At 65.6% G+C, this 55611-nt stretch carries 57 protein-coding genes; 22 read left to right on the forward strand and 35 right to left on the reverse strand.

All coding sequences use genetic code 11. The annotated features are described in order from the left end of the window. Nucleotides 1–105: 105 nt before the first annotated feature. Nucleotides 106–1326 (reverse strand): glycosyltransferase, encoded by a 1221-nt coding sequence (locus tag HMI58_RS05245; protein ID WP_171618387.1) that lies wholly within the window; start codon nucleotides 1324–1326, stop codon nucleotides 106–108. A 104-nt stretch (nucleotides 1327–1430) separates the two neighbouring features. Between HMI58_RS05245 and HMI58_RS05250 the strand changes: the two genes are divergently transcribed. Further along, nucleotides 1431–2141, forward strand: a complete 711-nt coding sequence (locus HMI58_RS05250) for a TetR/AcrR family transcriptional regulator C-terminal domain-containing protein (RefSeq protein WP_171618388.1) — start codon at nucleotides 1431–1433, stop codon at nucleotides 2139–2141. Nucleotides 2142–2606: 465 nt separating this feature from the next. After that, nucleotides 2607–3278, forward strand: coding sequence for a nuclease-related domain-containing protein (locus HMI58_RS05255; protein ID WP_225667923.1), 672 nt, complete (start codon nucleotides 2607–2609; stop codon nucleotides 3276–3278). 49 nt (nucleotides 3279–3327) lie between these two features. On the opposite strand, the gene HMI58_RS05260 is transcribed toward HMI58_RS05255, so the two are convergent. The 18 genes from HMI58_RS05260 to HMI58_RS05345 form a co-directional block, all read right to left on the reverse strand. Then, nucleotides 3328–4092 (reverse strand): YfcE family phosphodiesterase, encoded by a 765-nt coding sequence (locus HMI58_RS05260; protein WP_171618389.1) that lies wholly within the window; start codon nucleotides 4090–4092, stop codon nucleotides 3328–3330. Nucleotides 4093–4223: 131 nt separating this feature from the next. Further along, nucleotides 4224–5957, reverse strand: a complete 1734-nt coding sequence (locus HMI58_RS05265) for an IlvD/Edd family dehydratase (RefSeq protein WP_171618390.1) — start codon at nucleotides 5955–5957, stop codon at nucleotides 4224–4226. Further along, nucleotides 5954–7114 carry an acyl-CoA dehydrogenase family protein gene (locus tag HMI58_RS05270; RefSeq protein WP_171618391.1) on the reverse strand — a complete coding sequence of 387 codons (1161 nt, stop codon included), beginning with the start codon at nucleotides 7112–7114 and terminating at the stop codon, nucleotides 5954–5956. The genes HMI58_RS05265 and HMI58_RS05270 overlap by 4 nt, the downstream gene beginning before the upstream one ends. A gap of 45 nt (nucleotides 7115–7159) precedes the next feature. Next, nucleotides 7160–8353, reverse strand: a complete 1194-nt coding sequence (locus HMI58_RS05275; protein ID WP_318779145.1) for a CoA transferase — start codon at nucleotides 8351–8353, stop codon at nucleotides 7160–7162. Beyond that, nucleotides 8346–9248 carry a fumarylacetoacetate hydrolase family protein gene (locus tag HMI58_RS05280; RefSeq protein ID WP_171618392.1) on the reverse strand — a complete coding sequence of 301 codons (903 nt, stop codon included), beginning with the start codon at nucleotides 9246–9248 and terminating at the stop codon, nucleotides 8346–8348. The genes HMI58_RS05275 and HMI58_RS05280 overlap by 8 nt, the downstream gene beginning before the upstream one ends. Before the next feature lie 68 nt (nucleotides 9249–9316). Further along, entirely contained in the window at nucleotides 9317–10090 is a 774-nt protein-coding gene (locus HMI58_RS05285; RefSeq protein ID WP_171618393.1) for an SDR family oxidoreductase, read from the reverse strand. Next, nucleotides 10090–10998: a dihydrodipicolinate synthase family protein gene (locus HMI58_RS05290; protein ID WP_171618394.1), complete on the reverse strand. Its 909-nt coding sequence runs from the start codon at nucleotides 10996–10998 to the stop codon at nucleotides 10090–10092. The genes HMI58_RS05285 and HMI58_RS05290 overlap by 1 nt, the downstream gene beginning before the upstream one ends. After that, nucleotides 10995–12233 (reverse strand): L-2-hydroxyglutarate oxidase, encoded by a 1239-nt coding sequence (lhgO, locus tag HMI58_RS05295; RefSeq protein ID WP_171618395.1) that lies wholly within the window; start codon nucleotides 12231–12233, stop codon nucleotides 10995–10997. Before lhgO ends, HMI58_RS05290 begins: the two co-directional genes overlap by 4 nt. Continuing rightward, nucleotides 12230–13462: an MFS transporter gene (locus HMI58_RS05300; protein ID WP_171618396.1), complete on the reverse strand. Its 1233-nt coding sequence runs from the start codon at nucleotides 13460–13462 to the stop codon at nucleotides 12230–12232. The genes lhgO and HMI58_RS05300 overlap by 4 nt, the downstream gene beginning before the upstream one ends. After that, complete coding sequence (locus HMI58_RS05305; RefSeq protein ID WP_225667922.1) at nucleotides 13459–15612, reverse strand: TRAP transporter fused permease subunit; 2154 nt, start codon at nucleotides 15610–15612, stop codon at nucleotides 13459–13461. The genes HMI58_RS05300 and HMI58_RS05305 overlap by 4 nt, the downstream gene beginning before the upstream one ends. Continuing rightward, nucleotides 15609–16130 carry a hypothetical protein gene (locus HMI58_RS05310; RefSeq protein ID WP_171618397.1) on the reverse strand — a complete coding sequence of 174 codons (522 nt, stop codon included), beginning with the start codon at nucleotides 16128–16130 and terminating at the stop codon, nucleotides 15609–15611. The genes HMI58_RS05305 and HMI58_RS05310 overlap by 4 nt, the downstream gene beginning before the upstream one ends. Nucleotides 16131–16136: 6 nt before the next feature. Then, nucleotides 16137–17156, reverse strand: coding sequence for a TAXI family TRAP transporter solute-binding subunit (locus HMI58_RS05315; protein WP_171584552.1), 1020 nt, complete (start codon nucleotides 17154–17156; stop codon nucleotides 16137–16139). Beyond that, nucleotides 17153–17851, reverse strand: coding sequence for a carboxymuconolactone decarboxylase family protein (locus HMI58_RS05320; protein WP_225667921.1), 699 nt, complete (start codon nucleotides 17849–17851; stop codon nucleotides 17153–17155). Before HMI58_RS05320 ends, HMI58_RS05315 begins: the two co-directional genes overlap by 4 nt. Further along, entirely contained in the window at nucleotides 17844–18581 is a 738-nt protein-coding gene (locus tag HMI58_RS05325; RefSeq protein WP_171618399.1) for an SDR family NAD(P)-dependent oxidoreductase, read from the reverse strand. Before HMI58_RS05325 ends, HMI58_RS05320 begins: the two co-directional genes overlap by 8 nt. A 173-nt stretch (nucleotides 18582–18754) precedes the next feature. Further along, nucleotides 18755–19426 (reverse strand): GntR family transcriptional regulator, encoded by a 672-nt coding sequence (locus tag HMI58_RS05330; protein WP_171618400.1) that lies wholly within the window; start codon nucleotides 19424–19426, stop codon nucleotides 18755–18757. A gap of 155 nt (nucleotides 19427–19581) precedes the next feature. Beyond that, nucleotides 19582–20133, reverse strand: a complete 552-nt coding sequence (locus HMI58_RS05335; protein WP_171618401.1) for an NAD(P)H-dependent oxidoreductase — start codon at nucleotides 20131–20133, stop codon at nucleotides 19582–19584. Continuing rightward, nucleotides 20130–21188, reverse strand: coding sequence for an LLM class flavin-dependent oxidoreductase (locus HMI58_RS05340; protein WP_171618402.1), 1059 nt, complete (start codon nucleotides 21186–21188; stop codon nucleotides 20130–20132). Before HMI58_RS05340 ends, HMI58_RS05335 begins: the two co-directional genes overlap by 4 nt. 6 nt (nucleotides 21189–21194) lie before the next feature. Then, a complete protein-coding gene (locus HMI58_RS05345; protein ID WP_171584558.1) occupies nucleotides 21195–21596 on the reverse strand; it encodes a helix-turn-helix domain-containing protein in 402 nt (133 codons plus the stop codon). Nucleotides 21597–21734: 138 nt separating this feature from the next. Here HMI58_RS05345 and HMI58_RS05350 point away from each other — a divergent pair, with 138 nt between their 5' ends. Further along, nucleotides 21735–22094, forward strand: a complete 360-nt coding sequence (locus HMI58_RS05350) for a DoxX family protein (protein ID WP_171618403.1) — start codon at nucleotides 21735–21737, stop codon at nucleotides 22092–22094. A 48-nt stretch (nucleotides 22095–22142) separates the two neighbouring features. Here the strand turns inward: HMI58_RS05350 and ybaK are convergent, their stop codons facing one another. Continuing rightward, nucleotides 22143–22628, reverse strand: coding sequence for a Cys-tRNA(Pro) deacylase (gene ybaK / locus HMI58_RS05355; protein ID WP_171618404.1), 486 nt, complete (start codon nucleotides 22626–22628; stop codon nucleotides 22143–22145). Nucleotides 22629–22774: 146 nt separating this feature from the next. On the opposite strand from ybaK, the gene HMI58_RS05360 reads away from it, so the two are divergent. Beyond that, nucleotides 22775–23317: a hypothetical protein gene (locus HMI58_RS05360; protein ID WP_171584561.1), complete on the forward strand. Its 543-nt coding sequence runs from the start codon at nucleotides 22775–22777 to the stop codon at nucleotides 23315–23317. A 195-nt stretch (nucleotides 23318–23512) separates the two neighbouring features. Here the strand turns inward: HMI58_RS05360 and HMI58_RS05365 are convergent, their stop codons facing one another. Beyond that, the gene (locus tag HMI58_RS05365; protein WP_345890614.1) at nucleotides 23513–25627 is read right to left on the reverse strand and encodes an acyltransferase family protein; all 2115 of its coding nucleotides are present in this window, start codon (nucleotides 25625–25627) and stop codon (nucleotides 23513–23515) included. 112 nt (nucleotides 25628–25739) lie between these two features. On the opposite strand from HMI58_RS05365, the gene HMI58_RS05370 reads away from it, so the two are divergent. Together HMI58_RS05370 and HMI58_RS05375 are read left to right on the forward strand one after the other, a co-directional pair. Further along, nucleotides 25740–25949, forward strand: coding sequence for a DUF2945 domain-containing protein (locus HMI58_RS05370; RefSeq protein WP_171584562.1), 210 nt, complete (start codon nucleotides 25740–25742; stop codon nucleotides 25947–25949). A gap of 1 nt (nucleotide 25950) precedes the next feature. Next, entirely contained in the window at nucleotides 25951–27171 is a 1221-nt protein-coding gene (locus HMI58_RS05375; RefSeq protein WP_171618405.1) for an FAD/NAD(P)-binding oxidoreductase, read from the forward strand. Nucleotides 27172–27201: 30 nt separating this feature from the next. On the opposite strand, the gene HMI58_RS05380 is transcribed toward HMI58_RS05375, so the two are convergent. Beyond that, entirely contained in the window at nucleotides 27202–27486 is a 285-nt protein-coding gene (locus HMI58_RS05380) for a MerR family transcriptional regulator (protein WP_171584564.1), read from the reverse strand. A gap of 157 nt (nucleotides 27487–27643) precedes the next feature. Between HMI58_RS05380 and HMI58_RS05385 the strand changes: the two genes are divergently transcribed. Continuing rightward, nucleotides 27644–28069 (forward strand): Hsp20/alpha crystallin family protein, encoded by a 426-nt coding sequence (locus HMI58_RS05385; RefSeq protein ID WP_171584565.1) that lies wholly within the window; start codon nucleotides 27644–27646, stop codon nucleotides 28067–28069. A 147-nt stretch (nucleotides 28070–28216) separates the two neighbouring features. After that, nucleotides 28217–28588 carry a hypothetical protein gene (locus HMI58_RS05390; protein WP_171618406.1) on the forward strand — a complete coding sequence of 124 codons (372 nt, stop codon included), beginning with the start codon at nucleotides 28217–28219 and terminating at the stop codon, nucleotides 28586–28588. Here the strand turns inward: HMI58_RS05390 and HMI58_RS05395 are convergent. Beyond that, entirely contained in the window at nucleotides 28585–29253 is a 669-nt protein-coding gene (locus tag HMI58_RS05395) for a TetR/AcrR family transcriptional regulator C-terminal domain-containing protein (RefSeq protein ID WP_225667920.1), read from the reverse strand. The genes HMI58_RS05390 and HMI58_RS05395 overlap by 4 nt on opposite strands. 183 nt (nucleotides 29254–29436) lie before the next feature. Here HMI58_RS05395 and HMI58_RS05400 point away from each other — a divergent pair, with 183 nt between their 5' ends. Then, a complete protein-coding gene (locus HMI58_RS05400) occupies nucleotides 29437–31113 on the forward strand; it encodes an alpha/beta hydrolase (protein WP_171618408.1) in 1677 nt (558 codons plus the stop codon). A 99-nt stretch (nucleotides 31114–31212) separates the two neighbouring features. After that, nucleotides 31213–31848, forward strand: coding sequence for a uracil-DNA glycosylase (locus tag HMI58_RS05405; protein WP_225667919.1), 636 nt, complete (start codon nucleotides 31213–31215; stop codon nucleotides 31846–31848). A gap of 96 nt (nucleotides 31849–31944) precedes the next feature. Here HMI58_RS05405 and HMI58_RS05410 read toward each other — a convergent pair whose 3' ends face one another. Then, nucleotides 31945–32577 (reverse strand): class I SAM-dependent methyltransferase, encoded by a 633-nt coding sequence (locus tag HMI58_RS05410; RefSeq protein ID WP_318779144.1) that lies wholly within the window; start codon nucleotides 32575–32577, stop codon nucleotides 31945–31947. Nucleotides 32578–32638: 61 nt separating this feature from the next. Between HMI58_RS05410 and HMI58_RS05415 the strand changes: the two genes are divergently transcribed. Further along, nucleotides 32639–33298 carry a Pr6Pr family membrane protein gene (locus tag HMI58_RS05415; protein WP_171618409.1) on the forward strand — a complete coding sequence of 220 codons (660 nt, stop codon included), beginning with the start codon at nucleotides 32639–32641 and terminating at the stop codon, nucleotides 33296–33298. Continuing rightward, on the forward strand, nucleotides 33291–34016 hold the full coding sequence (locus tag HMI58_RS05420; protein ID WP_171618410.1) for a DUF2071 domain-containing protein: 726 nt from the start codon (nucleotides 33291–33293) through the stop codon (nucleotides 34014–34016). Before HMI58_RS05415 ends, HMI58_RS05420 begins: the two co-directional genes overlap by 8 nt. Before the next feature lie 31 nt (nucleotides 34017–34047). On the opposite strand, the gene HMI58_RS05425 is transcribed toward HMI58_RS05420, so the two are convergent. Further along, a complete protein-coding gene (locus HMI58_RS05425) occupies nucleotides 34048–34734 on the reverse strand; it encodes an SDR family oxidoreductase (protein ID WP_171618411.1) in 687 nt (228 codons plus the stop codon). Between the two features lie 197 nt (nucleotides 34735–34931). On the opposite strand from HMI58_RS05425, the gene HMI58_RS05430 reads away from it, so the two are divergent. Continuing rightward, nucleotides 34932–36677: a choice-of-anchor I family protein gene (locus tag HMI58_RS05430; protein ID WP_318779143.1), complete on the forward strand. Its 1746-nt coding sequence runs from the start codon at nucleotides 34932–34934 to the stop codon at nucleotides 36675–36677. 135 nt (nucleotides 36678–36812) lie between these two features. Here HMI58_RS05430 and HMI58_RS05435 read toward each other — a convergent pair whose 3' ends face one another. Then, nucleotides 36813–38045: a saccharopine dehydrogenase C-terminal domain-containing protein gene (locus tag HMI58_RS05435; RefSeq protein WP_171618412.1), complete on the reverse strand. Its 1233-nt coding sequence runs from the start codon at nucleotides 38043–38045 to the stop codon at nucleotides 36813–36815. After that, on the reverse strand, nucleotides 38045–39604 hold the full coding sequence (locus HMI58_RS05440; protein ID WP_171618413.1) for an APC family permease: 1560 nt from the start codon (nucleotides 39602–39604) through the stop codon (nucleotides 38045–38047). Before HMI58_RS05440 ends, HMI58_RS05435 begins: the two co-directional genes overlap by 1 nt. Nucleotides 39605–39711: 107 nt before the next feature. Here HMI58_RS05440 and HMI58_RS05445 point away from each other — a divergent pair, with 107 nt between their 5' ends. Continuing rightward, the gene (locus HMI58_RS05445) at nucleotides 39712–40254 is read left to right on the forward strand and encodes a TetR/AcrR family transcriptional regulator (protein ID WP_171618414.1); all 543 of its coding nucleotides are present in this window, start codon (nucleotides 39712–39714) and stop codon (nucleotides 40252–40254) included. Nucleotides 40255–40287: 33 nt separating this feature from the next. On the opposite strand, the gene HMI58_RS05450 is transcribed toward HMI58_RS05445, so the two are convergent. Then, the gene (locus tag HMI58_RS05450) at nucleotides 40288–41406 is read right to left on the reverse strand and encodes an alcohol dehydrogenase catalytic domain-containing protein (RefSeq protein ID WP_171618498.1); all 1119 of its coding nucleotides are present in this window, start codon (nucleotides 41404–41406) and stop codon (nucleotides 40288–40290) included. Nucleotides 41407–41512: 106 nt separating this feature from the next. On the opposite strand from HMI58_RS05450, the gene HMI58_RS05455 reads away from it, so the two are divergent. After that, a complete protein-coding gene (locus tag HMI58_RS05455) occupies nucleotides 41513–42739 on the forward strand; it encodes a TerC family protein (protein WP_171584573.1) in 1227 nt (408 codons plus the stop codon). 75 nt (nucleotides 42740–42814) lie between these two features. Here HMI58_RS05455 and HMI58_RS05460 read toward each other — a convergent pair whose 3' ends face one another. The 3 genes from HMI58_RS05460 to HMI58_RS05470 form a co-directional block, all read right to left on the reverse strand. Next, nucleotides 42815–44188 carry an MFS transporter gene (locus HMI58_RS05460; RefSeq protein WP_171618415.1) on the reverse strand — a complete coding sequence of 458 codons (1374 nt, stop codon included), beginning with the start codon at nucleotides 44186–44188 and terminating at the stop codon, nucleotides 42815–42817. 176 nt (nucleotides 44189–44364) lie between these two features. Further along, nucleotides 44365–45411: a nitronate monooxygenase gene (locus HMI58_RS05465; protein ID WP_318779142.1), complete on the reverse strand. Its 1047-nt coding sequence runs from the start codon at nucleotides 45409–45411 to the stop codon at nucleotides 44365–44367. A 132-nt stretch (nucleotides 45412–45543) separates the two neighbouring features. Continuing rightward, nucleotides 45544–45768, reverse strand: a complete 225-nt coding sequence (locus HMI58_RS05470) for a hypothetical protein (RefSeq protein ID WP_171584575.1) — start codon at nucleotides 45766–45768, stop codon at nucleotides 45544–45546. Nucleotides 45769–45964: 196 nt separating this feature from the next. Here HMI58_RS05470 and HMI58_RS05475 point away from each other — a divergent pair, with 196 nt between their 5' ends. The 6 genes from HMI58_RS05475 (at nucleotide 45965) to HMI58_RS05500 (ending at nucleotide 52139) form a co-directional block, all read left to right on the forward strand. Next, complete coding sequence (locus tag HMI58_RS05475) at nucleotides 45965–47284, forward strand: M20 family metallopeptidase (RefSeq protein WP_171618416.1); 1320 nt, start codon at nucleotides 45965–45967, stop codon at nucleotides 47282–47284. 73 nt (nucleotides 47285–47357) lie between these two features. Next, nucleotides 47358–48932 (forward strand): AbgT family transporter, encoded by a 1575-nt coding sequence (locus HMI58_RS05480; protein ID WP_171584577.1) that lies wholly within the window; start codon nucleotides 47358–47360, stop codon nucleotides 48930–48932. 90 nt (nucleotides 48933–49022) lie between these two features. Continuing rightward, complete coding sequence (locus tag HMI58_RS05485; protein WP_171584578.1) at nucleotides 49023–49997, forward strand: alpha-L-glutamate ligase; 975 nt, start codon at nucleotides 49023–49025, stop codon at nucleotides 49995–49997. Nucleotides 49998–50081: 84 nt separating this feature from the next. Continuing rightward, nucleotides 50082–50477: a ChaB family protein gene (locus HMI58_RS05490; protein ID WP_171618417.1), complete on the forward strand. Its 396-nt coding sequence runs from the start codon at nucleotides 50082–50084 to the stop codon at nucleotides 50475–50477. Between the two features lie 111 nt (nucleotides 50478–50588). Next, complete coding sequence (locus HMI58_RS05495; protein WP_171618418.1) at nucleotides 50589–51653, forward strand: ABC transporter substrate-binding protein; 1065 nt, start codon at nucleotides 50589–50591, stop codon at nucleotides 51651–51653. A 180-nt stretch (nucleotides 51654–51833) separates the two neighbouring features. Further along, a complete protein-coding gene (locus tag HMI58_RS05500; RefSeq protein ID WP_171584581.1) occupies nucleotides 51834–52139 on the forward strand; it encodes a PRC-barrel domain-containing protein in 306 nt (101 codons plus the stop codon). Between the two features lie 135 nt (nucleotides 52140–52274). Here the strand turns inward: HMI58_RS05500 and HMI58_RS05505 are convergent, their stop codons facing one another. Beyond that, nucleotides 52275–52508 carry a DUF6480 family protein gene (locus HMI58_RS05505; RefSeq protein ID WP_171584582.1) on the reverse strand — a complete coding sequence of 78 codons (234 nt, stop codon included), beginning with the start codon at nucleotides 52506–52508 and terminating at the stop codon, nucleotides 52275–52277. A 10-nt stretch (nucleotides 52509–52518) separates the two neighbouring features. Next, nucleotides 52519–52785: a hypothetical protein gene (locus tag HMI58_RS05510; protein WP_171584583.1), complete on the reverse strand. Its 267-nt coding sequence runs from the start codon at nucleotides 52783–52785 to the stop codon at nucleotides 52519–52521. Between the two features lie 175 nt (nucleotides 52786–52960). Between HMI58_RS05510 and HMI58_RS05515 the strand changes: the two genes are divergently transcribed. Next, complete coding sequence (locus tag HMI58_RS05515; RefSeq protein ID WP_171618419.1) at nucleotides 52961–53971, forward strand: bile acid:sodium symporter family protein; 1011 nt, start codon at nucleotides 52961–52963, stop codon at nucleotides 53969–53971. On the opposite strand, the gene HMI58_RS05520 is transcribed toward HMI58_RS05515, so the two are convergent. Both HMI58_RS05520 and HMI58_RS05525 read right to left on the reverse strand, forming a co-directional pair. After that, on the reverse strand, nucleotides 53968–54159 hold the full coding sequence (locus tag HMI58_RS05520) for a hypothetical protein (RefSeq protein WP_171618420.1): 192 nt from the start codon (nucleotides 54157–54159) through the stop codon (nucleotides 53968–53970). The genes HMI58_RS05515 and HMI58_RS05520 overlap by 4 nt on opposite strands. A gap of 9 nt (nucleotides 54160–54168) precedes the next feature. Continuing rightward, nucleotides 54169–55554, reverse strand: a complete 1386-nt coding sequence (locus tag HMI58_RS05525; protein ID WP_171618421.1) for an NAD(P)/FAD-dependent oxidoreductase — start codon at nucleotides 55552–55554, stop codon at nucleotides 54169–54171. Between the last annotated feature and the right edge of the window lie 57 nt (nucleotides 55555–55611).

The raw sequence follows: 55611 nt of genomic DNA on the forward strand, positions 1-55611 counted from the left end.
CTGCACTACCCCGGAATTCCGCGGGCGCCCGTGCAGACAGCTACTGAAAACGACACTGGCGACAGCAACGGTGCTTGTAGCAAATACGAACGATTTCGGGACGCGCTACATCTGCTTTGTAGCGGTCCGCAGCGCTGTCGCGACGGGCGCGGTTCCGTCTTCTGTTGCGAGCTTTGCCGCCAGCTGGCGTGCTCGTGCGGCGTAGGCCGGCGTCGTTGTGGCCTGCGTGATTGCGTCGGCCAGTCGTTCGGTGTTGAGTTTTTTGTAGGGGACCGGTTGCGGGCCCGCGCCGAGGGACGTGATCCGTGTGGCCCAGAACGGTTGGTCCGTATAGATCGGGACGCTGACGGTCGGCACACCAGCGCGCAGCCCCGCTGCGGCGGTCCCCGCTCCGGCATGGTGGACGACAGCGGCCATCTGGGGAAACAGCCATTCGTGCGGAACAGCGCCGACACTGATGACCTCGGGGCCGGAGACACCTTGTACGCCCTGCAGTACCGCGCGAACCCCGGCACGGCGCGCGGCGTCGAGCATGAATTCTGCGTCCAGGGCCGCACTGCTACCAAAGCCAATGAACACCGGGGGTGGTCCATCCGCGAGGAATTCGACCAGCTCCGCAGGTGGCTGCCAGCCCGGCTCAACTTCCGACCACCAGTAGCCGGTCATGGTGAGCCCGGATCGCCAGTCCGCCGGGCGCGGGAATACGGTGGGGCTGATGCCGTGAAGAACGGGACTGTTGGTTTTCCTTCGGGTACGGTCGGATGCGGACCGGGCCTTTTTGGGTAGGCCGAGCGTCTGGCGGATGCGGGCGCTCGGGGCATCATAGGGTGCTTTCCCAGCGGATATGAGAGACCCGAGAAGCTTGTTTCCGACCGATCCGAGGCTGCGTGCCGATCCCAGGGTCACGGGCGGATAGGCGGTGCTGGGTTCGATCGGCTGCAAGTGGGCACCGATGGCGGGGACACCGAAGGCCTCAGCAACATCGTAGGCATAGGGGGCGACCGCGTTGGCCAGGATCACGTCGGTACCGGCCTCGGCCGCAGCAAGGGTGCCGGTCGCGGCCAGGTCCATGTAGTCACCGAGTTCGCGCATGTACCGGCGCAGATCCCCGCCCGTGGCCTTCTTACCCGGCGCGGCGGGGCTGACCAAGTGGCTCATATCTCCGGGCAGTTCGCGGTACTCACACCCGGCCGCGGTGACCAGCGGGGCGTAGGCGGCATTCGCCGCGATTGCGACGTCAAAGCCCAGGGCTTGAAGTCTGCTGCCAAGCCCGGCCATCGGGGCAACATCCCCTCGGGTCCCTGGCGTAATCATTAGTACCCGCATAACATTCCTCATTCCGCTTGATTGCGATCACCGTTCGCAATCAAGAATATAGTGGAATAGGTACGGAACCTAACCTAGGCGGCTAGACGAAAGGCGGAACAGGTATGCCCTCTCATGACCGCGTTGATATCTGGCTGCGGCCGGAGCGTTCCGGCGTCGGACCGAAACCGGAACACTCACGCGCAGGAATTGCCGCGGCGGCGATCAATATCGCCGACGGGGACGGCCTGACGGCGGTGTCTATTCGACGAGTGGCCGCCGGCATCGGAGCCGGCGGGGCGTCCCTGTACCGGTATCTCAAATCGCACGACGAGCTCATCGAGCTCATCGTTGACGCGGTCAGTAGTGAATACGACCTTGACCCCTCCGATGAACCGCCACCGATGCAGCTGTTGAATCTGGCGCGGCAGGGCCGGGCCATTATGCACAGGCACCCGTGGCTGGCTCCGCTGCTGCTGACCCGGCCCTCAATGGGCCCCAACGCTCTCAAATATCTGGAGCGAGCCTTGTCCGCAATGGAGCCGGTGGACATGCCAGGGCCCGCCAAGCTGCAGACCGTGGCCATGATGACAGCCATCACCTCCGCCTTTGTACAAAATGAGCTGGCATCAGCCGCCAGCTCCGGGACGGGCCTCGACGGGGCGAACGCGCGCCTGCAGTATCTCTCCGATGTAGTCCAGTCCGGGAATTACCCGTTCCTGGCGGGCGCACTCACCGGGCACCACGACCCCGAGAGACCAGAAGAAGTGTTCAACAGCGTCATCACCAATTACCTGGCGGGCGTGGGCCTTCAAATTGCCGTCCGGCCCACCTGAGGGCACCTGAACCGCCAAACCGAGCTGTGGAAACCCGCCATTCTGAATTAACAGTCACAGGGGAGCGGTGGAAAAGTGTCGCGGTGAAGGACCGGTTACGGGCGGTACGACTTCGCTACCGCATAGCTGGCTCGATTTCTGTTGAAATCGGCTCAGGGCTTTGAATGATCACGAGGACAACGGCGCTGCGCGGCATACTCCGAATAGTCCTGACATGGGTGAGGATTGAGCCATGGCAAAGCTTATCCGCGGCCTAACCGCCGAGATCTATAGTCAGGCTTGGTCCGCGCTCAGAATCCATAATGCATTCTCATGAAGCAAATGAGGCTTCGGTATGCCGGATCATGTCGGCTGTGCGGTGCGTCTCTTCCGGGCGGGACGGAAGCGATCTACGAGAGCGAGACGAAGACCGTCCGCTGCTTGGCATGTGCCGCCGCGACTACTGCGGAAACCACGTCCCCCGACTTGCAACCTCCTTGTGGTGAATCGCTAACTGCTGAGTCTGGAGTAGCCGGGGCGTCCGCCCGGCGCGAATATGACCGCCGTAAGGCGAAGGACGAAGAAAAGCTCCGCGAGAAGTGGGGTCGCCTCGGCGGTCTCGCCGTCGCTCTCTCTGACGAGCGGACGCACACCAAGTCCTGGGATCGCGGCGCGATCGGTGAGGAACGCCTTGGCACTCGGCTAAATGCCCTGGCAGCCGATGGCCTAGCTGTCCTGCACGACCGGCGCATCCCCGGTTCGAAGGCCAACATCGACCACATCGCCATCACTCCCGGTGGAATCTGGGTGATTGATGCCAAGCGGTACAAGGGAAGGCCTGAGTTGAAGATCGAGGGTGGCTTCGTCCGCCCACGCGTCGAGAAGCTCCTGGTTGGTCGGCGTGATTGCACCAAGCTGGTCGATGGGATGCTCAAGCAAGTAGACGTTGTGCGGGAGGTCGTCGGCGATGTTCCGGTCACCGGGGCACTGTGCTTTGTCGAAGCAGACTGGCCCCTCATCGGTGGTGCGTTCTCGACTCGTGGCGTTGAGGTGCTTTGGCCGAAACGGTTAGCCGCAGCGCTCATCGAGCGGACGGCTGGCAAGGTTGATGTGGTGAGGACGCGTGAATTGGTAGCCCTACGGTTCAAGTCTGCGTGACGTCCAGCGTCAATGTTCGAAGTTGATCGGAAGCACGCTAATGGACGGTCTACTGGGACGCACGTCCGTCTCTGGGCGCAAAGGCTTTGAGAGCTTCGGAATCCGACGCGGGCTGCCGGATCATCTCGTCGAGCCAACCGGCGACCCCGGGGAACGTCGACCTGTCGGTAACTTCATCGATGAGTTCCTCGACGTCGAACAAGGTCCGGGTAAGCGTCACCGCTCCGTCATGAAGGAGCGCCCAATGTGCACCCGGTCGTCCATATGGAAGGCCGACACTGCCCGGATTGATCACCAACCGGTTACCTGCGAGCCGCATAAACGGCATGTGAGTGTGTCCAAAGACAATAGTTTCAATGTTTACAGGAACGTCCTGAAGCACCTGCTCCCAGCGCTCTAATCGGCTGTCCACAAGGACGACTTCCTCGTCATCGCGTGGTGTCGCATGGCAAAACAGGACTGATCCAAAACCGGCCGCATCGAGGGTCACCCTCTCGGGCATTTCTTCGAGCAGTTGAATGTGCGCAGGCGACAGCTGACGGCTGCCCCAGACTGACAACGTGTCGTCATCGAGACCCACGTCGATGCCGTGAGCCATCTGCATCAGCTCGCGGTCAGCGTTCCCACGAACAAGAATCGCCCGCCCTCCGAGTCCCGTCAGGCGGTCGAGTACTTCCGCCGGCTGCGGTCCCCAAGTGTGATCACCCGTCACCACAATCAGATCGGCTGTCTGCACTGCGGGCTCTGCAAGAACGCGATCAAGCGCGGGAAGCATTCCGTGAATGTCCGAGAGAACCGCGATCGTCGCCACCATCCACTAAGTGTGCATGACACTCAGCCAACGGCCCAGCAAGTCCCAACGGACGCTGTAATGCATCACAGGATCGTGGAGCATCTTCGCCGTCCCGCTCGCTCGAGGGCTAGTCAGATGGTCGGCCCAGATGTCTAGCCCTGAAGGAAGCGGAAGTCACAGCCCTCGTCCGCTTGCGTTACCTCGGTTACGAAGAGCTTCCGGTAGCCACGCTCCGGGACAACTGGCGCTGCCGGACCCATGGCTGATTCCCGCTGGGTAAGCTCCGCATCGGACACCTCTAGCTGGATCAACCGACGGCTCACACTCAACGTGATCGTGTCGCCCGTCCGCACCAGCCGCAACGGACCGCCTACCGCCGACTCGGGAGTCACATGCAACACCACCGCGCCAGCCGCGGTGCCGGACATCCGACCGTCCGAGATGCGCACCATGTCGCGCACCCCCTGAGAGGCAAGCTTCTTCGGGATCGGCAGATACCCTGCCTCGGGCATGCCAGGGGCTCCAACTGGTCCGATGTTTTTCAACACCAGCACCGAATCGGCGGTGACTTCCAGATCTTGATCATCGATCCGCGCCGCGAGGTCCGCCGTGTTCTCGAACACCACAGCGGGTCCGGTGTGTTCCAGCAGCGCAGGGGATACTGCGGCCTGCTTGATGATCGCCCCACCCGGAGCGAGGTTCCCGCGGAGGAACGCAAGGCTCCCCTCCGGGTACACCGGGTTGGACAGTGTGCGGATGATGTCCTGCGGGAAGCCGGGACCGGCGTCGTCCATCTCCTCACCGAGCGTCCGACCCGTCACGGTCGGCACATCCCGGTGAATCAGCGAACCCAGTTCACGCAGCACTGCAGGAACGCCGCCCGCCCGGTGAAAGTCCTCCATGTAGTACTCCCCGGACGGCTTCAGATCCACCAGTACCGGCGTCTCTGTGCTCATCCGGTCCAGCTGCTCCAGCGACAACCGGATCCCCAACCGACCCGCCACAGCGGTCAGGTGGATGATCGCGTTCGTGGAGCCGCCGATGGCCAGCAGCACCCGCAGCCCATTCTCGAACGACTCCTGAGTCAGGATGGTGTCCATCTTCGTACCAGCCGCCGCCAAGGCCACGGCCTGCGTCCCGGTCGCCTCAGCGATCCGCACCCGGTCGGCGGTGACTGCGGGAGCCGACGCCGAACCTGGCATCGCAATCCCCATCGCCTCGGTTAGGCAGGCCATGGTGCTGGCGGTCCCCATCACCGAGCACGTGCCGACGCTGCCGACCAGCCGCGAGTTCACGTCGTCGATCTCTGGTTTGGAAATCTCCCCGCCCCGGAACTTGCCCCAGAATGCGCGACAGTCGGTGCACGCACCCACCCGCTCGTTCCGGTAACCGCCGGTCAGCATCGACCCGGTCACCAGCGAAATCGCCGGCACCCCAGCCGACGCCGCACCCATCAGCTGGGCGGGCACGGTCTTGTCGCAGCCGCCGATCAGCACGACGGCGTCCATCGGCTGGGCGCGGATCATCTCCTCCGTGTCCATCGACATCAGATTCCGCAGGAACATGCTGGTGGGCTGCGAGAAGCTCTCGTGGATGGAGATCGTGGGGAAGTCCACCGGCAACCCACCGGCGAGCATCACCCCACGCTTCACTGCCTCCAGCAGTGCCGGCATGTTGCCGTGGCACGGGTTGAACCCGCTGCCCGTGTTGATGATCCCGATCACCGGCCGGTCCAGGGCATCGTCGGAATACCCGGCACCCTTGATGAACGCCTTCCGCAGGAACAGCGAGAACTCGGCGTCCCCGTAGTTGGTCAGGCCCTTACGGATACCGGTGGCGGGACTACCGCCGGGACCTGAAGAAGCGCGGGCAGCGGCGTCACTCACCGGAACGCGGGAACGCCGGTGATGTGGTTGCCCAGGATCAGGGTGTGCACCTCGTCGGTGCCCTCATAGGTCCTGACACTCTCCAGGTTGTTCGCGTGCCGCAGCGGCGAGTAATCCAGGGTGACACCGTTGCCGCCGAGCATCGCCCGCGCCTCACGGCAGATCGCGATCGCCTCCCGGCAGTTATTCAGCTTGCCCACCGAGATCTGGTACGGCTGCAGGGTCCCCGCATCCTTCAACCGGCCCAACTGCAACGCCAGCAACGTGCCCTTGTTGATCTCCAGCGCCATGTTCACCAGCTTCTCCTGCGTCAGCTGGTAACCGGACAACGGCTTCCCGAACTGCAGACGCTCCTGCGAGTAGGCCAATGCGGTGAGGTAGCTGTCCCGGGCCGCACCCATGGCGCCCCAGATAATGCCGTAGCGCGCCTCATTCAGGCACTCAAACGGGCCGCGCAGCCCCTTGGCGTTCGGAAGCATCGCACTCTCCGGCAACCGGATGTCCGTCAAGGTGATGTCGCACTGGATGGACGCCCGCATGGAAAGCTTCTGCTTGATCGGCGTCGCCACGAACCCCGGGCTGTCGGTCGGCACCACGAAGCCGCGGACGCCGTCGTCGGTCATTGCCCAGATGATGGCCAGCTTCGCCACCGAGGCCAGGCCGATCCAGCGCTTGGCGCCGTTGAGGATCCAGTCGGACCCGTCGCGCTTCGCGAAGGTCTGCATCGCTCCTGGGTCGGAGCCGGCGGTCGGCTCGGTCAGCCCGAACGCACCGATCGCGGTGCCAGCGGCCATCTGCGGCAGCCACTCGGCCTTCTGCTCCTCGGAGCCGTGCTTGTAGATGGCGCTCATCGCCAGCGAGCCCTGCACCGACACGAAGGTGCGTAGACCCGAGTCGCCGGCCTCCAGCTCCATCGCGGCCAGCCCGTACTCCACCGACGACTTCCCGGGGCAGCCGTAGCCCTTGATGTGCATGCCGAGCAGGCCCAGCTCGGCCATCTGCGGGACGATCTCCATGGGGAAGACGGCGTCGTCGTACCACTGGGCGATGTTCGGCTTGATCTCGGTGTCCACGAAGGACCGCACGGTCTCCCGCAGGGCGATCTCCTCCGGGGAGAGGAGGCCTTCAATACCGATCAGGTCTGACATGTCAGTCATGGTTCTGCTTTCAACTGTTGAGGAAGTCACTGGGGGATCCTGCTTTCACTGTAGGTGGTGCAGTGCGGGGACGGCGGGGATGTCGAAGGCGGCGCCGGTGTGCTCGCCGAGGAGGGGCGGCGGGCGCCGGTAGCGGGCGGGAGTCCCGGAGAGGTGGATCGGGTTGGCGACCTGCTGGCTGGTCCGCGACCCCTCGGCATTGGCGATCTCGACGACGGGGGCCAGGCCCAGCGTGTCAGCAAGTTCCAGCGCCTCGACAATCGAGTTCACCTTCCCGGCGGGCACGCCCGCGACGCTGAGCAGCTCCGACCACTCGGCGGCGGACTTCGACCCCAGCTGTTCTTCTAGCAGAGACTTCAGCGCCACTCGGTTGGCCACCCGGTTCGAGTTCCCGGCGAACCGCTGATCGCTGGAGAGCTCGGGCACGCCGAGCACCCGGACCAGCCCGGCGAACTGCTTGTCGGTCCCGACGGCGACGGCCAGCGGACCATCAGCGGTCCGCAGCGTCTCATATGGTGCGATACTCGGGTGCGCGTTGCCCATCCGCTGCGGCGATTCACCGGTGGCCAAAGTGCTCGACGCCTGGTTCACCAGCCCCGACAGCAGCGACGACAACAGGTTCACATCCACCCGCTGGCCCACCCCGGTCTGTTCCAGCGACCGCAGGGCGGCGAGGATCCCGACGACGGCGTTCTGCCCGGTCACCACATCCACCAGGGCCACGCCGACCTTGCTCGGCTCGGAATCCAGCCCGCCAGTGACGCTCATCAGCCCGCCGACGGCCTGCACCAGCAGGTCATAGCCGGGCAGGTGAGCGCCGGCGGTGCTGCCGAACCCGGTAATGGAGCAGTAGATCAGGTCCGGGCGCCGGTCCTTCAGGGAGTCGTAGTCCAGCCCAAACCGCTCCATGATGCCGGGGCGGAAGTTTTCGATCACTACGTCGGCCGTCAACGCGATCTCCAACGCCGCCGCCTTCCCCTCGGGAGTGGTCAGGTCGCACACCACCGAGCGTTTGTTGCGGTTCACGCTGGAGAAATAGGTGCCCACCCCGTACTCGTCCACCGGCGGCGTCCAGCTGCGGGTGTCGTCACCGGAGGGGCTTTCCACCTTGATCACGTCGGCCCCGAAATCGGCCAGCATCATCGAGGCAAACGGCCCCGCGAGCACCCTGGAAAAGTCGGCCACCTTGATGCCGTCCAGGGGTCCCGCCGGCAATCCGTCGTCGGGTGAGTTACTCACTACCGCCACTGCCTTTCTGATGATGGTCCTCCTGGGCAGACGCGGCTTCCTGGTCGACCACCGGGTTGCTGAGCACACCGACGCCGGGGATGCGGCATTCCGCCACGTCGCCCGCCTTGATGTGCACGGCGCCTGGTGTGCCGGTGGAGATGATGTCGCCCGGGTAGAGGGGCATCACCTTGCTGTGGAAGCTGACCAGGTACTCGGGGGAGTACCTCATGTTGCCCACCACGTTGCTGCGGTGCACCTCGCCGTTGATCACTGTGGACACCTCGACGGCGGCCAGCGAGCCGGCGTCGTCGGCCACCTCCGCGAGGGGCACAATCTCCGGACCGAAGGAGAAGAAACCGGGAAAGTTCTTGGACCGGGTGAGGAACCGGGGGTTCTTCTCCAGGATGTCCTCGGCGGTCTGGTCCAGCAGGGTGACGACGCCGGCCACGTAGGACAGCGCGTCCTCCGGCTCCACGTCGCGGCAGTACTTGCCGATGACGAGGCCCAGCTCCGCTTCGGCGGTGGTGCGCACACTCTGCCGCGGGATGGTGATGTTTTCGCCCGGGCCGATGATGGTGTGGTCGCCCTTGATGAACGACGCCGGCTCATCCGGGACACCCTCGGACAGGTCCGAGGCGTGCTCCACATAGTTCAGGCCGATGCCCCACAGCATCCGGGGATGCCGGTAAGGGGCGCCGAAGGTCACCGAATCGCGGTCACGGAACACCGCGGTGTCCGCCGTCTCGGCGAACGACTCCAGCTTCCCGAGCGAATCGGTGGCCAACAGGTCGAGCAGGTCACCGGAGAAGCCGGGGATGAGGTCGCGGACCAGCGCGACGCCGCGCTCGGGGTGGATCACTGCGGCGAGTTCGTCGCCGCCTTCGCGGACTGAGGCCAGGTGCATGGTCAGCGCTTCTTTCTGTTCAGGGTCAAGAGGTCGAGAGATGGAAGGGTTCAGGCGATTCGAGCAAGCTAGTACGCGCGGACCAGTCCGCCGTCGCAGCGGATCTGTTCGCCCGTCACGTAGGCAGCGGGGACGCTGGCGAGGAACGCGACGACGGCGCCGAACTCCTCGGGCGCACCGTACCGGCCGGCGGGGATGGTCTTCTCCGATGCGGCGCGGGCCTCGTCCGGCGTGCTGCCGGTCCGCTTGGCCGCTGCGGCATCAAGGGAGGCCACCCGGTCCGTGTCGATCCGGCCCGGGAGCACCATGTTCACTGTGACGCCGTCGGCCGCCACCTCGGCGGCGAGCGTCTTCAGGTAGCCAGCCAGCCCGGCCCGGCCGATGTTGGAGAGCGCCAGGTTGGGCAGCGGCTGCTGTACGCCGCTGGACCCGACGGCGACGATGCGCCCCCAGCCGCGCTCGCGCATGCCGGGCAGCACCAGGTTGGTCAGCCGCATGTGCTGCAGCAGCAGCTGGTGCACGGCGGCGAGGGCCTGCTCGTCGCTGACGTCGGCGGCGCCGCCGGGAGGTGGGCCACCGCTGTTGAGGATCAGCACATCGATCGGGCCGAAAGCCTTCTCGGCCGCCTCGACCAGCGCGGCGGGGGCGCCGTCGTCGGTCAGGTCTAGCGCGATCCCGACGGCGGAGGGCAGCTTGGCCGCTTCGGCCTGCACCACGTCCTCGCGGCGGGCCGCGAGGACCACGTTGGCGCCCTCGTCGGCCAGCGCCTGGGCGATGGCCAGGCCGATGCCCGAGCTCGCGCCCGGCACCAAAACATTCTTCCCTTTGAGTCCGGTATCCATCAGGCAATCTCCTTCACAGCATCAAGGTGGGCGTCGATCATGTCGGCCAGGGCCGGCGGCAACGTGGGCGAGGGCGGGCGCACCGCGGCGTCGGCGATGATGCCGCGGCGGCGCAAGATCTCCTTGCGGACTGCCAGGCCGATCCCGGGCTGACCCTCGAAGTTGGCCAGCGGCAGCCACGGGGCGAACGCCGCGCGGGCGGCCGGGAAACCGCCCTCGGCGAACGCGGTCAGTGCGGCCTGCAGCCCTTCCGGGTGGGAGAACCCGGTCATGGCCCCGGCAGCACCGGCGGCCAGTTCATCGAGCAGGCCGACGCCGCCCAGTCCGCCGAAGACCGGCACCGCCGTGGCTGCGGTGAGCGCCGCGATGGGCACGGCCGTCGGTGGTGCTTCTGATTTCACGGCACTGATGAACGGGCACAGTTCCAGCACGCTGAGGATCTGTGCGGCGCTGATCTTCACTCCCGAGGCCACCGGGTAGTCCTGGAGCACAATCCCGGCGCCCGTGTCGGCGGGGATGACCTCGTTGATCGCTGTCAGGTGTGCGGCGAGCAGCTCCGGGTTCGCGCTGTTGGCCTGCACCATCAGGGCGCCGAGGTTGCTGCCGGCCGCGGCGACGGCGGTGCGTGCCTGCTCGACGGCGACCGCCGTCGACCGTGCCGACAGGCCGACCACCAGCGGAGTGTCCCCGGCTTCGTCCGCGACGGTCTGCACAATCAGGGTCTGCTCGGCGGTGTCCAGGGTGACGCCCTCGCCGAAGACGCCGAGGACCACCATGCCGGTGGAGTTCAGCCCGGTGTAAAGGCGGACCTCGCTGCGGAGCGACTCGGTGTCGACGGCGAAGTCACTGCCGTGGAAGGGCGTGGCGAGCACGCCCCAGAGGCCTTTGGAAAGAGGTGAAATAGTCACAGGGATGAGGTGTCCTTTCGGTCGGAGTCGTTCTCGAGTGCCAGCGAGACAATGTGCTCCGCGATGGCGAGGGAGGAGGTGGCGGCGGGGGAGGGCGCGTTCCTGACGGACAGCACCGCGCCCTGCCGGGTGATCCGGAAGTCGTCGACCAGGGAGCCGTCGCGGGTCAGCGCCTGGGCGCGGATGCCGCGGGGGCCGGGGATGACGTCGTCGGCGGTGATCTCGGGAACGTACTTGCGGGCTTCGGCGACGAACCGGCGCTTGCTCAGTGACCCGAGCATCTCGGCGGCGCCGGTGCGCCAGTGCTGCTTCGCGAAGGACCTGAAGCCCGAGTACATCACCGCGTCCTTGAGGTCGCGGGGTGAGATGGTGGACCACTTGTAGCCTTCGCGGGCCAGGGCCAGCACCGCGTTGGGGCCCACCATCACCTCGCCGTCAGTGGTGGGGGTGAGGTGTACGCCGAGGAACGGGTACCGGGGGTCGGGCACCGGGTACACCAGGCCGCGGACCAGATGCTTGCGCTCGGGGCGGAGCAGGTAGTACTCGCCGCGGAAGGGCACAATCTTGGGGTCGTCGTCGTCGCCGGCGAGCTTTGCCACCCGGTCCGCCTGCAGCCCGGCGCAGACGATCACCATGTCGTAGGTGTCGGAGGTTTCGGTGCCGCGATGCTTGCCCGTGACCACTGTCTGTCCGGCGCGTTCGGTCAGCGCGGTGACTTCGAAGTTGGTGTGGACGCTGCCACCGGCAGCCTCGACATCCATGGCGAGGGAGCGGGTGATGGCTCCGTAGTCGACGATCGCCGTGTGGGGCGAGTGCAGGCCGGAGGTTCCCTTGACGTGGGGTTCCAGTTCCAGCAGCTCGGCCTGGTTGATGAGGCGCACACCGGGCACTCCGTTGGCGACGGCACGCTCCATGATGTCGCCGAGCCGGCCTTCCTCGACCGGGTTGCGGGCGACGAGCACCTTGCCGCACTCGTCGTAGGGCAGCCCCTTCTCTTCGCAGTACTCCTTGAGCAGGTCCACACCCTGCCGGCAGAGCTTCGCCTTTAACGAACCGGGCGTGTAGTAGAGCCCGGCGTGGACGACGCCTGAGTTCCGGCCGGTCTGGTGACCGGCGAGGATGGGCTCCTTCTCAAGCACGGTCACCTCGGCGTCGGGCTGGACCTGCAGCAACCGGCGGGCGACGGCGGCACCAACGATGCCACCTCCCACCACTGCGAAACGCGTGGGCGTCATTTTTTCTCCTCCATGGGGGTCAGGGTGTGGTCTGGTTCTCCGGCCGCAGTCAGCGCCCGCGACCGGCGGATCATCCGCCGCGCCACCGTGAAGGTCACGGCGGCCAGGGCGGCGACGACGGCGGCCGCCAGCCAGGCGGTGTCATACGAGGTGGCGGCCGTCAGCAAACCGAACAGCAGCGGTCCGGCCGCGGCGCCCAGGGACAGCCCGGTTTGGATGACCCCGGTGGCGGTGGCCGCGTTGGCGCGGTTGTCCCGGACCACTGCGAAGTGCACCAGGCCGGGCCAGGTCCAGCCGGCACCGTAGGCGAGCAGCGCCCCGAGCACGAACAGCAGCGAACTGGTCCCCAGGGCGAGCAGCAGGTAGCCGATCACGCCGAGGGCCAGCAGGTTGGTGATCAAGACCAGTGGGCTGCGCTGCGGATACTTGTCCATACCGAGGCCCAGCAGGATCCGGATGACCAGCCCCAGCAGAGCGGCACCAGCGAACAACAGGCCGGCGGTTCCGGGTGCCATCCCGGATTCCACTGCTGAGTCCACCAGGAACACGCCCAGCGAGGTGGCAGCAGCGGCAGCAAACCCCGCGCCCAGGCTCAGCATTACCAGGCCGCCCCTGGGGGTGCCCCGGTCAGCCTTGGGGGTTTCCCCCGGCTGGGTGGGGCGGGTGCCGGGTGCGCTGAAGAACGCCCAGACTGCGATGGCGATGGCCATCAGTGAGCCGAGCAGGAACGCGTACCGCCAGCCCACCGCGAGGGCAATCACCGGGACGGCGATCCCGGCGATCATCGAGGCCGCCGGAATGGACGACTGCTTGACGCCGAACGCCAGCCCCAGCCGGTTCGGATTGACCGCCCGGGAGATGCCGAGGTTCGCCGACGGCTGGGCCATGGCGTTGGCCAGCCCGCCGACGAACAGGGCGACGATCAGCAGGGCGAACGTCGGCGCCAGACCGGCGCCGGCCAGCGCGACGGCGGCAAGGGTTGCCGAGGCGACCATGCCCTTCGCCGCACCGATCCGCTGCACCAGCCCGCCGAGGGGGCGGGCGAGCACACCGGACACCGTGAACAGGGTGGCTGCTGCCATCCCCATCTCGGCCGGTCCAATGTCGAGATCTCCTCGGATCTGCACCGCCAACGCACCCAGCAGGAAGGCAGGAAGCACCCCTGTGGTGGTGACGGAGACGGCCTGCAGCATGGTGACTGCTGCATGCGTCGACGGTGCTTGGGTCATGGAGCCGTGGGATCCGTTGTCTTCGCTGGGGCAGCGTCAACCTTGGCGGCATCCGCGACGGGTGGGTCGGTGTCCGGATCATACGGGTGCCGCTTCCGACCGATGAGGTGCACCACGACGCCGACGGCGATGATCGCCACACCGATGCCGATGTTCACCGGGTCAAGGGTGAGCAGCGGCAGGGAGCCGATGGCCAGGATGACTCGTTCCGGCCAGCGTGCCGGTCCGAGCAGCCAGCCGCCTGTGGAGACCGCGAGTGCTGCCACGGCGAGGAGCGACACCGAGAAGGCCAGCGCCACGGTGGCGACACCGCCCTGCAGCAACAGTCCGACTCCGTCTCCGGAGAGGACGAAGATGAACGGCACCAGGAAGGCGGACAGGGTGTACCGCCAGGTGAGCCACATGGTCTTGATGGGTTTGCCGCCGGTGATCGCCGATGCTGCGAACGGGGAGAGCGCCGTCGGCGGCGACACCTCGCTGAGCACCGAGTAGTAGAAGATGAACATCGCGGCGGCGAAGCCGGGAACGCCCACGTCCTGCAGGGCGGGTCCGATGATCACCCAGGAAATGATGAAGCTCGCCGTGACCGGGACGGCCAGGCCCAGCAGGATCACAGCGATGGCCGAGAAGATCGCGGTGAGCAGCAGGCTGCCACCAGCGAAATCGACGATGATGCTCGCCAGCTTCAGGCCCAGACCGGTCAGGGTCATGATGCCGACGATCAGGCCGGCCGCAGCCATCACCGGGATGACCGAGAGGGCGCCGGTGGCACCGGTGGCCAGGGCGTCGAAGATCTTCCGGGGAGTCATCCAGGACTCGCGGTCGAAGAAGCTCAGCACGAACGCGAGGATGGTGGCGAACACCACGGCGCGGAAGGGGGTCATGCCGAAGGCCATGAACACCACGATGGCGGCCAGCGAGCTGAAGTGGTAGCCGAACCGCAGCAGCAGCTTGCCGACCGGTTTGACGTCCATGGCGACGGCCTTCGTCTTGAACCGGCGGGCGTCCATTTCGATGGCGAGGATGATGCCGAAGTAGTAGAGCAGGGTGGGGATGGTGGCCCAGATCAGCACCTCAAGGTAGGACACCCCGAGGAGCGCGGCAATGATGAACGCCGCCGCGCCGAGGGTGGGAGGCGACATGATGGCGCCGATACCCGCGGCGGCGAGAATACCGCCACCGTGTTCCTTCGGGTAGCCAGCCTTGCGGAGCAGTGGCCAGGAGATGCCACCGAGGGTCACGGTGGTGGCGACGCCGGAACCGGAGACGGTACCGAGCAGGAAGCCCGCCAGGGTGACGGTGCGGCCGGGGCCGGACTTTGACTGGCCGAACGCCGAGAAGGAGAGGTCGATGAAGAACTTGGTGGCGCCCGAGGCGCCCAGCACCGCACCGTAGACGGTGAACAGGATGATGTACGTCGCGGCGACGTCGGTGGGTACCCCGAAGATGCCCTGGGTGCCCATCACGTTGTGACCCACCAGCCGGATCCAGTCGAAGGAGGACGTGTTGAACGGCGCCGGAATGTACGGACCCCAGTAGGCGTAGGCGAAGAACCCGATCACCACGAGGGGCACCAGGATGCCGACGGTGCGCCGGGCAGCTTCCAAAACCACGAGGATAGCGATGACGCCCATGATCAGGTCAAGGTAGGTGGGGGTGATCGCGCGGCGGAAGAACGGGTCCCAGTCGGAGATGATGTAGGCGAACGGCACAATGGCCACGATCGCGCACACCCAGTCGAGCAGGTGCGGGTTATCGGACTTGCCCGCTTCCTTGGCCTTCGCTGACCTGCCCCATCCCCGGTAGACGAGGAACGTCAGGGACAGGCCGATCATCAGGAACGCGGGGAGGTAGAACTGCGTCGCCATCGGGTTGAACACCCAGTACAGCGCGAACAGGGACAGTCCCGCGCCGCCGATCTTGACCACCATGGCCGGGATCCCGGTCAGCTGCCGGGCGGGTTTCTCCGCCTCGAACTCGGCGATCAGCGCCTCTTCGTCGATCTCTTCGCTGCGCTGGATCGGGTTGATCGGTGCGTCGTCGGGTATTCGCGCTTCGTCGCGCCGTGCCGGATCGATTGCCTCACTGGGGGTGGGGCGGTGCTGCTTGCCGGCCTTGAGGGCGCCGTCGCCGTCAATTCGCTCGGTCATGGGGTCTCCTTGATGTCTAGCAGGATGAAGGGCTGATCGTCGTCGACCAGGGTCCACAGCGAAACGGGCGCTGCTCCGGGCAGGTGGAGGGTGCGTTCACCAAGATCGGTGGCGGCAATGGAAAGTTCGGTGAACACAGCGGGGTGCGCGGGGTCGGGGTCGACCACGTACTTCCGCCGGTCAATGGGTTCCGCGGGGGTGGGGGCCCCGGGGACGCCGTAGTACTCTTCGAGCACCGCGAGCTGGTCGGCAGCAATCTGGTCGAGCCGGAAACTGCCGTCGGGGAGGACCGTGTAGCGTTCCTCGGCAACCGTTTTGTAGATGGAGTTGCGGTAACTGACCGCGAAGGTGTCCCCGGGGAGGGCCACCGAGGCCAGCCCGCCGTCGTCGTTGGTGATCACGATGCTGCGCTCGGAGGCTCCCTGATCGGGGGCGTCCTGGGCAGCAACCGCGAACGCCCCACCACCCAGCGTGCCAAGGCACACCAGGACGGCGACGACGACGGCGGGCTTGCGCATCAGTGCTTAGCCTGCGGCTTCGTCGAAGTACCGCTGGGCGCCGGGGCAGGTTTCGACGTAGGGGATGTCGCCGGCGGTGGCGGCATCCAGTTCGACGGCTGCGGGGTGCACCTGGGTGAGGGCTTCCACGTTGTCGAAGATCGCTGCGGTGATGTTGTACTGCAGCTCCTCATCCATGTCAGGGCTGGCGACGAGGATGTTCGGTGACGCAATGGCTGAGACTGCCTCGGTCTGGCCCTCGTAGGTATCGGCCGGAATGTCTTCCTCGACGTAGTACTCGCCGTATTCGGTGGCGAGCTGTTCGGCGTACTCGCCGATGTTGAGGAGGTTCATGTCGCCGTCGCTGGCCAGGTCGATCAGGGCGCCGGTGGGCAGACCACCGGACCAGAAGCCGGCGTCGATGGTACCGTCGCGCAATGCCGCAACCGTCTCGGCTGCGCCGAGCTGACGGCGCTCGAAGCCTGACTCGGGGTCAATGCCGGCAGCCTCGAGGATGCGCAGTGCTGCAACCTCGGTGGCCGAACCGGGAGCGCCGACCGAGACGACCTTGCCTTCCATGTCAGCGACACCCTCGATGCCGGTGCCGTCAACGGTGACGGCCTGCATGAAGTTGTTGTAGGTGTTGCCGAGCGAGCAGATCTCGATGGGGTTGCCGTCGAAGTCGTTGACGCCCTCGACCGCGTCGGAAACGACGTCGCCGACCGCGAAGGCCAGCTGCGCAGAGCCGTTTTCGATCAGCAGCATATTGTCCACGGAGGCGTTGGTCTCCTGGACGGTGGCGTCGTAGCCCTCGATGTTGTCGCGGATCATGGTGGCGAAGCCGCCGCCGAGGGGGTAGTACACGCCGCCGGTGCCGCCGGTGGCGATGGAGAGCATGCCGCCATCGGCGCCGCCACTGGCGTCACCGCCGCCGCTTCCTCCGCCGCTGGTGTCGGGGCTGCCGCAGGCGGACAGGAATAGTGCGGGGACGGTGAGTGCCGCTGCGGCAAGCCGGACCCTGCGACGGTGCAGTGGTGAGGTTGTCATGAGTGTTCTCCCTTGGTGGTGATGGTGGTGGTGAGTGATTGCGGATGGGTAGTGGGGGTGGAGTCTGGTGTCTCCACGGCTGGTGCCTCCACGGCGCCGGCGGCGAGCAACCCGGACAGTGCCCGGTAGTAGCCCACCAGGACCGACAGTTCGGTGATGCCGGAGTGGCCGTGGTGGGCGAGTGTGGTGGCGTGGTCCTCGGTGGAGACGGTCCGGCCGTTCAGCAGGGCGGCGGTGAAGGTCAGGGCCGAGCGTTCGTCGTCGGGCAGGTCTGCGGGGAGGTGGCCGCCGCGCAGGCTCTCCAGTTCGTCGGCAGAGATGCCGACGGTGAGGGCGACCCGGCTGTGGGCGTACCACTCGTAGGCCGAGGAGCGTTCGGCGGCGACGGCGCAGATCACCAGTTCCCGGGTGCGGTTGGACAATTCCCCGCCGAACCGCAGGGCGGCACCCAGTGCCTGGACGGCGTGGCCGATCTGCGGTGCGTAGAGCAGGGCATTGAACGGGCCAGCCAGATGGCCATCATCGTCGACCACCAGGAACGGTCCGCCCGCGCGGGGCGGGCCGGCGATCGTGTTGTAGAGGGCGAGCTGCTCGTCGGTGAGCGCTTCGGGTGCCAGCAACGGGAAGCGACCGCCGTGCGCCTTCTCGGTCTGGGGCTCAGGCTGCTGCTGACCTGGCAGTGGTTGGTTAGACAAGGGTCCGCCCGCCGTCGACGTAGAGCACATGGCCGGTGACGAACGCGGCCTGGCGGGAGGCGAGGAACAGGGCCGGGCCGGTGAGGTCGCCGGTCGATCCCAGCCTCCCCGCGGGGACCAGCGAGGTGTAGTGCTCGCGGACTCCCGGCTTGTCGAGGTGCCCGCGGGTCAGGTCGGTTTCCACGTAGCCGGGGGCGATGGCGTTGACGGTGACCCCGTCGGCTGCCCACTCGCGGGCCATCACGCGGATCAGCTGGTTGAGGCCGCCCTTGCTGGCGGCGTAGGGGCCGTGGTCCGGGTGGGCGAGGAGGCTCGACACGGAGGAGCAGTACACCTGGCGGCCGTACCCGGCGGCCACCATCAGCTTCCCGGCGGCCCGGCCCAGGCGGAAGGCGCTGGTGAGGTTGACGGTGAGCATGCGGTCCCAGTCGTCATCGGTGGTGTCGAGGATGGGGACCCGGTGGTTGACGCCCACTGCGTGCATCAGTACGTCGAGGCCGCCGAGCTCCAGGGCCGCGCGGGCAATGGCGTCCTCGCAGCCAGCGGTGGTTGACAGGTCGATCTCAAGCGCCTGGACCCGTGGGTCGAGGGCCGCGAGACCAGCTGGATTGACGTCGGCGACCATGACGAGAGCCCCGGCGTCGGCGAAGGCTGCGGCAAGTGCGCTGCCGATCCCGCCAGCACCGGCCACGAGGACCCGCTGGCCGTCCAGGCCGAGCCAGTCACTCATGAAGATCATCCGCGCGAACGTCAGTCCTGGGCTGCGACACGCTCCACTTGGGTACCCGGAGCAACCAGGGTGCGGACAGCAAGGATTTGCTCGGCGGTGACCAGATCATTTGGATACTGTATCCAATTAAGTCGCGGAATGTAACGACGGTCACAAATATTACGTGATGGGGCTCACCTGGCGTCCAGGAAGGCCCTCAGGGCGTCGACCGCGTGGTCGCGGTGTTCGTTAAGGAGGGTAATGACCTGCTCGGCATCGCGCGCGGCGAATGCGTCGATGATACGGCGGTGTTCGTCTTCCACCCGGTGCCGGTTGACCTCGTCACCGTAGTAGACAAACCGGTACGTTTCGGTGGCGTCCCACAGCACCTGGATCAGTTTCTCCAGGCGCGGCATCCGGGCTGCGGTCACCATGAGGAAATGGAACCGGCGGTTGGCCTCGGTCATGACGAGCAGGTCACCGGACGCGCTCGCCGTCTCGACCTCCAGTGCTGCTGCCCGCAGCTTGCCGACCACGCCGTCGTCGGACCTTCTGATTGACACCCTGACGGCCTCCGCCTCCAGGATCTCGCGGATGCGGTACACCTCCAGGAGGTCGGTGAGGGAAAGAGTGGCCACCTTGTAGCCGCGGTGTGGCGTGTACACCACCTGGCCTTCGCCCTCGAGCACTTTGAAAGCTTCGCGGAGGGGGACGCGGCTAACGCCGAAGCGTTCTGCGAGCGCATCCTGTCGGAGTGCCTGGCCGGGAAGAAGTTCACCAGCGATGATGGCCCGGCGCAGTTGTGCGAGCACAAAGGCCGGGGCGGTGATGGGCCGCCCGGAGTCGGTATCGGCGTCGTCGATCACGCTACACCGGGGGTCCGTAGGGCATTCATCACCTGTATAACTCTAGTCGAATACCCGAAAGGCTCTCAGCGGGCCTCTTCCGGTGAGCAACCAGGACACCGGGGGTCACGGTGGACATCCGGGGTGGAGATTTCCCTATCGGATGTCCACCTTCCTCACCGGACCGTGGTGAGGCGCTGCAGGCTGCCCATCACGTCGCCCAGACCCACCTCGATGCGGCTGTACACCTCGGCGTTGAGCACCATGTCGCCGTCGAAGTCGCCGGAGTTCGCGTAGAAACCTACGGGGATGGTGGCCGCCTGGAAGAACCCGAACAGTGGCCGCAGTGCGTGTTCAATCACCAGGGCATGGCGGTCGCTGCCGCCCGTGGCGACCAGGATCACCGGCTTGTTGGTCAGGGTGTACTGGCCCACCAGGTCGAAGAAGTGCTTGAACATCCCGGCGTAGGAACCCCGGTACACGGGGGTGGCCGCGATGAGCAGGTCCGCGGATTCGACGGCCGCGAATTCCTCCTCGACCGATGGGTCCAGCTCATCCCGCGATGTGGCCCCGGTGAAGGAGGGGCCGAGGTGGTAGACGTTGGTCTGGTGGATCTCGATTTCAAGCTTCTGCGCCAGCGAATCGGTAATAAGCCGGACCAGGCCCATGGTCTTGGACCGTTCGGTGGGGCTGCCGTTGACGACGACGACGCGCAGCGGCCTGCTCACGCGTTGACCGATTCGCGCAAGGCGATTTCGGCGCGGATGACCGGTGCCACTTCGGTGCCCAGGCGTTCGATGGCTTCCAGGTGGGTCTGCTGCGGCACGCCGCCGAAGCCCATCTGGAACACGGCACGGGAGACGCCGTAGAGGTCGTGGTAGGTGAGGAGCTTGTCGATGATCTCCTGGGGGCTGCCGACCAGCAGGCCGCCAGCGGGTGAGGCCTGGGCCTCGAAGGCGTTCCGCGGCATGTTGAAGCTGGCACCGCGCTGGTGGTTGTTCTCGCCCAGCCCGCGGGTGAAGTAGGGGTAGAAATCGTCACGGGCGCTCTGGCTGGTCTTGCCGACCATGCCGTGCGCGTTGATGCTGATCCGCTGGGTGGCGGGATCATGCCCAGCGGCGGCGGAGGCCTGGCGGTAGAAGTCCACCGGACGCTCGAACTGGGTGATCGGTCCGAGCAGCAGGGCCAGGGCCAGGGGCAATCCCAGCTGACCGGTGCGGACTGCCGAAGCGGGTGTCCCGCCCACGCCCACCCAGATGGGCAAGTCGCTGACCGGTCGCGGCGCGATGTCGGCGTCGATCAGCGGCGCCCTCAGCGTGCCCTGCCAGGAGACGGGGTTCTGGGCGCGGATGGCGAGGAGCAGGTCCAGCTTTTCCCTGAACAGGTCGGAATAGTCGGCCAGGTCATAGCCGAACAGGGGGAAGGACTCGGTGTAGGAGCCGCGGCCGGCGATGATCTCGGCCCGGCCCCCGGAGAGCAGGTCCAGCGTGGCGAAGTTCTGGAACACCCGGACCGGGTCCTCCGAGCTGAGGACCGTGACACCGCTGGTGAGCTGGATGTTCTTCGTGGCCATGGCGGCGGCTGCCAACACCATGTGTGGCGCTGAAGCGACGAAGTCCGATCGATGGTGCTCGCCCACGCCAAAGACGTCGAGGCCCACCTCGTCGGCCACCCGGGCCTGTTCGATGGTCTGCATCATCCGCTCCTGGGGGGAGGGCATGCGTCCGGTGGTGAGGTCGGTGGTCAGCTCACCGAAGGTGAGGATGCCAAGTTCGAAAGCCATAGTCGTTTATCGTCCCTTGCTGAGGTTGTGGTCTGGAGATGCTGTGCGTGCTGGGGCCTGTTCGGTGACCGAGTAGGCGTGGCCCCATGAGGTGATGTCCCGGAGGATGGGCAGCAGGGCCAGCCCGGCGACGGTGAGGGAGTAGCGCACCCTGATGGGGCGCCCATCGATCACTTCACGCTGGATGAGGCCGTCCGTTTCGAGCTCACGGAGACGCTTGGCGAGCATGGTGTCGCCGATCTGCGGGACGAAGCGGCTGACGTCGGCGAAGCCAGTGTTGCCCTTGCCGATCGCCTCGATGATGATGCCGCTCCAGCGTCTGCCGATGACGTCCATGGCGGCGACGAACGAGGGGCAAGCCCCGCCGTCGGCCTCGGCCTGATGCGCCGGGATGGCTGAGTCACTCATCGTGCGCTCCCTTCGGTGATGTACTCCCATTGCGGTAGTAACTACGTCAACTGTAGTGACTACTGATCTATTCCTGGCTCTCCGCAGGGTGGTACTTTCGCCCGGAAAGGTGATCCCCTCCAGTGATCCGAGGACCTCATGTCCACTCTTCCCGAGCCGGTCTGGCCCGTCATCGCGCTGGCGCTGATCCAGGTCATGGACGGGGTGCTCTGCCTGAAGCCGGTGGGTTTCGTGGCGCGTTGCTTCGAGGATGTGAACTGGCCGCGCCGTTACTGGTGGGTGATGTCGCCGATCAAGTTCGCCGCCGCCACCGGACTGCTCCTCGGTCTCTGGGTCCCGTATCTGGGGGCAATTACCACCGGCGCGCTCGTCCTGTACTTCGTAGGGGCCGTGATCATGCATGTCCGGGCAAGGGACTTCGGCCGGAACCTCTTCGTCAACGCGACGGCGATGCTGGCCATCTGTGTCGGAACCCTGGTGGCCTGCTTCCTCCTCTGAACCGGCGTGCGGTTGAATCGGCGCGCCATTCGCGCCGCGGTGCCTGCGTCAGGGGGCGGCGATGGGAGCCACTGCCGCGCCGGTGGCCCGGACGAGGTCGGCCGGTGCCAGTTCGATCTCCAGGCCGCGCCGCCCGCCGGACACCAGGACGGCGTCGAACTGCATGGCCGACGCGTCAATGACCACCGGGCTCTGCTGTCGCTGTCCCAGTGGTGAGATTCCACCCAGCACGTATCCGGTGCGCCGCTCGGCGACGTCGCTGGCTGCCATCATCGCTTTCTTGCCATTGCGGGCGGCGGCGAGCGCCTTCAGATTCAGCGTGCCGGAGACCGGGACGACGGCGACGGTCAGGATGCCATCCACGTCCACCATCAGCGTTTTGAAAACCCGCTGCGCGTCGACATCCAGGGCCGTTGCGGCCTCGGTGCCGTAGCTCGCGGTCCTCGGATCATGGGCGTAGGTGAGGATGGTGAAGGGAATTCCGGCAGCATCGAGGGCTGCGGTTGCGGGGGTGGCGCGCGGTGTCCGGCTCATGAGGAAAGTCTATTTCGGTGGGACCCGAGCGGCGCCCGGGACGTCATGATGCGTCAGTATGTGCATTGTGGACCAATAGTAAGTATGCTTAGGGAATACTTTCTGCAGTTGTTTCGACGCAGGACCTAGTTGAAGGAGTGATCATTATGGCTGGAAATCTACTGGCACGATCCGTTCACGATTTGAGTGCCGCCGCATGGTTCGGCGGATCACTGATGGGTGCTGTCGGACTGAACGGCGCAGCAGCCGAAGCCAAGGATCCGAAGGAACGGACCCGCCTGGCAACCATTGGGTGGGCCAAGTGGACCCCCGTTCAGGCGGCAGCCTTCGGCGCACACGCCATTGGCGGAGTCGGGCTGATTCTCGGCAACAAGGGCCGGGTCGCCGGTCAGGACGGCGCACTGGCAAACACCGTCGTCAAGTCAGTCGTCACGGTCGCTGGAATGGGCCTGTCGCTGTACGCCGGAATCCTGGGCGCGAAGGTTGGGAAGCTTGCCGATGAGGGAGCAAAGGGCCCAACCGAGCCCGGCGCCTCAAGCTCACCTGAGCTGGCGAGCGCACAGAAGCAGCTCAAGATTGTGCAGTGGGCACTGCCCGTCGTCAGTGGCGCGGTGATTGTCCTCGGTGCGCAGCAGGGCGAACAGCAGCGTCCCACTAACCTGTTGACCGGGCTCACCAAGCGCCGCTAGGCAGGTCTTGGTGGTTCGCTGCCAGCAACGCACGAGCCGGACGGGGTGACCCAACCGGTATAAAGGGACAGGGCCAACGGCTCTGTCCCTTTTCGTGTGCCTGGACCGAAATCCAGTTTTCCCTGGCTGGAGCCCCATGGCCGGGCAGTTGTGCCGCCGTGCCGCCGCCAAGCCTGAGTTCAGAGGCGGTTGAGCTCAGCTCAGAGCCGCGTGGAAGCGTTCCTCGAATTCGGGAAGGGTGGTTCCGGTGTAGGTGATCGTGAGGTGGTTGTCGTCCAGGTAGACGTAGACGTTGCCGACCACCGGGGTGCAGACCCCCTCGGGGCAGATCAGGTCGGTGAGGTCCATCAGCCGGAGCGCTCCGCCCGTCTCCGCCGTCGGCACCGGCGCCGTCGCGGGGAGTTTCTCGTCAACCGGGAAGGTGCACTCGGCGGCATCCTGCCCGTGCTCCTCGACGCAGGAGATCATGTTGACCTCGAACCGGGGGTTATCCCGCATCCCGATCACGGGGATGCCCGCCTCGCCGAGAATCGCACTGGCCTCGCCGATCCCCGCCACAGACCGCTCCCCAGTGGTGTCCTTGGTGGAAATGGTCGCCATGGTGAACACGGCGTCGGGCTCCATCCGCAGCGCGTAGTCAGTGGCCGCGTCGTTGAACGTATTGCAGACCTCGTTGCGGGCGTCGCTCTCGGCGCCGTAGCTGCATCCGCCGAGCAGCAGGGCAGTGACCTGGTAGTTGTTCCGCTGGGCCATCAGCTCGATGGGTTCCAACCACTGTTCGGCATGGGAATCACCGATCACCAGAATCTCTTTCACCGGCTCGCCGTCCGCCGGGGTAAAGGAACAGCCGCGGACAGCACTGTCGTTCCCCACCGGGACGTGCTCGCCCTCGCACTTCTCGCCCAACACGCCCCACTCAGCGTCAAGGCTCCCCAGATCCGGTAGCGGTGGCGAATCTCCCGTGGACCGGTCGACGAAGCCGGGCAGCAGGGAATAGGCGCCCGGGTTCTCGGTTTCGGCCTGGCTCAGGAGGGCCTGGGCCTGGGTCCTCATGACCAGTTGCACGCTCGCCACCGAGACTGAAATCAGCATGATGCAGGCAGCGATCACCGCCAGGCTGCGCACCCGACTCGCCTCGACCTTCGGCATGCTTCGAAGCGGCCGCTCAACGAAACGGGTGGTGAGGTAGGCCAAGGCGAGGGACAGGCCGATGATGGCAAGCCCACCGAGGGGCCCAACGGTGTCACGCCCCTGGTGCACGAGGTAGATGACGAGAATGGGCCAGTGCCAGAGGTAGAGCGCATAGGACAGGTCGCCCATCCTGACCAGCGGCCCCCAGGAGAGGAACCGGTCCGCCCCAAACGGGCTTCCGGTCTGGCCGGCGGCGATGATCAGGGCTGCGGACAGGAGCGGCCAGAGGGCGACAAACCCGGGGAACTCGCCTTCGACGTCGAGCACGTAACCGACGCTGAGCATCCCGGCCAGCCCGATCCAGCCGGCCACGACGGCGGCAGCACGGGGAAGAATGATCAGCGGCAGGACCAGCGCGAGCAGCGTACCCAGCGCGAATTCCCACAGCCGGGCGCGGGTGTCGAAGTAGGCGAAGGACTGGTTGGTATCCGTCTGGTAGATGGAGAAGGCGAGCGACGCGAGGAAGATCGCGCCGAAGATCACCGCCGCGACAGTCTGGAACCGCGCGTTGATCCTCCTCGCGATCAGGCTCGCCGCCAAGAACAGGAGCGGCCACAGCACGAACACCTGTCCCTGGATGGACAGGGACCAGAAGTGCTGGAGGGGGCTGGCCACGCTGGTGTCCGCGTAGTAGTCCACGGATTCAGCGGCCAGCAACCAGTTCTGGAAGTAGAACAGCGAAGCCCACGACTGGTCGAGCACCATGCTCCAGCGGGCCCGCGGCAGCAACAGGAGCGAGGCGGCCAGCGTGCCGATCAGCACGACGGCGACGGCGGGCAGCAGCCTTTTGAACAGGTGCACCCAGTGCCGCAGGAGGGCGAAGGGGGTGCCGCGATCAGACCTCCTGACGAACGTCAGGGTCATCAGGAACGCCGAGATGAGCAGGAAGATGTCGACGCCGCCGGATACCCGGTCAAACCAGATGTGATATGTCACCACCATCAGGACGGCGAGCGCGCGAAGGCCCTGCACCTCCGGGCGGTACCCTTCCCGGAGAGGGGCGGCCGGAGCTTCCCGGCGGTGGCGGCCGCGGACAGCGGTACTTTCGCGGTCGGTCATGAAAGTCCCTTCGCCGTCCTGGAGATTGATGCTTCCTGGGTTCAGGACAGCGTGCTTCACGTGGTCCCCATCTTTTCATAGCCGGATCCGTAGGCTCTTCGGTGCCGGACCGGCGTCGGGGGCTGTAATTGCCCGTAGGCTGGTAAGCACACTGTCAATCTGAGGAGTCACTGTGGCACTGAGCAAAGGCACGTCCGTGGAGTGGAACACTCCGCAGGGCACCACCTACGGGAAAATTGTCGAGAAGAAGACCAGCGACTTCCAGCTGGACGGCAACACGCACCGCGCCAGCGAGGACGAGCCGCAGTACGTCGTCGAGTCCGGTAAAACAGGTGCCCGTGCCGCGCATAAGGCGAGCGCCCTCACCGAGAAGTCGGCCTAGCGTGGCCGCTGCGGACAACGGTTCGGCTGGGACCCACCATCAGATCGTCGTGATCGGCGGGGGTAACGCCGGGATCTCCCTCGCAGCACGGCTGCGCCGGTACGGTGCCAAGGATATTGCGGTGGTCGAGCCCAGCTCCGACCACCTCTACCAGCCGCTGTTTTCCCATATAGCCGGTGGAACCGCCCAGGCTTCGGAGGCCATCAGGCCCCAGCAGTCGGTGATTCCCCGCGGGGTGACCTGGGTGCAGGACGCCGCCGCCGACGTCGACGCCGCCCACAACACCGTCCTCCTGGCCTCCGGTGCCCGGATCGGCTACGACCAGCTGGTAGTGTGCCCCGGCATCCAGAAGGACTGGGATGCGGTGCCCGGTCTGGCCGACGCCATGGCATCGGAATATGGTGCCTCGAACTACGAGATCGAGCTGGCGCCCAAGGCCTGGGACCTGCTGCGCACCCTGCGCCGCGGAACTGTGGTGTTCAACCTGCCACCGGGGCCGCTGACCTGCGGGGGCGCTGCCCAAAAGCCCATGTACCTGGCCTGCGACTACTGGGCTCAGCAGGGAGTCCTGGATGACATCCGGGTGGTCCTGGTGGTTCCCACCCCGACGGTCTTTGCGGAGTCGGTGGCCAACGAGGAGCTCAACCGCAAGATCGCCGAGTACGGTGTCGAGCTGCGCTACAACAGTGAGGTCACCGCGGTCGACGCCGCTGGGAAGACCGTCACCGTCCAGGACAACCTGGCCGGGAAGACGGAAATCCTGGGTTATGACGTGCTGCACGCCGTTCCGCCGCAGTCGGCCCCCGACTGGCTCAAATCGACCGACCTCCCGGCGCCGGGTGACCCCTCGGGGTTTGTTGAGGTGGACCCGGAAACGCTGCGGTCCCTCAGGTACCCGGCCGTCTGGTCCCTCGGCGACGCGGCGGCAACCCTGAACTCGAAATCGGGTGCTGCGCTCCGTCAGCAGACTCAAGTGGTGGCTAAGAACCTGATGGCAGTGCTCAAGGGCAAGAAGGTCAGCGCAAAGTACAACAACTATTCGGCGTGCCCGTTCACTGTGTCCCGGTCCACCGTGGTGTTCTCCGAGTTCGACGACCAGTACCGGGCGATGCCATCCATCCCGTGGAAGGGCATCATGCGGGAACGGCGGGCCACCTTTGTTCTCGAACGCCGGATCCTGCCCCGGGTCTACTGGAAACTGATCCTGAAGGGGCGCGCCTAAAGGGCACTTCGATACCGGACTGGATGCGCTCTAGTCAGCGGCATCCAGTTCGTCGCGCAACTTCCCGTTAGCGGCCTCCAGCACCAGCACCATCCTGATCCCCGCGAGGTTCAGTCCCTCGGCGAGGAGCTGCTCGATGCGCCGCAGCGTCGCCAGATCCAGCTCACTGTACTTCCGCGTCCCGCCGGGGGTCCGGGCGGGATCGAGTAGCCCTTTGCGTTCGTACAGCCGCAGGTTCTGCTGTCCCATTCCCACCAGTTCGGCCGCCACCGAGATGGCGTACACCCCCGTGCTTGGATCTTGTTTCTCCGCCATCTCCAACACCTCCGCTCGTCCTGAGTGATCGTTTCGATCCCGTCAAAAATTGTTGTTGCATCAGTCTCTCACTGGTGATATAAAAAATCTATGTCAGCCACTACAGAATGGTTGACAGGATATTCATCAACTCAAGATGCTGAAGGAGTGCAGAACCATGTTGATGCGTACCGACCCATTCCGGGAGCTGGATCGTCTTGCCCAGCAGGTGCTGGGAACGACCGCACGCCCGGCAGCCATGCCGATGGATGCGTGGCAGGAGGGGGATAGCTTTGTTGTCACCTTCGATCTTCCCGGTGTCGACACGAATTCCATTGACCTCGACGTGGAGCGCAACGTGCTGACCGTCCGCGCTGAGCGGAGCCCATCGGCCCCTGACGGCACCGAGCTGATCGCCGCAGAACGTCCACGCGGGGTCTTCAGCCGACAGCTGATCCTGGGTGACACCCTCGATACCGACAGGGTCAAGGCCAACTACGACGGCGGCGTGCTGACGCTGCGCATCCCGATCGCCGAGAAGGCCAAGCCCCGGAAGATCGAAATCGAAAGCAATGGCCAGGCGCGGCAGGAGATCAACGCCTGACGCACGGGTTCGTCACTCAAGCAGCCCGTCACGAAGCAGGGGTGGTTCCCGGAGGGGGCAACGGGGGCCACCCCACTGACGTATCGGAACTGCAGGCGTCAACCAAGGCAGAGGAATAGGTAAGGCACAGCGGGGAAGGGGTAGGTAATGTCCGGATGGCGGCGGTACGACGCGCAGTTGGTTCCAGCCTTCTACGAGCGCTTCGAGGAACGCTGGGGCAAGGGTGCCGCCCCGTTCCTTGACCCGCCCGTCGGCGGCGAGCCTCTACCGAGGGCGCAGTGGATTAATGTGGACACCGGTGCGGCCGTCGCCGCGGTACCCATCTGGGGAGATGACCAGCGGCAGCGCTCCTTCGGGGTGTTCTATCTGCCACCCGAGGGGGATATCTGGGTGTTGCGGCCGGGACACACGGCCTATCTCGAATCCGAGGATGTGGCAGACGAGATCTCCCTGCGGAACGATGCGTTCAAGAAGGCGGTCGCCTTCGCCAAGGGTTTCATTTACGGCGAGGATGCCTAGCGTGCCGACGGTCCGTTCAGGCTGATCTCAAGCCCCTGAAGCAAGATATCCATTCCCTGGTCCAGCTCGGATTTGCCGTCATAATCGGCGAGCAGGGGAGCGAGAGTGCGCAGATGTGGGAAGTCCTTCTTGCTGAGGCGGTGCAGTCCAAGCCGCAACACTTCCTCGTCTTCGTCGGCGTCCACCACGAATTGTTCGAGCTCGTTGATGATGTGACCGAACAGGAAGCCGTAGTACGCGCGATAGACATGCAGGGCCCCGCGGGAGTCGAAGCCGGCCTTCATCAACAGAGTCAGCAGCTGCTCAATGGGTCGCAAGGCTCCGGGTGGGCGCAGCCCCAGCGGTGTGGAGAGGGGGCGGGTCACGAGAAGTGGCACGATGTTCGGGTGCTGCAGGACCAGATCCCTGAACTCGTGGGCTGTGGCACGAAGCTGATCCTGCCACTCGTCGACGGGCGGGATGGTGAGCTGATCCCAGATAATCTCGGTCAGTCCGTCGAGGAGCGCTTCCCGGTTCTTGGCGTGCCGATACAGAGCCATCGGGTCCTTCCCCAGCTTTTGACCCAGCTTCCGCATCGATAGCGATTCAAGACCGTCGTCGTCGACGAGCTCCAAGGCGGCGGTGAGCATCACCTCCCGGGTCAAGCGACCCTTTTCGGCGGTCATCGCCTCTCCAGGCATCTTGAATCCGCTGGTTCGGATAAGACACTCAGGGGCCTGAAAAACATTGCCACACACCTCTTACTAAGTAGGCTTGCTTCTTTTGATATCTACACCGTAGTATCTACAGCGTAGTGCACGGCGGTGCACCTAATCTCCTTCCAAAACCCCTGACAGGTGTGTCCTCCCATGGCCCGCATCAAAGCCGATACCAGCGGAGCGCCTACCTGCCGCATCCGATCAACCACCATGGCTGGAGCTGTCACGGACACTCCCAACTTCGTCATGGTGCACGGCATCGGCATGTCCCACCGCTACTTCGACAGGCTGCAGGCCGAACTGGGCTCGCACGGCAACACCCATCTGCTCGACCTTCCGGGCTTCGGTGGGATGCCCAAACCGGGGAGGCAGTTGCGGGTCGAAGACTACGCAACGGCGATTGCCGCGGCGCTCGACGCGTCCGGAATCCGCTCCTGTGTCCTAATCGGTCACTCGATGGGCGCCCAGTTCACCACCGAACTTGCGCTACAGCGCCCCGACCTGGTGACTGATCTCGTGGTGATGGGTCCCGTGACGGACTCCACCCGCAGGTCCGCCCTCTGGCACACCGCGGCCCTCGCCCTGAACAGCCTGGGGGAGCGGCCGCTCACGAACGCCATGGTTCGGATGGACTATGCCCGTTGCGGTCTACCCTGGTATTTCACCGAGCTTCCGGTGATGCTTGGCTACTCCATTGACGAGCGCCTGCCGCTCGTCACCCAGCCTGTGCTGGTGGTGCGCGGAAGCATCGACTCCGTGGCACGGAGCCCCTGGTGCCACCGCCTTGCCGACTCCGCCCAGCACGGGCAGCTGGTGGAAATTCCCGGCCAGCCGCACGTGGTGCATCGGGGCGGCGCGGCGGAGGTGGCCCGCGCAATTCTTGCGTTTCTTGCCGCGGACCATCATGCCCCGTCACCCGCTCTCGCCCCTGCCTCGGATATCCAGCGCGGAGCCACCTTCTCCCGGATTCAGACGGTAGGCGGCGGCCCTCACGGCACCGGTGCCCCCACAGCCACGACCGCATTCCACAGCATCAAAGTAGGTGACCGGCTATGTCGGGCATACCCCGTCATCCAGACGGGAGCCAGTGCCGGTGAACCACTCACGGCGGCGTCCCCGACGGACGACGGCACGGCCCGGCGAACCTTCGTCTTCATCCATGGCATCGGCATGTCCCACCGCTACTTCAGACTGCTGAGCGAAGAGCTTGCCAGCTATGGCGATTCCTACCTGATTGACCTGCCCGGATACGGCTGGACCGGCAGGCCAGGGAAGAGAATGACCAATCCGGCGAACGCAGATCTGGTGGCGGCGCTGTTGGATGAGATCGGGGTCAGGGACTGTGTAGTGGTGGGTCATTCAATGGGAGTGCAAACCGCAACGGAACTGGCAATAACCCGACCAGAGCTGGTGAGTAGCCTGGTGCTGATCGGTCCGGCTATCGACGCCCGACAGCGAACGGTCCTTCGGCAGGCCCTGCGCCTCGCGTACAACTCGGCCCTGGAAAAACCCCTGCTCAACAGTTCACAATTCCTGGACGTGCTCAGGTGCGGGCCCCGCTGGTATGTCGCCGAGCTCGCCGTCGCCCTGGCCTACCACCTGGAGACCCGGTTGCCGCTGGTCGAACAAGCGGTGCTGGTGATACGCGGCAGCCGAGATCCTGTTGCCGGTTCCCGGTGGTCGCGGTCACTGGCCGAGTCGGCGCGGAACGGTGCCCTCCTGGAAATCGAAGGAAGCCCGCATGCTGTCCATCACAGCGCACCCAAGGCCGTCGCGACCGGAATCATCGAATTCACGGTCCAGAATGAGCCCCTCGTCAGCGCCTAAACTCCGGCAACAGGTCACCCGGTTCACCTTGGGCGCGTAAGCTGGAAGACTGCGGACAAAATTACTGCCACTTCAGGCATTGTCCGCGAGGAGGCAACATTGGCACGACGCATGGCGGACCCGGCTTACCGAGCACAGCAGTGGGAACGACGTTACGACCCGAATATCGAAGAAATCAACCGGATGTGTGACACTCTGGCCGAGCAGAAGCCGGACCGTTCACTTCCCTATATTGACCCAGCACACGACCTCGACGAGTGTCGCATTGTGAGCCTGTTCTCCAACCCGGGCGCAAGCCTCGCCTCAGGATTTGTGTCCGCGGAGAACGACGATCAGAGTGCCATCCGCACCGCCGAGATCTACGAGAGCGTTGGGCTTCAGCCCAAGTTCGTGATGCCCTGGAACGTTTACCCCTGGTACGTCACAGAGGTGAAGGAAAAGGCGCTCACCCCCGAGCAGATCGACGAGGGCGTCAAGCCGTTGCTGGCTTTCCTGCAGCGCGTCTCGCGTGCCTCAGCCCTGGTGGCTCACGGCACCGACGCCCACAAGGTGGCACGCCGCCTCACGCAACTGGAGAACCGGGCCATTCAGCGCCGCGGCTTCAAGGTGTACAAGGTGAAATCCACCGGAGACCGCGCGTTTGCGGGCTCCCCGGCGAAGCAGGAGGTGTGGCGCCAGGAAATGCAGGCCGCCTACACCGACGCGATGGCTCGGGCTGGCATCAGCCGCGCCTGATCCAGAACTGGGTCCACCGGTGCTGGGTTACTCCTGCGCCGCCTGACGGCACCCGGAGAGCAGCCTTGAGGGCTCTCGCCGGGTGCTGTTTGTCGTTTAAGGGCCGACGTCGGCCCTCGTAGTGGGCGGCGCTGCCTGGCTGGTGCGGGTAAGAATTGCAACCAGGAACGACGACGCCGGCTCCCATGGACGCAGGTCCCAGGTGGAGAACTCGGTACTGCGCTCCAGGCCAGCGGCCGACGCATCAGTGAAGAACCTCTCCGCTGAATACCCACGCTCGCTGCCAAAGCCCACCACCAGCCGGCCGCCCGGAACCAGATGCACCTGCAGCCGGCGCAGTACCTCCGGCGCGGTACCGGGCGCCAGGAACGGCAACACGTTCCCGGTGCACACGATCAGGTCAAACGTCCGCCCCAGCGCCAGCCCGCTCAGGTCCGCCACCTGCCACTCGGAGAGAGGATGGTCCCGCCGCGCGGCACCGATCAGCTCGGCGTCCGCGTCGACCCCGGTGACCAGGTGGCCCCGGCGGGCCAGTTCCCCGCCCACCCGGCCGGTGCCGCAACCGGCGTCGAGGATCCGGCTGCCACGGGCGGCCATCGCGTCGAGAACCCGTGCCTCACCGTGCAGGTCACGGCCCTCCGCGCGCATCGCCTCGAAGCGTTGAATGTAGCGGGTGGAGTGGCCGGGGTGCTCGCGGTTTTCTGCCGCCCAGAGTGTCTCTTCGTTCACTGGGACAGCCTACTGGGCATACGATCAGTGGAGGGTCGTCAGCCGGCGTGGGAGGGTACCGATGGGGTTAGCTGCACGGGGTTGGCACGGCGTCGTCGCATTGATCGGTTTGGTGGGCCTCGGCGCCCAGGTGATCGCCCTGATCAACGGGGAAAACTACTCGGTACTCGGCCCCGTCATGTCGTGGTGGAATTTCTTCAGCTACTTCACCATCCTCAGCAATATTCTGGTGCTGGTGATCAACGCGGATCTGGCCCTGAACCCATCGGGCCGGTCGTCAACGCTGTGGCGGGTGCTGCGGCTGAACGCCGTCGTCAATATCTCGGTCACCGGGCTGATCGCGTTCACGCTGCTGCGACGCCTCCCGGAGATGCAGGCACTGGTGGGCCTGGGCCGGCTCTCCGACACCCTGCTGCACTATGTGGTGCCAATCCTGACGGTACTCGGGTGGCTACTGTTCGGCCCCCGACCCCGCTTCACCATCCAGACGGTCTGGCTCTCGCTGATTTTCCCGGGGGTCTGGCTGGTCTACACGCTCCTGCGCGGGGCGGCGGTCACCTGGTACCCGTACCCCTTCGTCGACCTGAGGATCATCGATCCGCTGGAAGTACTGATCAACTGCGTCTTCATCGGGGCCATGTTTGTTGGGTTCGGCTTCGCCGTGCTGCAGGTCGATAACCGGATGAAACCGCTATTTTCCAAGGAGCACGCTGATGTCTGACTCAATCGCCTGGCCGGCGGCACCGCCCCTGGTCAGCTGGCCAATCATGGATCAGGCGTGGATGGACGCTGTGTTCCTGCACTGGCGGATTCCGGTGGAGATCGCCGCCGGGTTCATGCCGTCCGGGACGGAACCCGACGTGTTCGACGGCGACGCGTGGGTGGGGCTGATCGGGTTCCGGATGGTGGGCGCCGGGATTGGCTCAGGGATGCCCGTTCCCTATTTCGGGTCCTTCAGCGAAATCAACGTCCGGTTGTACTCCCGGGAACCCGATGGGACCCGCGGGGTGGTGTTCCTGACCCTCGATGCGTCCCGGCTGGCAGTGGTCCTGGTGGCCCGGGCGGCGGGGATCCCCTACGTCTGGTCCCGGTGCGCGCCGGTACCCGACCCCGGCCGGGCCGGGTACACGGTGCGACGGTTCCGCGGCGGGGCGTCGTCGTCGTTCGCCGTCAGGCCGAACCGGGCGGTGGTCGCGTCCGATCCGTTGACGATCAACGTGACCGCACGGTTTGGCCTGCACTCGCAGTTGGCAGGGAGGACGCTGTTCATCCCGAACACGCACGCGCCGTGGCCCCTGCACCCGGCGACTATCGACCATCTCGACGACGGGCTGGTTGCCGCCGCCGGGATCACCGTCACCGGGCCACCCGAGTCGGTGCTGTACTCGCCGGGCGTGCAGACGCAGTTCGGCAAGCCCCGGGTGATCCGGCGCGGATAGCCGCGGGTCAGACAGCGGTCCGGACGGTCGGTCAGACCATCCCGGACGGGCGGATGTTCAGCGACTCGATGGTGGAGTCCCGGGAGGCGTCGACCGCCAGCCGGACCGCCTTGGCCACCTGATCGGGCTGGATCCATTCTTCCGGCCGGTAGGGCTTGCCCTCGAACGTATGCAGTTCCTGCTGCATGTCGGTGGCTACCCGGCCCGGGTGGATCGAACTGACCCGCACCCCGTTGCCGCGTTCCTCCTGTCGGAGGGCGTCGGTGAGGGCGCGCAGCGCGAACTTGGTGCCGCTGTACAGGGCGGAGCCGTCGCCCGAGGCGTACCCGGAGCCCGAGTTGATGGCGATGACCTGCCCCTTGGCGGCCCGCAGCGCGGGAAGCAGCAGCCGGGTCAGATTAGCGACGGCGAACACGTTGACCTCGAAACTGTTCCGCCACTGCTCGGGGGTCAGCTCGGCCACCTGGCCCATCTGCAGCACGCCCGCTGAGTGGACGAGCACATCGAGGCTGGTGATGCCCTCGACAGCGTCAGGGGTGAGCGCGGTGAGCTCGGCGGCGAACGGCTCTGCGGAGGGGAACTCCCGGGCCAGGTCCTGCAGGGCGTCGGCGTCGCGGCCGCCGAGGAGCAGATGGTGGGTGGGGGCGAGCTCGCGGGCGATGGCGAGGCCGATGCCCCGCGATGCACCGGTGATCAGGGCTACAGGCAGTTCAGTCATGGTGGACATCCTAGCTTTGGGAGCGCCAAGTGCCGGTGTTGGTGATCAATTTGCCCACCGTTCACCGACAGTTTCCTTACCCGGCGGATACCGGTCAGACGGCGGACCTAGTTTGAGGACTGTTGCGCCCTTGATTGACCTGACCCATCCAGCTATCTCCCCACTGCACCGTCGCACCTACCTGAGGGAAGCCCATCGTGAACAAACTGAGCAAGCGGACATTGATTGCCGCGACAGCCATTGCCTGTACCCTCGGCGTCGCCGCCCCAGCCACCGCCAATGTGGTTGCCGATCCGGTCAGGTATTCAGCGGATCGCGCGGCGCTATCGCTGAACCCGATCGGCACCTATGAGACGGGAATCTTCGACGCCAGCGCGGCCGAAATAGTCACCCACTATCCGGCTGCCCAACGACTGCTCGTCGTCAACGCAGCTGAAGCCCTCGTCGAAGTACTCGATGTGAAGAATCCAGCCCAGCCCACCAAGCTGTTCGATCTGGTCACCGAAGGAGTGAAGTCCGGGGATGGGTCACGGATCCCCGACGGGGCAGTGGTGAACTCGGTGGCGGTGCGCGACGACGGCCTGGGGGTCCTCGCCGTCGAGGCACCCACCAAGACCGATCCAGGTTGGCTGGTGTTCTTTGACGCGAACGGCGACGGCGAAACCCTGGGCGCCGTGCGCGTTGGCGCCCTCCCCGACATGGTGACCATCACCCCAAAGGGGGACAAGGCCGTCGTCGCGAATGAGGGCGAGCCAGCCGAGGACTACTCAGTGGACCCCGAAGGGTCGGTCTCGATCGTGAAACTCAAGCACCACAGGATCGAACTCCCGCGCCAGAAGGATGTCAAAACTGCAGGTTTCCGCGCGTTCGAAAAGAAGCTGCCCGACGGCGTGAGGATCTACGGCGGGCGTGAGGACGCCACCGGGGTGAAACCCAAGTACCCGGTGTCGGAAAACCTTGAACCCGAGTACGTGACGGTAGCCAAGGACGGACGCACGGCGTACGTGTCGCTTCAGGAGGCCAACGCGATTGCCGAAGTGAACCTGAACTCAGCCACCATCACGAGGATCACGCCGCTCGGGACGGTGGACCGTCTGAAGACACCCGCTGATATGTCGGACCGGGATGACGCGATCAACCTTGCCACCTGGCCAGTGAAAGGCTTCCACCAGCCAGATGCGATGTCCTCCTACACGGTGAAGGGCAAGACCTACCTCGTCACAGCCAATGAGGGGGACGCCCGGGCTTGGGAGGGCTACTCGGAAGAAGCTCGGGTCAAGGATCTGGGCGACGGCCTGCCGCCCATTTGCGATGGCTTCGACACCAGGAAACGCAACGCCGACGGCAGCAAAATGACCATCGAGCAGTTGCAGCAGGATCAGAACCTGGGCCGCCTGAACATCACCCTCGCGGACGGTCTTTCTGCTGACGGATCTTGCTACCAGGAGCTGTTCACCTACGGCACCCGATCGATGTCCATCTGGACCGACAAGGGCAAGAAGGTCTTCGACACTGCAACTGATTTCGAACGGATCACCGCCAAGGTGCTGCCTGAATACTTCAACTCGAACCACAGCGAGAGTAATTTCGAGGGACGCAGCGACGACAAGGGCCCCGAGCCTGAGGGCATCACCATCGGAGAGGTGGACGGCAAGACCTACGCCTTCGTTGGTCTTGAACGGGTGGGCGGAATCATGGCGTACGACATCAGTTCCCCCGAACGCTCGAAGTTCGTCACCTACGTCAACAACCGAGACTTCTCGGCCTCCGTCGAGGAGGACCCGGCATCGTTGGGTGCCGCCGGGGACCTGGGTCCCGAGGGGCTGGCGTTCATCAGTGCCAAGGAATCACCGACCGGAAAGCCGCTCCTCGCCGTCGGCAACGAGGTCAGCGGCACCACCACACTGTTCAGCGTGGACCGGGTACTCAAGCACCGGTCGTGACTGCCCTTTGAACCCAAAAACGGCCCTCAGAGCAAGGATCGCCGCTTGCAATCGGCGGGTCTTGCGCTTAGGGCCGTTTCTTCGTGACGGACGGGGCGGACCGGGCGGACGGGGGCGGACCGGGCGGAACGAGGGCTAGCGCTCCTCCATCCCCCACGGCGACCCGTAGCCTACCGGCGTGTCTGCGGCCAGCAGGTCCAGGAACGGCCGGGAATCGAAGGCCTCCGGCCCGAGGACGCCGGCGCCCTGCCAGATCCCATTCGCCAGCAGCTCCAGCGCGATCACCGGGTTCACCGCGGTCTGCCACACCACCGCCTGCGATGCGTACTCGGCCATCGACCACTCGTTGTCCACCACGTGGTACAGGTACACGGCCCGGGGGTTACCATCCTTTCCGGTGCCCGTCGCATACAGCCCGGCGCAGGTTTTGCCCGTCATCCGGTCGCCCAGGGTGGCGGGATCGGGGAGGGCCGCGGCGACCACGTCACGCGGTGCCACCGACACCCCCTTCACCATCAGGGGCTCGGTCGAATCCAGGCCCAGCTTGTGAAGGGTCTTCAGCACGTCGATGAACTCGTCGCCGAGGCCGTACTTGAACGTCACCTTGCGCGCCTTGGTCCAGCGCGGCATCAGGATGACCTCCTCGTGTTCCACGTTCACGCACTCCACCTCGCCGATCCCCTCGGGGAACCGAAACACCTCGGGGTCGCTGAACGGTTCGGTGGTGTACCAGCCTCTCTCGCGCTCAAAGACGACCGGCGGGTTCAGGCACTCCTCGATGGTGGTCCAGATGGAGAACGACGGCGCGAAGGCCGGCTCGCCGTCGGCCCCCGCCACGACGAGGTTGGCGCCGTCGCGCACCCCCAGCTCGTCGATCGAGGTGAACAGCTCATCCTCCGCATACCGCGCGAAAACGTCCGACAGCCCTGGCTCCACACCCATGCCCACCAGGGCCAGCCGTCCGGCATCCTCCCATTCCTGGGCCACCGCGAACTGCTCGTCGCCGAGCATGACCCCGGTTTTGGTGAAGGGCTCCTCCGGGTGCCTGACGGACAGGCTCATCGCCATGTCCAGGTAGGTGGCGCCCGCCGCAAAGCAGCCGTTGAAGATGGGCATCACAAACCGGGGGTCGACGGCGTTCAGCACGTGGGTGATCTGGTGTTCCTTCACGACGGCGGCAACCGCCTCAGCGGAGGATGCATCCACTTGCGTGGCCACCAGCCGGTCGTCGTCGAGCGCATCCACTAGGGCCTGCGGCCGGGCGGGGTCGTAGTCGGCCACCACGAGCAGGTCGAAGAACGAGCGTCGGACGGCGATCCGCACGGCGGCGGATCCAACACCTCCGGCACCAACAATGAGAATGCGCATTAGGCCAAGCCTCCATCAACTGAGCGTCGGTAGGTATCGGGGGAATCGGGGACGAGGACGGGGGTATCGGCGTTCAGGCTCTCCCCCCGGAAGAATGGCAGCGAACCCGAGCGGGTCCGCCAGATGACCATCAGCACCAGGCCCAGGGCGAGGGAGCCGATGCCCACCACAAAGGTGCCGCCGACGCCGAGCAGCACGCTGTACCCGTAGTCGACGTCGGCCATGTCGATGGCGGACTTGATGAATGCGGCGGTGAGCATCAGGGCACCCAGCAGGGGAAGCAGGAACCTGAAGAAGAAGTTGTGCCGCGAGTTGAACAGCTCCCGGCGGAAGTACCAGACGCAGGCGTACCCGGTGATGGCGTAGTAGAAGGCGATGGCCAATCCCAGGGACAGGATGGAATCCGCCAGGATGTTCTCGCTGATCAGGGTCATCACCACGTAGAACCCGATCGCCGCCACCCCCATCACCAGGGTGGAGAAGGAGGGGGTCTTGAAGCGGTGGTGCACGGTGCTGAACCGGTGGGGGAGCGCTTGGTAGACGGCCATGGACAGGGTGCCCCGGGCGGTGGGCAGGATGGTGGTCTGCGTGGAGGAAACCGCCGACACGAGCACGGCCACCACCAGCAACCAGGCGGCGGGGCCCAGCACTGCGTCCTTGAGGGCGAAGAACACGTCTTCGGCGTTGACCTCGTTTCCGAGTCCGGAGCCTTCCTCGTCCACCCCGGCGTACATCATCGCTGCGACGGTGACCCCTACGTAGGTGATGAGCAGCAGGACCGTCGAGATCAGTGCTGCCCGGCCGGGGATCCGGCGGGCGTCGCGGGTTTCCTCGTTCAGGGCCAGGCAGGCGTCCCAGCCCCAGTAGATGAACAGGGCGAGCAACACCGCCTCGGTGAACCCTTCAACGCTTTCGAACGCGAACGGGTTGAACCAGTCCAGCGAGGGAGCAGTAGCGTTCTCCGCCGTGCCGTTGGCGATGCCGATCAGGGCGAACACCACGAACAGCCCCAGCGCCAGGTACTGGATGCCCAGGAGGACGTTCTGCAGTTTCGCGCCGATCTCGACGCCCCGGTAGCTGACGTACGTCATCGAGGCGATGAAGAAGACACCGGTCGCGGTCACGAGGAGGGTGTTGTCGGCGAGTGATCCGTCGCCGATCAGCAGCCACAGGTAGATCCCGGCGATCTGGGCGAGGTTGGCCAGCACGATGATCCCGGCAACTGCCACACCCCAGCCAGCCATCCAGCCCACCCACGGGCCGAACGCCTTGGTGGCCCAGGTGAAGGACGTGCCGCAATCCGGGATTTCCCGGTTGAGCTCCCGGTAGGCGAAGGCGATGAACAGCATGGGAATGAACGCCAGGATGAAAGCGATCGGCGCCTGCGCCCCGACCGCGAGAACCACGAAACCGAGCGAGGCCGCCAGCGAATAGACCGGGGCGGTCGACGCCAGGCCGATCACCACCGAGCCCCAGACGCCGAGCGTGCCGGCGGCGAGCCCCTTGCCCTCGCCCGACGGCGCGCCGGGGGCGTTCTTCCCTACTGTTGCGTGACTCATGGTGCGCCTCCGATGTCCGGCGGGCCGGCGTCGTCGGCCGTTGACCCTGTAACGCAAGTCACTATACCGACTAGTCGGTTTTTTGAGAAGGCCCTAGAATCGTCCCCATGGGTCACGCTCCGAGCACTGTTCACCGGCTGATTGACGCCTACCAGGACATCCTGGTGTCCGACGGCGAACGCAGCGCCACGCTCGACGCCATCGCGCAGCGGGCCGGAGTGTCCAAGGGCGGGCTCACCTACCATTTCAAGTCCAAGGACGAACTGGCGTCCGCGCTGTTCGAACGGCTGCAGGCGCTGGTCGAGGCGGACCTCGAGGTGATGCGGGCCGACCCCGGGCAGGCGGCCACCTACTACGTGAAAAGCTCCCTCGACGTCGCGAGTCCGTTGGAGCGGTGCAACATGGCGGTCACCCGGCTGGCGCAGGGATCCCATCCGGAAGCCAACGAACTGCTCGCCAAGTGCCGGACGCAGTGGTTTGACGTGCTCATGGATGCGGTCGGGCATGAGGACATGGTGCACCTGGTGATGTTGCTCGGGGACGGGATCTACTTCAACGCCTCACTCACGGGCACTGGGGCCATGCCGGAGGAGACCGACCCGGCCACCATCGACCGCATCATCGGCCTGATCGGGACCATCAGGTACTGACCCCTTCTCCCTCACCCGCCGGACGGTGAAGCCCTACCGGAGGGTGAAGATCCGGCGCACCACGCGGCCGTCGGCCAGGGCATCAAGGCTCTCGTTCAGGTCGCCGAGATCCCGGGTATCGGTGTGGAGGAGCTCGACCGGCAGCTTCCCCTCCCGCCAGAGGGCAAGGTAGGCGGGAATGTCCCGGGCAGGGACCGAGTCTCCCATGTAGGAGCCGAGCAGTCGTTTGCCGGCACCGGCGAACTGCAGGGCCTGGGTGGTGATGGTCTGGTCGGGGTGCGGCAAACCGACCGATATGAGGGCGCCCCCGCGGGTCAACAGTGCCAGGCACGCCTCCATCACCCGCCCGCTGCCCACCGCCTCGAGCGCCACATCCACCCCGTCGCTGCCCAGGGCCCGCACCAGCTCTGCTGCCTCGTCGGGGGCGCCCACCGTGGTCGCCCCGCAGCGCAGCGCCAGGTCACGCTTCGCGGGCAGCGGGTCGATAGCGATCACCGAGGTACCGGGCACCTGCGCGGCAGCCATCACGGCCATCAGCCCCACAGCGCCGAGCCCGAACACAATGACCGACTGCCCCTCGGACACCTGGGCCGTGTTCAACACCGCGCCGATGCCGGTGAGCGCCGCGCATCCGAACATCGCCGCCACATCGAAGGGGACGTCGTCGTCAATCACCACCACCGACTCACGTGCCACCACCGCGTACTCCGAGAACGCCGAAACGCCGAGGTGGTGGTTGATCCGGTCACCCTCTGCGGTCCGCAACAGAGCGGGCCCGTGCAGCAGGTCGCCACTGCCGTTGACCTCGGCGGCCCGGTGGCAGAGGGCGGGACGGCCGGCGTCGCACGCGCGACAGGACCCGCAGCTAGGCACGAACACCAGCACCACCCTCTCACCCACTGTGATATCGGCGACATCAGGGCCCACCACGTCGACGACGCCGGTCGCCTCATGTCCCAGCGCCATCGGCAGCGGCCGCACCCGTGAGCCGTCAATCACCGACAGGTCGGAATGGCACAGGCTAGCCCGCTCGATCCTTACGCGTACCTCGCCCGATCGTGGTGACGGGACCTCGAGTTCCTGCAGATGGAGGGGAGTGCTGCCCGCGTAGGGGCGGACAGCGCCGGCTTCGTGGAGGACTGCGCTGCGCATCGTTGAGGAGTTCATGGGTTCAATGTACGGCCTGAGGCTGCCTTGCCGTCCACCCCCTCGCAAACTACCGTGAGTACACGCCATCTGCACGAGGAGAACTGACCGCATGGACGTATCCCCAATTGTTTGGGCTTTAACGATCGCCGGGATTGTGGGGCTGCTGCTCTTCGACTTCTTCTTCCACGTCCGCAAGGCGCACACCCCCACCCTGAAAGAGGCAGCGGTGTGGTCCTCGATCTACGTGGGCATCGCAATCCTCTTCGGTCTCGGCGTCCTGATCTTCGGCGGACCCACCATGGGAACCGAGTACTTCGCCGGCTATGTGACCGAGAAGGCCCTGTCGGTCGACAACCTGTTTGTCTTCCTCATCATCATGGCCAGCTTCAAGGTGCCGCGCGCCGACCAGCAGAAGGTGCTGCTCTTCGGCATTGTGTTCGCCCTGATTGCCCGCACTGGGTTCATCTTCCTGGGAGCTGCGTTGATCAACCAGTTCGCCTGGATCTTCTACCTCTTCGGCCTGGTCCTGCTGATGACCGCCGGCAACCTGCTCAAGCCCACCAACGACGACGACCACGGCGACACCATAGTGGTCCGCCTGGCGAAGCGGTTCCTTCCCGCCACCGATCACTACGACGGCGACAAGCTGTTCACCATCGAGAACGGCAAACGCGTCCTCACCCCGATGCTGCTGGTCATGATCGCCATTGGCGGCACCGACATCCTGTTCGCGCTGGACTCCATCCCCGCCATCTTCGGCCTCACCCAGAACGTGTTCATCGTCTTCACGGCCACCGCGTTCTCCCTGATGGGGCTGCGCCAGCTGTACTTCCTGATCGACGGTCTGCTGGACCGCCTCATCTACCTGTCCTACGGGCTCGCGATCATCCTTGGTTTCATTGGTGTGAAGCTCATCCTCCACGCCCTGCACGAGAACAACCTGCCGTTCATCAACGACGGCGAGCCGGTTCCGGTGGTCGAGATCTCCACCGGGTTGTCGCTCACTGTCATCCTCGGCGTCCTTGCCGTCACGGTCCTCGCGTCGATCTTCAGCCCCAAGGGCAAGGCAAAGACCGCGGTCCGCGGCGCGAAGCGCCACGCCACCGAGTACCTGGACCTCGGTTACGAGACCAACATCGACGAGCGAGAGAAGATCTTCGGCCGCATGGTCGAGGAGGAAAAGATGTTGCGCGACCTTCCAGAGAAGTACAAGAAGCTCATCCGCAACGAGACCGAGTTCATGGATCTCATCAAGAAGGCCCACGAGTCCCACGGTGCGGCGGTCGATCGGGAGCCAACCCGTGAATCCGGCGTCAGCGGCCCGACCAAGATCTGACTAAGGGCAATAACCCTCTGAGGGCGGCCTCGCAGCGATGAGCTGCGGGGCCGCCCTTTCACATGGTGCCGGAGGCTAGCTGCGGGTGGTGGCCAGCTCAGCAGCCGTAGGGTCTCCCGGCGTATCGGTGCCCCTGATGGATTCGCCGGCGGTCTCGCGGACAAACGGCATCGCGATCATGCCGATCAGGCAGGCGGCCATCATGTAGAACGCGGGAACCAGCAGGTTCCCCGTGGATTCGATCAACGCCTCGTTGGCCAGTGGTGCGGTGCCCCCGAACAGCGCGGTCGCGAGGTTGTAGGTCACCGCGAACCCGGCGAACCGCACATGGGCCGGGAACATGGCGGGGAAGGTCGCGGAAATGGTGGCCAACTGCAGCACATAGAGGATGCCCAGCACAGCGAACCCGATCAGCGCCCCGGTGAACCCGGTGCCGATCAGCATGTACATCGGCAGCGCGGCAACGAAGAGGCCAACCAGGGAGACCCACCACAGCGGTTTGCGGCCCACCCGGTCCGAGAGCGCTCCGGCAAACGGGATCAGCAGCATCATGACCACCTGCCCGATCAGGATCAGGGTGAGGGACCCGTCGTCGGACAGGCCGATCTGATTCTGCAGGTAGGTGGGCATGTAGCTGAGGAGGGTGTAGTTGGCGACGTTGAGCGCGATGACCAGCCCCGCCATGGTGAGGACCGGACGCCAGTACTTGCTGGCCAGATGCTTGAGGGTGGTGGGTCCGCTGTCCTCGGTGCCCGACTCGTTCTCAAGTTCACGGAAGACCGGGGTGTCCTCCAGCTTGGACCGCAGGTACCAGCCGATGAGTCCCATCGGTCCGGCGATCAGGAAGGGAATGCGCCAGCCCCAGTCGGTCATCGCTTCAGCGCCGAGGAGGATCTGCAGGAACAGGGTGACGGCAGTGCCGAGGGCGAATCCGAAGATCGTACCGAACTCAAGGAAGCTGCCGAGGAATCCGCGTTTCTTGTCGGGGGAGTACTCGGCCATGAACGTCGCGGCACCGCCGTACTCGCCGCCGGTGGAGAAGCCCTGCAGGATGCGCAGGGCCACCAGCAGGGCCGGAGCCCAATAACCGATTTGGTCAAAGGTGGGCAGCAGTCCGATGGAGAAGGTGGCGCCCGCCATCAGGATGATGGTCAGCGACAGGACGGCCTTGCGTCCCAGCCGGTCTCCCAGCGGGCCCCAGATGAACCCGCCGAAGGGCCGCGCCAGGAACGAAATGGCGAAGGTGGCAAGCGCCCACTCGGCTCCGCCGGGGAAGAAGTTAGCGGTGATGTAGGTGAGGACTACCGCGTACACGCCGTAGTCGTACCACTCGGTGGCGTTGCCTACTGCCGATGCGCCAATGGCCCGTCGGATGGTCTTCTTGCCTTCCGGAGTGTCAGTCTCCGGAGTATCGAACCCGCCTGTGGGTGGTTGGTTTTCGGCAGTCAAATGTGTCTCCGTCCTGAGTGCGTGGGCCCGTTCGACAACCTCAGGAAGGGACAAACAGGGGAAGGTCAGCCATCAACCCTAGCGACGCGGCCGCTCGATGGCTAACGCACACCAGATCCTGCCCGCCGCGGGCATGGGCGGGAGACGTGTTGGGGAAGGGACGGTGCTACTCGCGATCAGGGAATGAGGGCGGCGATGATGTCCGCGACCGGTCCGGTGCGGGCATTCCGGTAGCCAGTTCCTGCCCACAGATGCAGTGCTTGCTGATCGTTGTTGGCTAAAGCGGCCGCGCGTAGCGGCGCGGTGATGTAGTGGATCTGCGGGTAGGCGGGGCAGCGTCTATCGTGTTCGTCCATGAACCGGTTCCTCAAGCCCCGGGCAGGACGCCCGGTGAAGGCCCAGGTAACTTTCGTTTCGGTGAAAGCGGGGTCGCGGAGGGCTGCGCGGTGGGCTGCGTTCGTTCCGGCTTCGTCAGCGAGGAGTAATGCGGTGCCGAGTTGGACGGCAGCCGCCCCAGTGTCGAGGATCTCCTGTACCTCCTGGCGCGTGCTGATCCCTCCTCCTGCGATGATCGGAAGGTTGAGAGTTGCGCTGATTGACCTGATCAGATCCGGGAGCGGTTCGGTGCCAGGGTCTGCGGCCGGATCGAAGGTGGCCCGGTGACCACCGGCGTGAGGTCCCTGCACGATGAGTGTTCGAGCCCCGCGCTCGGCCGCGGTCTGCGCTTCCGCTGAGGAGGTGACGGTAACCGCTGTGTGGATGCCCGATCGGTTGAGGGCAGTGAGCACATCGGCTTCTGGGCAGTTGAAAGTGAAGGACACGACGTCGGGTCTGAGATCGTTAATGACCTTGAGCTTGCCCGTCCACATGTCGTCGTCCCATTTCTGGGCACCGACCTCTACGCCGTATCGGTCAGCGTCGTGCTGCAGTTCCCGACGGTAGGCCTCGAGCTCTTCCTCATCTGCGTCATTTGCTGCTACGACGAAGAGATTCACCCCGATAGGACCGTCGGTCAGCTTTCTCGTCGCGGTGACCTGGTCCGCGAGTTGCTGCGGGGTTTTGTACCCTCCGGCGAGGAATCCCAACCCACCGGCGTTCGTGACGGCAGCGACGAGTTCCGGTGTGGAGGGTCCTCCTGCCATCGGCGCCCCGATGATGGGACGATCAAGGTCCAATGGCTTGGGTAAAGAGGTCGGCCGGTTCACGCGAGACTGCCTTTCCACGGCGGCCTGTTCCTTCTGCCCTGTAGAGGAAAGGACCACCGGTCAGCGTTCAGCTGGTTATCTCCTCCACTGTAGGTACTCGGAGACGGAGAAGATATTGCTGCTCACGCAGACTTGCAAGCCGCTGCGGTGCTACTCGGCGCTGATCTGCCAGATGGCGTACTCGTCGGCGTGCAGGATCGCCCGGCGGCCGTCGGAGAGATCCCGGATCCAGACGATCCCGAGGCCGGGAGCCGTGTCTTCCACATAGCCGCTGTAGTGGACCTCGCGGTTACGGTGGGCCTCAATTTCGTCCCCCCGGTGCAGCATACCGAGGTCATGGATGCGGGTGATGGCGGTGGCGGTAAGCAGGGACATGGTGACTCCTTGGATCTGTGGCCAGGTAGGCGGGTCCGGCCGATGGTTTGATTCAACTCCTACGGTGTTGCGAGGGTGTTTCGGCCCGGTGAATTTGTCGCGACCGGCCCCGCGTGCCCGCGGCGGGACCGGCATTATTACCCAGGATTGCGCTCCACGACTGCCATGCCAGCAAATAGTTGCCTAAGCTACCAGGATGACCGAACCAGCCTTGCCGGACCCGGCATACCTCAACCAGATCGACGCCGACACCCAGCGCCGCCTCCTCACAGCCGTCCCCCCGACCTCAGACTTCGATGGCGCACCCGAGGACCTGCGTGCCGCCGTCGACAGCAATGTCGCAGCGCTGCACGATGACCTCCAGCGGATCGTGCACACCTTGCACGCCCACCCGGAGACCGCGTTTCAGGAGCACGACAGTGCACGCCTGATCGCCGACATCCTCACCGAACACGGGATCGACGCTGATCTTGGCGCCCACGGCGTCGAGACCGCCGTCCGAGCCGAGATCCGCGGGACCGGCGACGGACCCACCATCGCTGTCCTCAGCGAGTACGACGCGCTCCCGGGCATCGGGCACGCCTGCGGCCACAACGTCATCGCGGCGACCGGAGTGGGTGCCTTCCTGGCGCTCGCCGGGGTCCGGGACCGGCTCAACGGCACAGTCGTCTTCCTCGGCACCCCCGCTGAGGAGGGTCACTCCGGCAAGGAACTGCTGGCCCGCAACGGGGCGTTCGACGGCGTCGACGCCGCCATTATGGTCCACCCCTACGGCTACGATTTGGCGGACCAGGTCTGGCTGGGGCGCCGGCTGCTCACCATCACCTTCACCGGTATCGCCGCGCACGCCTCCGCCCAGCCGTTCATGGGGCGCAACGCGCTCGACGCCGCCAGCCTCACCTACCAGGGCATTGGCCTGCTCCGCCAACAGCTGCCACCCTCGGACCGTGTCCACAGCAACATCACCGAGGGCGGGCGCAGCCCCAACATCATCCCGGACACCGCGGTGATGAAGCTGTACGCCCGCTCGAAATACCCGGAGACGCTGAAGGACCTCAGCAAGCGGCTGGAAGACATTGCCCGCGGTGCGGCCCTGATGACCGGCACCACCGTGGAGCTGGACTGGGACCAGCACCCGCCGTCGCTCCCTATCCGCACCAACGATGCGCTCACCGGCCGCTGGGTCGAATCGCAGCAGCGGCGCGGACGAAGTCCGCTTCCCGCCGGAGTGGTCTCGGACACGCTTGCCGCCTCCACCGACTTTGGCAACGTCAGCTACCGCATCCCGGGCATCCACCCGTTGATCAAGATCGCCGACCAGAGCACCGCCCTGCACACCACCGACTTCGCTGCCGCTGCCGCGTCCGACGCGGCGGTGCAGGGAGCGTACGACGGCGCCGCCGGCCTCGCGCTGACAGCCCTGGATTACCTGATGGACCCGGTACTGCAGCAGCAAGTCCGGCAGGAGTTCGAGGAGCAGGGCGGGGCCATCGACGTCCCGTCCTACTTCGACTGACGTCCAGAACCGCCGGCACGACCCGCCCTCCTCAACTGAAACCCGCGTGAAATAAGTCAAGGGAGCACCACCCATGTCCAGTACCGCCAGCGCACCGCGCGGATTCACCGACAAGTTCCTCAACGGGGTGGAACGGGTCGGCAACAAGCTGCCCGACCCGTTCATGCTCTTCCTGATCCTGTTTGGCATCACCGCCGCAGTGTCGACGGCGATGGCGTGGGCGAACGTCACCGTCCAGCTGCCCGGCAGCGATGAGATCACCGAGATCAAGGGTCTCTTCACCGCCGAGGGTCTCACCTGGCTTACCACCAACCTGGGCCCGAACTACCTTGGCTTCCCGCCGCTCGCCACCGTGCTGCCAATCCTCCTGGCGGTGGGTGTGGCTGAGAAGTCAGGCTTGCTGGGAGCCATGATCCGGCGGGCCTTCGGCAGCGCGCCGCGCTGGGCGCTGCCGTACGCCGTCGGCGTTGTCGGGGTGATGGGTTCGATCATGTCGGACGCCGCGTTTGTGGTGATCCCTCCGCTGGCGGCCCTGGTGTTCAAGGCCGCCGGCCGTCACCCGGTAGCGGGTCTGCTGGGCGGTTTCGCCGCTGCTGGCGCTGGCTACTCGACAAACGTGCTGGTGACCAGCCTCGACGCCCTCTTCGCGGGCATCACGACGGCGGTCACCGAGACGCTGCCCAACGCCGGGTCCCCGGTGACCCCCGTGTCGAACTACTTCTTCAATGTGGTGGCCTCGGTGGTGCTGATGCTGATCGCCGGGTTTGTGATCGACAAAATCCTTGAGCCCCGGCTGGAACGTCAGGGCATCCCCCGCGATGAAATCCGCGACGAAGACGCACCCGCTGCGCCCACCAGCGCCGAGCTCAGTGCCGACCTGACGGCCACCGAGTCCAAGGGCCTGCGGTGGGCACTGATCGGCGGGGCGATCCTCGCCGCCGTGCTGGTGGTGGCGTTCACCCTTCCCGCCTCACCGTGGCGGAACGAGGACGGCGGGTTCCTGCCCACCTCCCCGCTGCTGAGCTCCATCGTGTTCGTGGTGTTCAGCATGTTCGTGGTGCCGGGGCTGGTCTACGGCAAGATTGTCGGCACGATCACCACCGGCCGGGACATCCCGCGGGTGATGGGCGAGGCGATCAAGGACATGGCCGGGTTCCTGGTGCTGGCGTTCATCCTGGGGCAGTTCATCGCCCTGTTCAACTGGTCGGGGATCGGGCAGTGGATCGCGGTTGCGGGCGCCGGGGGACTGGAAGCGATCGGGTTGACCGGCTATCCGGCCATCCTGGGTTTCATCCTGCTGGCCTCGCTGCTGAACCTGTTCATCATCTCCGGGTCCGCGATGTGGACGCTGATGGCCGCCGTCTTCGTGCCCCTGTTTGTGCTGCTCGGGTACGAGCCCGCCTTCATCCAGGCCGCGTTCCGGGTGGGCGACTCGGCCACCCAGGTGATCACCCCGCTGAACCCCTACATGATCGTTCTCCTGACGATGCTGCGGAAGTACGAGCCGGACGCCGGCCTGGGCACCCTGATGGCGCGGATGCTGCCCTTCGTGGTGCCTTTCTGGCTGGCGTGGGTGGCCATCCTGAGCGTGTTCTTCTTCCTTGACCTGCCGCTGGGACCCGGCAACGGCATCTTCCTGCCCGAGTAACCAGGATCACTGGTCAAACTCGCCCGGTCGAACGGAATAGGCCCGCAGGCCGAGCGGTTATGCCTAACGAACCCAAGCTGGAGGTACATCGTGACCAAGATTTTTGCCCTGCATGAGAACCCTGAATGGTTCCCACCCTTCGCGAAGGCTTTCGAGGCCGAGGGCGTCGAAGTGGAAGAGTGGCTGCTCACCGACGGCGTGCTCGACCTGGACCAGGTGCCACCCGAGGGCATCTTCTGGTCCCGGATCAGCGCTTCGTCGCACACCCGCGATCACCATCTCTCGAAGGATTACGCCCGGGCCGTCCTGTCCTGGCTGGAAGCGCACGGCCGCCGTACAGTGAACGGCCGCCGAATCCTCGAGCTGGAAATGAGCAAGATCGACCAGTTGACGGCGCTGAAGGCGGCCGGCATCGACACGCCCCGGACCGTCGCGGCCATCGGCAAGGACCGGATCCTCGACGCCGCGGCAGGCTTCCCGACCCCCTTCATTACCAAGCACAACCAGGGCGGCAAAGGCCTCGGCGTCCGGAAGTTTGAGAGCCACGAAGAGCTGGCCGAATACGTCGGCTCGTCCGAGTTTGAGGAACCCCAGGACGGCATCACCCTGATCCAGGAGTTCATCCAGGCAGCCGAACCCATCATCACCCGGGTCGAAATCGTCGGCGGTGAGTTCATCTACGCCATCCAGGCCGACACGGCGCGCGGCGGCTTCCAGCTGTGCCCGGCTGACGCCTGCGCGATCGACCCGGTGACCGGCAAACCCATCATGCCGCCCGGCGCCACGATCCAACCCGAGGAAGGCCAGCAGCTCTTCAGTATCCGCGAGGGCTTCGACCACCCGATTATCGAGAAGTACCTCGAGTTCGCGCGACGGAACAACATCGAGGTGTGCGGGATCGAGTTCATCGAGACCGCCGACGGCAGGGTCCTCACCTACGACGTGAACACCAACACCAACTACAACGCGGTGGTTGAGGCCGAGGCGCCCCGCTCAGCCCCGGGCGCACTTGTGAAGTACCTCTCTGGGCTCGCCGCTCCCGCGCCCGAACCTGCGCTTCGCTAGGGTAGGCGCACAGGGACGACGCATCCGAGGACGACGACGGCCCGCCAGCAACGCGTCGTCGTCCGGACCGGGAGGGGTTGAGCAATGAAGAAGAGTGACCTGCCGAGCACGCTGCAGCGCTCCGGGAAGAAGGCACAGGACACCTTCGCCAAGACTCTTGAGTCTGCGGAGGAGGAATACGGTGAAGGGGAGCGGGCTCACCGGACCGCCTTCAGTTCGCTGAAACACACGCACGAGAAGGTGGGTGACCACTGGGAACCCAAAGAGGAGAGCGGCCCATCTGATGCTGCCTCCGAGCGTGGCGGGCAGAACCCGGGGGAGACAGCCGGAGGAGTAAACGCGAACGCCTCCAAAGCGCACCTATACGGGATTGCTAAAACCCTCAAGGTTCAGGGCCGTTCGCGGATGACGAAGGCCGAATTGGTGGAGGCCATCCAGCGGGCCAACGACCGCGAGACGCGACGGGCACGGGACACCTGACCTATTACGCAACACAAACATTTCGTAATCATCGCGAGGATAGGTTAGCCTTACTTCGTCGCGTCCGAACGGGCGTGAGTCACAGTTTCCCGAAAGTCGAGGAGCCCCTCCATGGCCCCCACCCGCATGCGCGGTTTCGCTGCCGCCGCGACAGCCGCCGCCGCCATCCTGGCCCTATCCGCCTGCAGTACCGGTCCCGCCGATGATGGCTCAGCGACCGACGCCCCTACCGCTGCTGGCGCGGCAGACCAGTTCCCCGTCACCATTGAGCACGCGTACGGCGAGACGGTCATCGAGGAACTGCCCGAGCGCGTGGCCACCGTTGACTGGGTCAACGCGGACGTCACCCTGGCCCTCGGCGTCGTTCCCGTCGGCATGCAGAGCGACGAGTACGGCGGCAACGAGAACGCCTCCACGCCGTGGAAGGATGCCAAGCTCGAAGAGCTCGGCGCCGCGATCGGCACCGACAACGCCCCGGTCCAGTACTCGGAAGCCGATGGGTACGCCTTCGACGAGGTCGCCGCGACCAACCCCGACGTCATCCTGGCCGCCTACTCAGGCCTGACCCAGGAGGACTACGACACCCTGAGCGCCATCGCGCCGGTTGTCGCGTTCCCCGAGGTCGCCTACGGCACCCCGTGGCAGGAATCGACCCGCATCATCGGCGAGGCACTGGGCCTGACCGATGAGGCCGAAGAACTGATCACCGAGACCGAAGAGACAGTGGCCTCCGCCGCCGCCGACTACCCGTCGATCGTGGGCAAGACCTTCATCTACGGCAACCTTGATCCGGCTAGTGCCGAAGGCGTGAGCATCTACACGGCCAACGACAACCGGCCGCGCTTCCTGGAGTCAATCGGGATGGTCCAGGCCGACGTCGTCACCGACAACACCGAGGGCTCGGAAGAATTCTTCATCGCCTGGTCTGCCGAGCGGGCGAACGAGCTGGAGTCGGACATCTTCGTGACCTGGGTGCCCGACGAGGCCACCACTGAGGCCATCGCCGAGGACCCCCTGCTGAGCCAGATCCCGGCCGTGGAGTCCGGTGCACTGGTCGCCGACCCCGACAACACCCTCACCCTGTCCATCTCCGCGGCGAACCCGCTGAGCCTCCCCTGGGCGCTGGACACCTTCCTCCCCATGCTGGACGAGGCAGCCCAGGCCGCCGAAGGCTAAACCTCCCGCTTCAAAGACGGCCCTCAGGGCAAGGCCCGCCGCGTGCACGCGGCGGGTCTACTCCTGGGGGCCGTTTCTGTGCCCGCGGCTGCGAGGCGTGCAGCTCCAGTTGCTCTCAGGGGTCATCCTCGGATGAAATAGGATCAGCACACTTAGTTTCATCAAGGATGGAGATGCACCATGGCACAACCGGACATTCAGGAACTTCAGGAAGCCACCGCCTGGGACGCCGACGGCGAGAAGCTGGGCGAGGTGTCGCAGGTCCACCTCGACGGCCGCACCGGCGAGCCCGTATGGCTGACCGTTCCGCTGGGGCTGTTCAACACCCGTGAGCACTTCATCCCCTACCAGGGTGCACGGCTCGACGGCGGCGACCTCCACGTTGCGTACACCAAGGACAAGATCAAGGACGCCCCAGACCTGGAGGCGGCGTCGGAACTCACCGACGAGCAGATGGCTACCCTCAGCGAGTACTACGGAATCTAGGGCCATGCCCCCTCCGGGAGCCCGTTAAACCGCAAACGCGCCCGCCGTCAGCGGGGAGCTGCCAGCCTTTAGTGGCCGGTTTTCTCCCCCTGACTGCGGGCGCGCTGCGTTGGTAAAGCGTGTGAGGCTGGTTCCCTAGAACACGTCGACCAGCCGGCCGACCACAAACAGGACGATGCACGCCGCAAAAACCACGCCGATGCCGATCAGCCACGGGAGCGGGTTGTTCGACTTTGAGGTGCCCTCGTCGTGACCCTGGGGTCCCACGGTTGAGGATTCGCCCGGAGGGGTTTCGCCCGGGGGGACGCCGCCGCCCGGCTCTAGCCCGGTGATCTTGTCGCCCTGTGGATCGGGATTCTGTCCTGTCATGCGGTGCCTCCTAGATTTCCCAATCAGACCTCTTGGGTGATGGATCTTTCGTGTCACGCGGCGTCCAGGACATAGTGATATCGGCCCCTTCTTCTGTTTCACGGACAAACAGATGAAGGTCCTCACCGTAAAGGTTCTCGTTTTCGACCACGTCACCCGCCTCGTGGGCCAACTCCACCAGACGGCTGATGGCCACCGCCATGGCACGGCCCCAGTCGTGTGGATGCTTGCTTGACGATTCCTCGGTTACAGAGAACTTTCTATCCATAGTTGCCATTGTGCTCCTTAGGTCTCTGCAGTGGGAACGCCAGTGAGGCAGCGGGTTCATGCCCCACAACAAAGAATGGTAAGTCCCCTGTGCAGTTTCGGAATGATCCAACCCTAGCAGCACAGCCGTTCACAATGACCGGGCAATTGCGTGCGGCCAGAGCGGGCGTGGTAGATCCTTAGATATGCCTGCATCCCCTTCCGCACCCCAGACACCGCCTACTTCAGCCGACCCTGCGGCCGAGGAACGCAGCGCCCGGATTGCCGTCACGTTGTTTCCGCTGCTGATTCTCGCGGGCGGCGCGGTGGCTGTCCTGACACCGGGGACGTTCGCAGGAATGGGACCCTGGATCAACCCGCTGCTCGGGCTGATCATGTTCGGGATGGGGCTGACGCTCACCCCGCCGGACTTCGCGCTGATCGCCAAACGTCCCATCCCGGTCGTCATCGGTGTGGTGGCCCAGTTCATGATCATGCCGCTGCTCGGCTGGCTCATTGCAACCGCGCTGGGGTTGCCGCCGGCGTTGGCGGCCGGGGTGATCCTGGTGGGATGTTGCCCTGGCGGCACTGCCTCCAACGTGGTCGCCTACCTGGCGAAGGGCGACGTTGCCCTGTCGGTGGCCATGACCTCGGTATCGACCCTGATCGCGCCCCTGTTCACCCCGGTGCTGGCGCTCTGGCTCGCAGGCCAGTACATGCCGGTCGACGCCGGCTCGATGGCCTTCTCGATTGTGCAGATTGTCCTGCTTCCCGTCCTGCTGGGTCTGGTGGTGCGCCGCTTCCTGCCCGGGGTAGTCGCCACATGTCTCCCGGCACTGCCCTGGCTGTCGGTCGGAGCGATCACCCTCGTGGTCATCGCGGTGGTCTCCGGAAGTGCCGGGATCATCTTCTCGGCTGGACTGCTGGTTCTGGTGGCCGTCATCGCACACAACGGCCTGGGGTACGCGCTGGGCTACGGCGCCGCACGCCTGTTCAAACTGCCGATCGCCTCGCGGCGGACCACGGCGATCGAGGTCGGCATGCAGAACTCCGGTCTCGCCGCTGGCCTCGCCCGCCAGTACCTGACCCCCGAGGCCGCCCTGCCCGGCGCCATCTTCTCCATCTGGCACAACGTCTCCGGGGCGGTGCTGGCCGCCTACTGGCGGCGTCGGGACGCGCGTAACACTGCGCCACGCGACCAGCAGCCCGTCGGCTAGGAGACCATCCCGGTCAGGTTCAGGACCAGCAGGGCCAGCGAAACGAATAGGCCGGTGGCGACGGCGACGCCCGCCGTGTAGACCCACCACTGGCGGGAGCCGACCGGATGACTCTCCTGGTGGGCCCGTGACTCAGTGATCCCAATGAAGTCGAGAACTCTCCGCACCTTGCCCGGTTCCTGTGTCATCCGCTGATGCTACCTCGCAGCCTCACGCCGCAGGGCTGCGCGCGCCGCCTCACCGATGATTGCCGTATACGTCGGATAGGCGAACTTCACGCGGGCCAGCGTCGCCACGTCGGTGCCGGCCGCCATCGCTGCCGCGACCGCCTGGATCACTTCGACGGCATTCTCGCCCACCGCGTGCGCACCCAGAATCAGCTCACGATGCCGATCCACCACCAGTTTCAGGAAACCCTGTTCGCGGTCATCGATGATCGGTCGTTCCACGTCGCCGTAGGGCACGACGACGACGCCCGCCTCCCGGTCGCGCACCCGGGCCGCCTCCTCGGTGAGTCCGACCCCGGCGTAGTCGGGATCGGTGAACCCGCCGGCGGGCAGCAGGTGGTGCGGGGTGGTCCGCTGCGTCCCCAGCACGGCGTTCTCCGCCGCCGTCTCACCCTCGAAGACAGCTGCCTGCACCAGCATGCTGGAGCCGTTCGCGTCTCCTGCCACGAAGATATGCTCCACGTTGGTGCGTAGATATTCGTCCACCGGGATCGCGTTCCGGTGCGCCTCGACGCCAGCGGCGGCCAGCCCCAGACCTTCGGTGTTCGCCGGCCAACCCGCAGCCATCACCACGGCGTCGAGCACCTCGACGTGGTCGCCGGCGGCGTTGCGCCAGTGGAGGTGCAGCGCACCGTCGTCGTCCCTGTCGATCTTGTCGATCCCGGCGATCCCCGTCTCCACCCGCACCCCCCGGGTCCGGAAGCCGTCCGTGACGGCGGCGGACACGTCAGCGTCCTCGGTGGTGAGGATCCGCGGCGCCAGATCCAGCAGCAGCACCCGGGTGCCGAGGGCATGGAAGATGGTGGCAAGCTGCGCACCCGTGTGGCCGCCGCCGATGATCGCGAGGGTGCGCGGCAGGGTCGGGAGGTCGAGCACCTCGGGCGGAAGCACCGCGTGCTCCGCCCCGGGGATGGGTAGCCGGCGCGCGTTGCCGCCGACACCGAGGATCACCGAACCAGCGGTCACCGTCCGGCCGTCGACGTCCAGGGTGTGCGGGCCGGTGAAGGTCGCGTTGCCGGTCAGTAGCTCGATGCCCAGCCGGCGGGCGACGGCGTCGTAATCCTTCGCCGCGAGCACCCGGTCCACCGTCGACCGGACCCGCCGGACGATCTGCTGCCAGTCGACGGCCGGTTCAGCGACGACGATCCCGTAGTCGTAGGCGGTGCGCACTTCCCGGTACAGCCGGGCCGTTTTCGCCAGGACCCGGGTGGGCACACAGCCGGAGTTCACGCAGGTGCCGCCGAGCCGCGCCCGCTCCACCACCGCAACGCGGGCCCCCAGCTCCGCTGCTCGCACGGCTGCGGCCATCCCCGCCGGTCCGGCCCCCACGATCAGGACGTCGAAGTCGTATTCCATGAGTTACTCCTGGTGACTGGTTGGACAGGCGTACGGTAGTGCTTCCTGTATAGCGCC

It is taken from the genome of Arthrobacter sp. 147(2020), assembly GCF_013116715.1.
GTDB lineage: Bacteria > Actinomycetota > Actinomycetes > Actinomycetales > Micrococcaceae > Arthrobacter_D.

What these genes read in the sequence shown, in the direction of transcription:
- HMI58_RS05425 (WP_171618411.1), bottom strand. Translation starts at nt 34,734, where the DNA reads ATGACTGAACTGCCTGTAGCCCTGATCACCGGTGCATCGCGGGGCATC.
- HMI58_RS05260 (WP_171618389.1), bottom strand. Translation starts at nt 4,092, where the DNA reads ATGGTGGCGACGATCGCGGTTCTCTCGGACATTCACGGAATGCTTCCC.
- HMI58_RS05395 (WP_225667920.1), bottom strand. Translation starts at nt 29,253, where the DNA reads ATGACCGCCGAAAAGGGTCGCTTGACCCGGGAGGTGATGCTCACCGCC.
- HMI58_RS05510 (WP_171584583.1), bottom strand. Translation starts at nt 52,785, where the DNA reads ATGGCAACTATGGATAGAAAGTTCTCTGTAACCGAGGAATCGTCAAGC.
- HMI58_RS05470 (WP_171584575.1), bottom strand. Translation starts at nt 45,768, where the DNA reads ATGTCCCTGCTTACCGCCACCGCCATCACCCGCATCCATGACCTCGGT.
- ybaK (WP_171618404.1), bottom strand. Translation starts at nt 22,628, where the DNA reads ATGAGCCGGACACCGCGCGCCACCCCCGCAACCGCAGCCCTCGATGCT.
- HMI58_RS05340 (WP_171618402.1), bottom strand. Translation starts at nt 21,188, where the DNA reads ATGGCTTTCGAACTTGGCATCCTCACCTTCGGTGAGCTGACCACCGAC.
- HMI58_RS05270 (WP_171618391.1), bottom strand. Translation starts at nt 7,114, where the DNA reads ATGACTGACATGTCAGACCTGATCGGTATTGAAGGCCTCCTCTCCCCG.
- HMI58_RS05250 (WP_171618388.1), top strand. Translation starts at nt 1,431, where the DNA reads ATGCCCTCTCATGACCGCGTTGATATCTGGCTGCGGCCGGAGCGTTCC.
- HMI58_RS05495 (WP_171618418.1), top strand. Translation starts at nt 50,589, where the DNA reads ATGGCCCCCACCCGCATGCGCGGTTTCGCTGCCGCCGCGACAGCCGCC.
- HMI58_RS05525 (WP_171618421.1), bottom strand. Translation starts at nt 55,554, where the DNA reads ATGGAATACGACTTCGACGTCCTGATCGTGGGGGCCGGACCGGCGGGG.
- HMI58_RS05515 (WP_171618419.1), top strand. Translation starts at nt 52,961, where the DNA reads ATGCCTGCATCCCCTTCCGCACCCCAGACACCGCCTACTTCAGCCGAC.
- HMI58_RS05450 (WP_171618498.1), bottom strand. Translation starts at nt 41,406, where the DNA reads ATGCGCAGCGCAGTCCTCCACGAAGCCGGCGCTGTCCGCCCCTACGCG.
- HMI58_RS05440 (WP_171618413.1), bottom strand. Translation starts at nt 39,604, where the DNA reads ATGAGTCACGCAACAGTAGGGAAGAACGCCCCCGGCGCGCCGTCGGGC.
- HMI58_RS05300 (WP_171618396.1), bottom strand. Translation starts at nt 13,462, where the DNA reads ATGACCCAAGCACCGTCGACGCATGCAGCAGTCACCATGCTGCAGGCC.
- HMI58_RS05445 (WP_171618414.1), top strand. Translation starts at nt 39,712, where the DNA reads ATGGGTCACGCTCCGAGCACTGTTCACCGGCTGATTGACGCCTACCAG.
- HMI58_RS05420 (WP_171618410.1), top strand. Translation starts at nt 33,291, where the DNA reads ATGTCTGACTCAATCGCCTGGCCGGCGGCACCGCCCCTGGTCAGCTGG.
- HMI58_RS05490 (WP_171618417.1), top strand. Translation starts at nt 50,082, where the DNA reads ATGAAGAAGAGTGACCTGCCGAGCACGCTGCAGCGCTCCGGGAAGAAG.
- HMI58_RS05480 (WP_171584577.1), top strand. Translation starts at nt 47,358, where the DNA reads ATGTCCAGTACCGCCAGCGCACCGCGCGGATTCACCGACAAGTTCCTC.
- HMI58_RS05350 (WP_171618403.1), top strand. Translation starts at nt 21,735, where the DNA reads ATGTCCACTCTTCCCGAGCCGGTCTGGCCCGTCATCGCGCTGGCGCTG.
- HMI58_RS05360 (WP_171584561.1), top strand. Translation starts at nt 22,775, where the DNA reads ATGGCTGGAAATCTACTGGCACGATCCGTTCACGATTTGAGTGCCGCC.
- HMI58_RS05325 (WP_171618399.1), bottom strand. Translation starts at nt 18,581, where the DNA reads ATGAGTGACTGGCTCGGCCTGGACGGCCAGCGGGTCCTCGTGGCCGGT.
- HMI58_RS05505 (WP_171584582.1), bottom strand. Translation starts at nt 52,508, where the DNA reads ATGACAGGACAGAATCCCGATCCACAGGGCGACAAGATCACCGGGCTA.
- HMI58_RS05310 (WP_171618397.1), bottom strand. Translation starts at nt 16,130, where the DNA reads ATGCGCAAGCCCGCCGTCGTCGTCGCCGTCCTGGTGTGCCTTGGCACG.
- HMI58_RS05415 (WP_171618409.1), top strand. Translation starts at nt 32,639, where the DNA reads ATGGGGTTAGCTGCACGGGGTTGGCACGGCGTCGTCGCATTGATCGGT.
- HMI58_RS05400 (WP_171618408.1), top strand. Translation starts at nt 29,437, where the DNA reads ATGGCCCGCATCAAAGCCGATACCAGCGGAGCGCCTACCTGCCGCATC.
- HMI58_RS05305 (WP_225667922.1), bottom strand. Translation starts at nt 15,612, where the DNA reads ATGACCGAGCGAATTGACGGCGACGGCGCCCTCAAGGCCGGCAAGCAG.
- HMI58_RS05520 (WP_171618420.1), bottom strand. Translation starts at nt 54,159, where the DNA reads ATGACACAGGAACCGGGCAAGGTGCGGAGAGTTCTCGACTTCATTGGG.
- HMI58_RS05385 (WP_171584565.1), top strand. Translation starts at nt 27,644, where the DNA reads ATGTTGATGCGTACCGACCCATTCCGGGAGCTGGATCGTCTTGCCCAG.
- HMI58_RS05500 (WP_171584581.1), top strand. Translation starts at nt 51,834, where the DNA reads ATGGCACAACCGGACATTCAGGAACTTCAGGAAGCCACCGCCTGGGAC.
- HMI58_RS05475 (WP_171618416.1), top strand. Translation starts at nt 45,965, where the DNA reads ATGACCGAACCAGCCTTGCCGGACCCGGCATACCTCAACCAGATCGAC.
- HMI58_RS05280 (WP_171618392.1), bottom strand. Translation starts at nt 9,248, where the DNA reads ATGCACCTGGCCTCAGTCCGCGAAGGCGGCGACGAACTCGCCGCAGTG.
- HMI58_RS05245 (WP_171618387.1), bottom strand. Translation starts at nt 1,326, where the DNA reads ATGCGGGTACTAATGATTACGCCAGGGACCCGAGGGGATGTTGCCCCG.
- HMI58_RS05380 (WP_171584564.1), bottom strand. Translation starts at nt 27,486, where the DNA reads ATGGCGGAGAAACAAGATCCAAGCACGGGGGTGTACGCCATCTCGGTG.
- HMI58_RS05315 (WP_171584552.1), bottom strand. Translation starts at nt 17,156, where the DNA reads ATGACAACCTCACCACTGCACCGTCGCAGGGTCCGGCTTGCCGCAGCG.
- HMI58_RS05345 (WP_171584558.1), bottom strand. Translation starts at nt 21,596, where the DNA reads ATGAGTGACTCAGCCATCCCGGCGCATCAGGCCGAGGCCGACGGCGGG.
- HMI58_RS05435 (WP_171618412.1), bottom strand. Translation starts at nt 38,045, where the DNA reads ATGCGCATTCTCATTGTTGGTGCCGGAGGTGTTGGATCCGCCGCCGTG.
- HMI58_RS05455 (WP_171584573.1), top strand. Translation starts at nt 41,513, where the DNA reads ATGGACGTATCCCCAATTGTTTGGGCTTTAACGATCGCCGGGATTGTG.
- HMI58_RS05390 (WP_171618406.1), top strand. Translation starts at nt 28,217, where the DNA reads ATGTCCGGATGGCGGCGGTACGACGCGCAGTTGGTTCCAGCCTTCTAC.
- HMI58_RS05285 (WP_171618393.1), bottom strand. Translation starts at nt 10,090, where the DNA reads ATGGATACCGGACTCAAAGGGAAGAATGTTTTGGTGCCGGGCGCGAGC.
- lhgO (WP_171618395.1), bottom strand. Translation starts at nt 12,233, where the DNA reads ATGACGCCCACGCGTTTCGCAGTGGTGGGAGGTGGCATCGTTGGTGCC.